Raw genomic sequence first — 54,805 nt, 5'->3', positions numbered from 1 at the left:
ACCTTGGTGGCCATTTATCTGACCTTTAACGTGCCGCTCGTGGTATGGATTGTAATGGATCAGTTCCGAGCAGTTCCTCGGGAGCTTGACGAAGCTGCAGTAGTAGACGGAGCTACGCCCTTTATAGCCTTCTTTCGAGTGGTCTTGCCGCTGGCTACCCCAGGGGTGGTGGTCTCTGCCATCCTCTGTTTCATCTTTAGCTGGAACGAGTTGCTATATGCCCTTGTGCTTACGCGGGCAGCTGCTCGTACTGCTCCTGTTGCTGCCACTGCATTCATGAGTGGGTACGATCTGCCGTGGGGTGAAATTATGGCCACAGGAACTATGATAGTGCTACCAGTGATTGTCTTCGCTGTATTAGTGTCTAGGCATCTTGTACGAGGTCTCACTTTAGGGGCCATAAAATAGACCACCGACCAGCTCACGGCACTTCGAACCTATGGCGATCTGCTGCGGCGAAGCACTTTTTGCACCGGAAAAACAACCCAACAGCCCCAAATCAAGGTACAAGAGATGAGCGCCGCATCTAATACATTTGAAGGATCTTACGGTGAGAGTCGATAGCGCAGTGATTGGCAAATCCAAGCCAGGTCTGCGGCCTCCCGGCTCGAAGGGCTTTACGCCAGAATTCTTAGTCAAGCTTGTAGAGCCTTCTGACAGATGGTGTAGCCGCTCAGATTGTGCAAAGCTTTACTTGTTCGTAAGTACTATTTGCCAAAAAATGCAAGAACCGTGTAGTAAGTGGACACTGCCAGTTCACTCCCAGGATCCACATGTTCAGGTTCGCTTTGAGGATCTACATAATTTTCGCGGAAGGAGAGTAGACGCTTTCTGGTTACCTGAATGTGGGGCACGCTGTGAACTAGTATAGCGTGCTTGCATCTGCAAGCTTCCATAGGAGGTTTCTATGAACGGCTCTGAGCAGGTGATCGCCACCCCTAACCCTTTAGGGATAAACCTCAGCTTCGCGGTCAAACGCTGGGTAGAACCTGAGGCTTGGGCTGAGCGGGTTGTAGCGTGCGGGTTAGAGCTGGTTCAGTTTAGCTTTGATCTGCTGGATCCTCTCTGGCCTGCTCTCTTGCGCATATCTCTCGCACAACAGCACAGCAAAGCGGCCAAGGCTTTCGGCCTTGAGATCCACAGTGCGTTCGTGGGGTTGGCTTGCTACACCTATAATAACCTCTTGCATCCTTTGCCCGAAGGGCGAGAAGCCGCCATGAATTGGTGGCGCGCTGCGATCGAAACGGCTGCTGAACTCGAAACCCCTAGAATTGGTGGGCCAGTTGGAGGGATGTCTGTACGTGACAATGTCAATCCTGCCAGTCGCAAAGAGCGTCTAGACAGGCTTGTAGAGGATCTACGTACGCTTCTGGAATACGCCAGTAAGCTTGGTATACGTGAGTGGCTTATTGAACCAACCCCATTGCCTAGGGAAACCCCTGTTTCTCCAGAGGAATCGGTACGTCTCCTAGAACACCTAACCGGATTTATTCCAGTAAAACTTTGTATCGATGTGGGTCACGCCTTGTATCGACCCTTGTATCAAGAGCACGCCCGCCTTGAGCCCTGGCTAGCGCTTGGGAACAGGATAGGTATGCTCCATCTACAACAAACGGATGGACAAAGCGACTCGCACTGGGGTTTCAGCACCCCTGGAATTGTTGACCTTTTCAAAATTCGCGATCTGCTAAAAGATGGTCCTGAAGGAATTCCGGTGGTCCTGGAACTGTTCTATCCATTTGAGGCTGCTGATGATTACGTATGGGAAGATGTTCAAGTCAGCGTGGGAACGATACGTCGAAGCTGGGGTTATATCAAAAGTGATTCAGACGGAGAGTGATTCCTCCATAAGCTACTTGATTGCCTTGCCAGGATAGGAAAAAGCGAACTCGCTCAGTTCAGAGATGTCCCCTTAGACCAGCCTCCAAAGGAATAGCTGAAAGGCCCACCGGATCATGGGCTTGCCCTGGGAAAAATGGCCGAATGGGTAGTGAGAGGGACAAAGCCCAGGGTATTCAGTACAGGGCCACGCCGTGCCCCGGCCCTGGCCCTACGAACCAATCCACGGTCTCTACCAGGCCGATCCGGTCCAGGGTGCCGGCCACCCAGCCCAGGTGGGCCAGGTCGCACACCTCTAGGTTGAGCGTGATTTCCAGCCCAAAACCCTAAAGCCGGGAGGGGGTGCGGGATGTCGGATTTGGCTTTCCAGCACCTGGCTTGCGAGCTGATTTGCTTCAGAGCTACGGGACTTTTCGGATAGGCTCTCAGTACATCCTCTTTAGGTCAAGCCGATTGAGAAGCGGTTCGCCATCCAGGTAGCGGCGCAGGTTTCGGCAGAATAGATCGGTAAGTCGGGCGTTCTCGAAGGCGCTGGTGCTGGCCGAGTGCGGATAGATGGTGACCTTTGGGTGCGCCCAGAGCGGGCTTTGTGGGGGCAGCGGCTCGACTGCAACTACGTCTAACGCGGCGTGGGCCAGATGGCCGGAATCGAGGGCCTCGAGCAGATCTGCCTCGACGACCACCGCTCCTCGCGCGATGTTAATCAACATCGCCCCCGGCTTCATCGCAGCGAAGGCAGCTCGATTCATCAGCCCCTCGGTTTCCGGGGTGTGTGGGGTGATTAGGCAGGCGAAATCGGCCTCTGAGAGCATGGGGTGAAGCTCGTTCCAGGCAAAGAGTTGATCCACCCCAAGCGAAGCGGGGGTCTGGCCGTTGGGGTGGCGCTTGTTGGCGATCACCCGCATCTCCAGGGCTTTGGCCAGCCGGGCTACCTCCCGCCCAATGTTGCCCAGTCCGACAATGGCCAAGGTCTTTTGGGTGAGCTCTTCAGTAGCGAAGCGCTGCCACAGGCGTTCTTGCTGCTGTTTGCGAGCGAGAGACGCTTGCTTAACCTTCTCGAGCATCACCATAAGCACGAACTCGGCTAAAGGCCGGGCGTGGATACCGCTGGCTGTGGTGAAGACCGTATTCATACGCTCGTAACCATTTCGCCGGACGAACTGTCCGATCCCTGCGCTGCTGGCCTGGATCCAGCGTACCCGCTTAGCCCGCTCGGGCAACTCCTTAACCCCCGTGTAATCGAAGTCAAAGAGCACTTCGGCCTCGCCCAGCAAGTCTTCCCAACGGGCCTGTTGCTCAGGCGTCCGCTTCAGGGGAAACCCCACATGATCTGCCGTATAGCGCGGTTTGGGTAGGAGTTCGGGGGCGTATATCACCTCGAGCGAAGCATCCACCGCCCGGATGCGCTCCACGTACTCAGGCTCTAAGTAAGAACAAATCAACACCTTGGTCATCGGGATCCTCTAAGGTTCGCGCATCTGCCGGGCAAAGCGGTCCGCGGTTTCCATTACCAGCTGGGCTAGTTCAGGAAGGCGCCTGTCGCTCATACGGTTCAGGGGGCCACATACACTCAGCGCTGCCACCACCGCCCCCGAACTGCCGCGTAGCCCCACCGCCAAGCAGCGCACCCCCTCGGCGTACTCCTGGTCGTCGAGGGCGTAGCCCTGGTGGCGGATGCGTTCCAATTCACGCTCCAGGGATTCTTTGGTGGTCAGGGTATGGGGGGTGCTGGGCGCGAGACCAGCATAGGCAATGGTCTCCTCGAGCATAGCTGGGCGGAAGTCGGCCAGAAAGACCTTCCCTACCGCAGTGCAGTGCAGGGGAACCGGAGTGCCTACGGGGTTGGAGACCCGCACCATCGCAGGGGCTTCGACTTGGTTCAGGTAGATCGCCGAGGTGCCGTACAGAGCGGCTAAGCCGGCAGTCTCGCCAGTGGATTCGACCAAGGCCTCGAGGTGGGGCTTAGCGAAACGGCTGAACTCATACTTGAGCAGCATGGCCCGGTTAATCTCAGCGATGCCCCGGCCTACTCCGTAGCGCTTGGATTGCTGATACTGCACCACATAATCTAGGCTCATTAGGGTCTGCACCAACCGATGAACGGTGCTGGGTGGCAATCCAACTTCGGCGGCTAGCTCGCTGATAGCGAAAGGACCACGGCTACGGGCAAAGACCTCGATGAGCTGCAGTGCGCGCTGTACAGCGCGCACTGTACTCGAGGTCTCCGGGGTTTCAGGAGGAGCGCTTTGTGCCATCAGGCCCACATCCTCATACTCTCGACGCTATTCATAGTGCCATATAGGAAGCGCACGAACTCGGCTTGCCGCTTCCCAGCTCGTTCCCGGGCTTCGCGCACCGCCTCGTCGCCAAACCAGTAGGAGGCGATAAAGGGCCCCCGGAAGGGATGTGCCGCAAAGCGCAGGCGCCCCTCGAGCCAGGTCTCCTGCGGAAAGGCGGTCTCTTGCAGAAAGCCCCGCACCTTCTCCAGAGGCCAGCCTTCTGCCATCTGATACCAGGCCGCGCTGGTTGCGGCGGCGGTGCGCAGGCGGCGCAAGGTGAGGTAAATCGCGTCGTCGGGAGTCTCGATCCAATCTATGAGGTGAATCCCCTGATCGCCGATCCCCTCTTGGATCGCCCCCACCACGGTGTTGGCGGTGCATAGCAGCACGTCAGGGGTACTCTCGCCGCGTCGGGCTGCCTCGAGGGTGTATAGGAGTTGGGTGGAATGCCCAGGAAACACCTCGTGACAGACCAGGTGTTTGAGCCCAGAGGGAGTGAATCGCAAGTCAGCGTTGAGGTCCATCTGGCCCTGCTCGAAATTGCACCGGGCGCTGTAGGGCACGTCCTGTACTAGATTTAGCCGCATGCTGTAATCCCCGGTGGGAAATACCCGCTCGTCGGTGCGGCGCTGGGCTTCGGCCATAAAGCGCTGGAAAAGCGGTTCGAGTTGATCTGACTCTACGAAACGCTCCTCTTCCCAGCGTGCAGCCCGCTCGGCGAGGGTGCCTTGACGGTAGCCCAACCCGGATAAGAGGCTGTCCAACTCGGACTGCAAGGCCTCGAGCCGTTCAGGTTCAATCGGTTCTGCTGGCACCCCTACTAACCGCTTTAGCTTCTCGGCAAAACTCAGATCTTGCCCGCTGAATAGCTGCACCGCTGCCCTAAGTGAATCGATCATATCGAGCAAAAAGCGTTGGCGGGGTCCTGCGGGGTAGCTTCGGGCTTCTTGCTCCAAGCCCTCGAGCCATTCGTGCGCCTCTTCCCAGCTGGAATACTCCGCAGGCTGCACGAGGTCTGAGCCCAGATAGATCGGCACCAGACCCTCGGAATCCAGCGTACCTCGGCCCTTCGAGAGACGGCGCTCAAGTTGGTCTATTCCTATCGCCAGTGCAGTGAGTCGCCGCCCTATGTCGAAGTCGTGTTCTGGGGACTGAGGTTGGGGATCGCTCATACGTGTCCTCCGAAAGCCGGTTTATTCCGCAGAGTGGAATACAATCTCTTTGGAAGTCATTGACAATCTTACTCTATATCGGTAAAGTTGCAATCACATCCACCTCGAAAAGCTCGGTAATAGTAGAGTAGGATGGGCAAAAAAGGAGGGAGCTATGGGAATAGCGAATCGCCTCAAGTCGTTCGCGGCACCACTGCTGGGTTTATCTATTCTGCTAGGTGGAATGGCGGCTGCCCAAGACCGGGGAGGCACACTGACCGTAGCCCTGGGCTACGATCTCGATACTCTCGACCCCTACGCCAGCGGCTTTCTCACCGATGTGCAGTCGACTTTCTTGGAGCCTTTGGTCTACCCAGACGAAAATGCCAAATTCCAGCCCGCATTGGCAGTGGAAGTCCCCACCCTAGCCAACAAGGGCATCCGGATTACTGATAACGGCAAAAAAATGGTGGTGACCTACAAGCTGCGCCCGGGCGTCAAATGGGCGGACGGCGAGCCGGTCACCTCGGCGGACGTAAAGTTTACCTGGGAAGCCATCAAGGATCCCAAATACCTAGGCCCCGAGAAGGATGGCACCGAAGAGATCGAGCGGATTGAGACCCCGGATCCACTCACGGTGGTGATCTACTATAAACAGATATTCTCCGGCTTCAAGTCGGCCTTGTTCAGCTACGGCATCTTGCCCAAGCATGTACTCGAGGGTAAGGACCTCAACAAAGACCCCTTCTGGGAAAAACCCTTCGGTGCGGGGCCTTTCCGCGTGACCGAGTTCAAGCGCGGTCAGTATGTGGTCGTCGAGCGCAATCCTAACTACTGGCGCAAGGACGCGGCAGGAAACCCGCTTCCCTACCTGGATCGGATAATTTTTAAAATCATCCCTAACACCAACACCATCATCACCCAGCTCAAATCGGGCGAGGTCAACTTTGCCTATAACATCCCCTTTACGCTAGCCCCCAGCATTGACAACGTGCCAGGGCTCAAGGTCATCAACGCCAAAACCTTAGCCTTCCGTCACCTGACCTTTAACTTCAAAAACGAGTTCTTGAAGGACCTAAACGTACGTAAGGCCTTTGCCTACGGAATTGACCGCGATGCCATCAATAAAGCCCTGGGTGGGTATTTGAGGCCGCTCAACACCTTTGTGGTCTCGAGCTTCGACTTCGCCAGTAACGCGGTGCCGACCTACAAATACGACCCAGCCAAGGCCAAGGCCGCCCTCAAGGAAGCCGGGTTCACTCCGGGATCGGATGGAATCATGGTCAAGGACGGCAAGCGGCTGAGCTTTAAGTTCATGACCCAGGCCGGGCGCACCGAGTACGAGCTGGCCCAGCAGGTCATCATCGCGCAGATGAAAGCATTGGGAGTGGAACTTATCCCCGATAACAAGACTGGGGCAGCCCTCTCCGACGCGCGGCGCAAGGGCGGCTACGACGTCTGGTACTCCGGCTGGATCACCCCCGCTGATCCTATTGATTCCTACATCTCGTTTTACAGCACTAAGGGCTTCAATAACGGCAGCGGCTACTCTAACCCCACCGTGGACGCTTTCCTCGAGAAAGCCTCACAAAGCCTTGACCCCTCGTTGGTCAAACTATATATGGCTCGGGTACAGTACCAGGTGTTGGCTGACCTGGCAACTCTACCGCTTTTTGAGGCCCCTCAAATCATAGCGGTAACCGAGAAGCTGCAAAACTTCAAACCCAACCCTACCAACCAGACCAACTTCCGCAACACCAGCGATTGGTGGCTCAAAAAGTAGAAGCTGGGCTAAAGCCCGTGGCTTTTCTCTCCAGGCCCGATGAGCTTTCCTATTTACTTCGCCCACCGCCTCCTGAGCAGCATTCCTCTGCTGCTCGGGGTTTCCATCCTCCTTTATGCCGTGCTGCATCTGGCCCCTGGTGGGCCGCTGGACGTGTACGCCGATAACCCTTCGGTTTCCCCGGAAGCGCTGAAAAATCTCGAGCGTGAATTGGGCCTTGACCAGCCGGTACCGATCCAGTATTTGCATTGGTTGAAGGCTCTCGTGCAAGGAGAGTGGGGCTACAGCATCCGTTCAGGGCGGCCCGTGACCTTGGATATCTCCGAGCGTATCGGCCCGACCTTGATCCTTGGGGGCACCGCGTTTGTCCTGGCGTTGCTAGTGGCCCTGCCGCTGGGTATACTGAGTGCTTTGAGGCGCTACAGCACAGTAGATTATACCTTCACCTTTCTGTCTTTTTTGGGCATCTCGATGCCCATTTTCTGGCTGGCCCTAATGCTCCAGGCGCTATTCGCGGTGCGGCTACATTTATTGCCTTCGGCAGGGCTCGAGACCATTGGCGACGGGAGTTTGCCAGACCGACTGCGTCACTTGATCCTTCCGGCCTGCATCCTGGCCGTCGCCAACATTGCCAGTTGGGGCCGCTTCGTGCGCAGCTCGATGCTGGATGTGTTGGGGCTGGACTATATCCGCACCGCCCGGGCCAAGGGTCTTTCTGAGCGGGTGGTAACCTACCGCCATGCCCTGAGGAACGCCCTGGTTCCAGTAGTCACGGTGGTCGCCCTGGACTTCGCTGGGATCCTCTCGGGGGCGGTGGTTACAGAGACCATCTTCGCCTGGCCGGGGATGGGGCGGCTCTTCATCGAGGCTATGAACGGGCGCGACTACCCGGTGCTGATGGCTCTGCTGATGATCGGCAGCCTGGCTTTGATCCTGACCAATATCCTCACCGATCTGGTGTATTCGCTGATTGACCCCCGGATTCGCTATGAATGAGGTTACCCCTACCCTTTGGGTCTCCCGTAACCATGAGTCCTTTCTCGCTCTCGCTTTACGCCGATTCCGTCGCCACAAGCTGGCTCAGGCCGGGCTGGTGGTTCTGATTTTGCTTGCCCTCGCAGCGGTATTTGCCCCTGTCCTCACACCCTATACCTTCGATGGCCAGGATCCGGCCCTGCTCGGCCAGCCCACCGCGCCGAGCCTCAAGCACCCCATGGGCACCGACCAGCTCGGCCGCGACAACGCAACGCGTATCCTATATGGGGCTAGGGTCTCGCTCCTGGTGGGGCTTTCCAGCGCCTTAGTGGCGACCTTGCTGGGTACTTTGATCGGTGCGCTGGCCGGGTTCTACGGCGGCTGGGTCGACACCGTGCTGATGCGCTTCACCGACATGATACTCTCGATCCCGGTGTTGCCGCTGGTAATCGCACTCTCGGGGTTCTTGAGGCCCAGCCTGGGGCTATTAGTGCTGATCATCGGGGGCCTAGGCTGGATGAGCACCGCTCGGTTGGTGCGCAGCCAGTTCCTGAGCCTGCGCGCGAGGGAGTACGTGGAGGCTTCGCGGGCTTTGGGCAGCAGCAATGCTCGGATCATGTTCCGCCACATCCTGCCCAACGCCCTGGGCCCCATCGTGGTGAGTGCCACACTGGCGGTAGGTGGGGCCATCCTGCTCGAGTCGGCCCTCTCCTTCTTCGGGCTTGGCGTTCAACCGCCTACCCCTACCTGGGGCAACCTGCTCAACGGAGCGAGCGACTGGCTCGAGACAGCTCCCTGGCTGGCGGCCTTTCCAGGGCTGTTCATCCTGGTCACGGTACTCTCGGTCAACTTTTTAGGGGATGGGCTGCGCGACGCGCTCGACCCCAGACTATAGCTTCGTAGGCACGAGGGAGGCTAAGGTGAAAATCACGATCATCGGTTCCGGGGCAATCGGCGGCCTGGCGGGAGCGTATATGACCCGCGCAGGTTATGACGTGGTACTGGTAGACCAATGGAAGGAACATGTAGAGGCTATGAATGCCCGTGGAGTCTTCATCGATGGTATCCGCGGGGAGATGACCGTCCCGGTTCGAGCTCTCACCCCCGACCAACTGCCCGAGCACACACGGAAAAATGGCCCGCTCGAGGCCGTGCTGATCGCCACAAAGTCGCAGCACACCGAAGGTGCCTTGCAGCAAATCCTGCCACTGATTTCCCCCGAAACCTTTATCGTCAGTTTCCAAAACGGCTTCAATGAACCGCTCATCGCGACAATTTTGAATAGAGCCGGGCTAGGCGGGATGGAGCGGGTGGTGGGCTCGATTCCCAACTACGGTGGGGCCTTGGTGGATCCCGGCTACCTCGAGTTTGTCCACGAGGGGCCGATCCAGCTGGGGGAGATGAGTACGCCGGAGTTCACCCCGAGGCTCCTGGAGTTGGCGAAGATGCTCGAGTCCCTGACCAACGTTCAACTCTCGCCCAACATCTGGGGGCAGATCTGGGCCAAGGAGGTCTACTCGCAACAAGTCGTATTCAGCGCTCTAGCTGATGCCCCGATTCACGAGACCCTGGGGGTGGAGCGCTACGCCCGCATTGCCGGAGCGGTGGTACGCGAGGCGTTAGAAATTGCCGAGGCCAACGGGATCAAGGTGGAAGCTTTCGACTTCTTCGACCCCGCTAACTACAAACCGCAAACCCCTGACGACACGCAGAAGCTCATTGCCAACATTCAGCACGCCATCTGGCTGCTCAAAAAAGACCAGAAGCCCACTCAGCACGAGTTCAAGAAGAAGGGTTCGGGGATCTGGTGGGACATCGTGTACCGCAAGCGACCTTCCGAGGTGGGGGCCATGAACGGCAAGCTGATCGAGTACGGCAAAAAAGCCGGGGCGGACACGCAGCTGGTGGAGAAACTGGCGAACATGATCTTCGAGATCGAGCGCGGCGAGCGGCAACTAGGGTTTCATAACTACGACGAACTCGAGGCGTACGTACGCGGTATCGGAAAGGAACTGCCATGAGCATACGAAGACTCGGTGTGGGCGTGCTGGGCGCTCATGCCTGGGCCGAAAAAGCTCACCTGCCAGGATACGCAGCCTACGAGCGTGCCCACCTGGTCGCCATCTGCGACCTCGTGCCCGAGCGGGCGCAAGCGATGGCCGAGCGCTTCGGCATCGAGCGAGTGTACACCGACGCCCAGCAACTCATCGCCGACCCCGAAGTGGAGATGGTGGATATATGCACCCCTACCGATACCCATCTGCCGCTCAGCTATGCCGTGATCGAGGCTGGAAAGCACGTGCTATGCGAGAAGCCCCTGGCTAGAAACGCCAGGGATGCCTTTGCCGTAGCCCAAGCTGCCCAGGAACGAGGTGTACGCACCAAGCTTGGATTCACCTTCCGCTATTCCCCTGCCATCCGGCAAGTGCAGCGGTGGATCGCCGACGGTACACTGGGGCAGATTTTTCACGTGCACGGCCTCGAGCAGAACTCGCAGTTTCTTGACCCCTACTTCCCTCTGCGGCAAGTCCCTGAAGGAGCCGACTGGAACCAGCTGATTCCCAGCAGTATCGTGGGCTATGGCTCGCACCTGCTCGACTTGGTGCGATGGTGCGCTGGTGAGTACAAGAGTGTGGCCGCAACGATGCGTAACTTCGTACCCGAGCGGGTGGTACGGGGCTATGGCGATAGCCTCCAGCGTATCGAAGTTGAAGATGGCACCGTAGCCATCGCGGAGTTTGTCTCGGGAGCTCAGGGAATGCTGCAAACTTCATACGTGGCGATAGGAAACTATCCCGGCGTGGAATTGCGGGTTTACGGTTCCAAGGGAGCGGCGGTAGCCCGGCTTGTTACCGAGTTCGGGGTTGCGGAAACGCTGCATTTCGCCACCCCTGACGACGTGGAGTTCAAGCGGGTCGAGCTGCCCGCCTCAGCCTATCCGCCGGGAACCGACCTGCACACCCCCTGGCCCGAACTCTACTACCGCAACCTGGTGCGGCACTTCGTGGACGAGATTCTGGACGACACACCCGAAGAATGCACCTTCTACGATGGGGCCAAAAGCCAGGAGGCCGTGGATGCTATTGTCCAGGCCCACTTCGAGCGACGCTGGGTAGATTTTCCGCAATCTAGGCCCTATAGCGCAGAAACTGAGGAGAGTCGCGCTTGAGCCTGTTCGCTCTGGTTGAGAAATTCCTCAAGCTCTACGCCGAGTTTCATCCGGTAGACGCGACCTTCATGGGGTTGGACGGTCACGACCACCGGTTGCCGCCTGCCGATGCCGGGGTGATCGAGCGAGAGCTTTTCGCCTTGCAAGCACTCCTGCGAGAGGCGGAAAGCTGTCCTCCGGGAGCTTCCAGCACGGAGCGTTTGGAGGGCCGGATGCTTCGCGCCCAGCTGCGCTTGGCAATCCGCGAGCTTGAGGTGCGCCCGCGTTTCCATAACCCCGCTTGGTACACCGGGGAAGCTGCTTTTGGGCTGATTTCCCTCTTATTACCTAGCGATCCGCCGCGCAACCCTGACGATTTGCGCCAACGGCTCGAGACTCTCCCTGGATTCCTGAAATTGGGCGAGCAATGGTTAGCCAACCGAGCCGTTCCCACCGACTGGGTACGCCGGGCAAAGCTCGAGTGCACTGCACTCGTTCGGCTTTTAGACGAAGGATTGCGGCTTCATCCGTGCTGGTCGGAGAAGCTCGAGGTACCGTCGAAAACCGCTAGTCAAGCTGCCCGCTCGTTCTTCGCCAGTCTTGAGAGGCATCCCGACACCAACCCGGCTTGTGGCGAAGAATTCCTCGAGTTCCTCATGCGCGAGGTCCATGGGTTGCCGTTTGGCCCTCTCGAAGCTGAAGAACTGGCCCTTGCGGGATTCGAGCAATATAGGCGCGAACTCGCGAGGATGGGCGATCAGCTTGACCCTTCCCGAAATTGGCGAGAACAGCTCTCCGCCTTGGAGAACGACCATCCGGCGCTCGAGGATGTGATCCCTACCTATGAGCACTGGAACCTGAGGGCGCTCGAGCTGGCGGACGCGGCAGGGCTAGTGACTCCCGCGAAGGAATATAGTCTGAGCTTTAAAAACTTACCAGAGTGGGCTAAAAGCATCGTCGGAGAACTGTATTTTCTCTTTTACCGATCACCTCCTGTGGAGCGGGCAGGATCGGGCAGCATCTACTGGGTCTTCCCACCGGGCGATGACATCGAAGCGTACCTGCGTCAACAAAACCTCGCCACCATTAAAATCACCCACGTGGTGCACCACGGCTCGGTCGGGCACCACACCCAAAATGCTCGAGCCAGGACTTCTCAAGTACGATTGGGACAGCTCGCGGGAACCGACTGCGCCTCGGGAGTCGCCATGCTCTCGGGGGGGACGATGATCGAAGGCTGGGCCTGCTACGTTCAGGATCTGATGAACGAGGTCGAGAGCTTTTACACCCCCGCTGAGCGCTTGGCGCTCAAACACGCTGAGCTGCGCAACGCAGCGATGTGTGTGGCGGATATTCGGCTGCACCGGGGGAGGTGGGGGCTCGAGGAGATGCGCACCTTCTACCGCGAGGCAGTAGGTATAGCCGGGGGCCGGGTATGGTCAGAGACCACTCGTAACTCCATCTATCCAGCTACCCGGCTGATGTACTGGCTCGGCACTCGGGCCATCCGTCAACTGAGACAGGAACTCAACTGGGAGACACGAACCTTCCATGACCGGTTGCTTTCTTATGGCTCCCTGCCAGTGGATTGGGTGGCCGAGGAACTGCGTGAGAGTTAAACTTGCGCCCCGATCGCGTGACTACACGCCAGTGCTCGGGCAGCTTTCCTAAGGCAAGCGAAGCGTGGATGTACCAAGGCTAGATACGCTTGTTGATGAAAGCGTTGAAAACCAAAACTGTTCGCTCCTGGCTCACAGCACTGGCAACCCTTACAGTCCCGCTGAAACATACTTCACATACAGGTACTCCTCGAGCCCCCAGTGCCCGCCCTCGCGGCCAAAGCCGCTGTGCTTGACCCCGCCGAAGGGGGCCTGGGCGGTGGAAGGAACTGCATCGTTGAGCCCGATAATGCCGTACTCCAGTCGCTCGGCTACCCGGATGGCCCGGCTGAGATCCCTGGTCCAGAGGTAGGCTGCCAGGCCGTAAGGAGTGTTGTTGGCGGCCCGGATGGCTTCCTCCTCGGTCTTGAAGGTGATCACCGGGGCTACGGGGCCAAAGGTTTCCTCGCTCATGATGCGCATGTCTTCCCGAACCCCCTCCAGCACGGTAGGAGCGTAGAACAACCCGCCCATGGTCTCCCCTCCCGTCAGCACGGTAGCGCCCTTGGCCCTGGCGTCCTCGACGTGGGCCTTGACCTTCTCCAGGCCCTGCCGGTCCACCAGCGGCCCGATCTGGGTACTGGGGTCGAGGGGGTCGCCCACCTTGAGCCCGGCGGCGGCCTGGGCCAGCTTCTGGCTGAAGGCCTCGGCGATGCTCTGCTGCACGTAGACGCGGTTGGTGCACACGCAGGTCTGGCCCGCGTTGCGGAACTTGCAGGCCACCACGTCCTTGACGGCCTGCTCGAGGTCGGCGTCCTCGAAGACCAGGTAAGGCGCGTGCCCGCCGAGTTCCATGGAGATGCGTTTTAGGGTGTCGGCGCTCTGACGCACGAGGATCTTGCCCACCTCGGTCGAGCCGGTGAAGGTGATCTTGCGGACGCGCTCGTCGGCCATCATCACCCGCGTGAGGGCCACCGGGTCGGAGGTGGGGAGCACCTGCAAGACTCCGGGCGGCCCACCCGCCTCCAGCCACAGCTCGGCCAGCTTGAGGGCGGTGAGGGGGGACTGCTCGGCGGGCTTGAGGATGAAGGTGCAGCCTGCGGCAAAAGCCGGGCCGATCTTGCGGGTAGCCATAGCAGCGGGAAAGTTCCAGGGGGTCACCCCGTACACCGGCCCCACCGGCTGCTTGATGGCGAAAAGCCGCTTGTGGGCGAACTGGCTGGGCACCGTCTCGCCGTAGATGCGCTTGGCCTCCTCAGCGTACCACTCGATGAAACTGGCCGCGTAGCGCACCTCGCCCAGCGCCTCGCTGACCGGTTTACCCATCTCCATGGCGATGGTCTGGGCCAGGGTCTGCTCGTCACGCAGGATCAGGGCGTGCCACTTTCTCATCAGCGCCGCGCGTTCGTAGGCAGTGGTGTGGCGCCAGGCCTCGAAGGTCGTAACCGCAGCTTCGATGGCCCGCCGGGCCTCGGCCTCGCCGCAGTCGGCCACCTGAGCGATGACCTCGCCCGAGTAGGGGCTATGCACCGCAAAGGTCCGGCCTGGGGTGATCCATTGCGCGTCGATCAACGCCTGGGTGTTGAAGGTTTGCCTGAGCATTTTTTCTCCTATCGCGGGGTGCGAGGGATGCGATGGGGGTGGTGATCGTTGATGACATCACAGGGGGTGTACCAGCGATCGATCTCCCATAGCTCCTCAGCAGTTAGCCGGAGCTCTAGAGCGGCGATCTGCTCATCGAGTTGGGCAATGCTCTCAACGGCAAACAAGGTCGAGGTTACCCCTGGGCGGTTGACTACCCAGCTCAAGGCCACCTGAGCCGGCTTCACCCCACGTCCCTCAGCGACCCGAGCCACGGCTTTGGCAATGTTGTATGAAGTCTCGTCACCGTACATGTCGGCGGTAAAGCCGTCCGTACGGTTGCGCAAGCTCTCAAGGTCGCCGCTCAGAAGGCCCCGGGCCAGCGGGCTGAAAGGGGTCACTGCAATACCCTGATCGATGCAGAAAGGAATCATCTCACGCTCTTCCTCACGGTAGGCCGCGTTGAGCTGGCATTGCATCGAAACAAACTCGCTCCAGCCATGCAGCCTCGAGGTGTAAACCATCTTGGCGAATTGCCAGGCGTACATGGTGCTGGCTCCGATGTAGCGCACCCGCCCCGAGCGCACGATATCGTTAAGAGTTTCCAGGGTTTCCTCGATGGGAGTCTCAGGGTCGAAAGCATGAATGATGTAAAGATCGAGATAATCGGTACCGATACGCTTCAAGGAAGCATCAATGGCATGGAAAAGGTGCTTGCGCGAGAGGCCCCGTTGATTGGGACCGGGGCCCATTGGGTAGTAAGCCTTGGAAGCCAGCACCACCTCCTCCCGGCGGACCTGGGAAAGCAGGGTGCGCCCCACCACCTCCTCCCCCACGCCTAGCGAATAGAAATCCGCCATATCGAAGAAGTTGATTCCCCGTTCGAGGGCCGCTTTGAGGATAGGGGCTGAGGCCCCCTCATCCAGTACCCAGGGCCGCCATTGGGGAGTGCCGAAAGTCATGGTGCCCAGGCATAGCCTGGAAACTTTGAGGCCGGTGTTGCCAAAACGCACGTATTCCATAGTTCTCCCACTGCGGCTTGGTTGGTTAATAGCCCTTTGGGGTATAAAAGGGGTTATGCACGTCGCGGACCGCTTCGCGCACCTCGCTCAAGCGCGGTAGCAATGCCAGGGCGTTGGTCACCGCGTCCTTGGCAGCTCGGTAGTTATTGGCGAACACCTCGTCGGCCTGGTCTGCCTTAGGATCCACCCAGACCGCTGCGATCACGCACCATCCATCCTCGGCGTCGGCGGGCAGGACTCCCTCGAGCAGGCATTCCTGGATGCCCTTAGCCACTCCAGCTTGGGCTGGACCCCAGGTCATCATTTCGTGACGCTCCCCCGAAAGTGCAGCCTTATTGACAAACACTGTAGCGGGCTTAACTGGAATCCCCGGCTGCAACACCACCATGTAGGGCAGGTGCCCCGCGCTGGGGCTGCTCAGGGCATTGGCCCAGGCGGTGCCTACCGGTCCGCTTCTTGGTCCCAGCACTACGTTGATGTGGGCCGCATTGGGGCCGCTGCCAACAAAGGATTCTCCGATGTACATATCCATGCTTCTCCTCGCTTCTCAGGCAAAAGTAGCCTGCTTGCTGACCGTCGCCGCCAACAGCTCCTCATTGAGTTCGAGCCCCAGCCCTGGTGCTTCCCCCAGGGTTATCCAGCCTGCTTCGTCCACATCGATAACATGTTGGAGCGGGTAATCGCGCCGCTCTAGACTCCACTCCGGTGGGTCATAGGGAAACTCGATGAAAGGTGCTCCCACGGTTCCTGCGGTGAGGTGCAGGTTGGCCATCAATCCGATGCCATTGCCCCAGGTGTGAGGGGTGAAGATTTTTCCAGCGGCATGCACCGCATAGGCCAGACTGCGTAGCCCGCTGATACCCAGCGTGCACACTGCGTCCGGTTGGAACACGTCGAGGCAGTCGCGCTCTAGCAGTTCACGAAACTCGTAAGGCTCGCGGGTCATTTCGCCCCCCGCGATACGGATCGAAACCCGCCTCCTAAGCTCACTGTAGCCTGTGTAGTCGCCGCGGTGGAGGGGTTCTTCCATCCAATAAACTCGCTCGTCCTGAAGTTTTTCCGCTACATACAGGGCCTTCTCCAGGTTCCATGGCGACTGGGTATCCCAGGGCATCCGCCAGCCTTGGTTGCAGTCCACCATGATTTCCAGATCGCTTCCCACCGCGTCGCGGATGGCGGCCACTACGGCCAGATCCTCTGCCAGGCTTTCCCGCCCGAATCGCACCTTGAAAGCGGGAAAGCCCCGCTCGAGCACCTGTTTGGCCAGCTTCACCATCTCGCCCACCGGACGGTGCACCCCACTACTGGCGTAGGCGCGGATGCGATTGGAGCTCCCACCCACCATCTTCCACACCGGCTCGCCGCGGATCTTGCCAGCCAGATCCCAAAGGGCTACGTCCATTGGCCAGGGCCTCCCGGCATGAAAGTCGATATTGGAGAGCACTGCGTGGTGACGCTCCAGGTCTAACGGGTCTTGGCCGATAAAGTAGCGCTGATAATCGGCAAAGCCATACATGGCGTCCCCAGAACCGATCCCCACGTGTCCTGAATCGTCAAAAACTCGAATCAGGGTGACCGGAAACTTGGTGCGTGGCTGAGGGTCCCAGGAGGCCGGGAAGGGCGGGTTTAGTGGGAGCTGATGGTGGGTGATCTCGATGCGGATGATGGCCATGATTAGCCCCGGTGGGATTGCCAAACTTTGACAGTTCTCTCCGCCAGTTGCAGTATCGCAACCTGATCGGCTACCTGCACGTTGTTCTTGAGCATGGGCTGGTTCTCAGGAGCCTGCATGGCGGTGGCGAGGTCATCGGCGTTCATAGCCTCAACTTGTATCCCTTGGAGTGCTGTCGCGAAGCCGCTGGCCTCGAGCAGCCCTTGGAAGGCCCGAGGGAGGTCTTCCGGCCTCACCCCGAAGCACCCAGCAACCTCTGTGTAGACTGCTGCATTGCCCTGAAGGTTCCAGGGCAGAGCGGCCTCGAGCGCCACGGTGACGGCGATGCCATGGGGGATGTGATAGAGCGTTCCGAGCGCATGACCGATGTTGTGAGCGATGCCCGTGCCACAGTTATCAATAGCCATGCCTGCTAAAAGTGCAGCTTCCTGCATACCCTGGCGGGCTACCAAGTTTCCGGGTTCACGCACCGCAGTGGGGAGATACCTGATCACCAGCCGGATCGCATGAAGCGCGATGCCTTTCGAGATAGGATTTCTTCGCTGTCCAGTGGCGGCCTCGAGGGCGTGCACCAAAGCGTCTAGCCCCGTCGAGGCGGTGACCCAAGCAGGCATGGTAGCGCTGACCGCCGGGTCTAGAATCACCACGTCGGGCAGAAGTTCATCGCCCCAGGTCCACATCTTGCGTCCCTCGGCATCACTGACGATGCAGGTACGGGTTACCTCGGAACCGGTACCGGCGGTAGTAGGGATCGCGATGATCGGTCTGTGCCCGCCCCAGGGGTTGGCGCAGAGCAGGTAGTGCTCGATAGGGTAATGGGCAGCAATCACTCCCCCAACCTGCTTGGCCGTATCAAGCGTGGAACCTCCCCCCACCCCGATTACTACGGGCTCCGTAAGACCACGGGCCATTGTGGCTGCTTCGTTGACTACTTTTACGGTAGGCTCGCCGGGCGGTACCAGATAGGTGGCTGAGGGGATGCCGCCCAGAGCCCGCTGGAGGTGCTCGAGGTACCCCCCCCTGGCCACGGCTCCATCTACCACGAAGGCAACACTTTTACCGCTCAGCCCTCTGACTAAAGTACCCAACCCCTTGACCATCTCACCGCCTACCAAGATGCGCGGTACTCTTCCCAGTTCGTACGCAGTCATCACTCAAAATCTCCTAGCAACCGGCAAACCAAACATAGTCTGCACTTAGCTTGAATAGATCCCAGAAGATGCGAACTTTTTGTTTGATCTAGCCCCTCACTTCTGGCATCCAGCGTCGCTTGCTACTTACCATCGCTGCTCTGGTGGGGTTGTTCACCACTCTCAAGTCCCATCGTCATGGAGTGCGCCTTCTGGCCCTCGCTTCTCAGTGCAGCTCCACCCAGGTGGTTTTGAGCTCGGTCACCTTGTCGAAAGCGTGTAGACTCTTGTCGCGCCCATGGCCGGACTGTTTGTAGCCACCAAAGGGGGCATTGATGGAGGTGTGGTCGAATGCGTTGATCCAGACAGTGCCGGCCCGCAATTGACGGGCGACCAGGTGGGCCTGGGTGATGTCGCGGCACCAAACAGCCGCAGCCAGACCGTACTCGGAATCATTGGCGATAGCAACGGCCTCCTCTAACTCGTCGTATTCAATGGCTACCAGTACTGGCCCGAAGATCTCCTCTCTTGCTACTCGCATGTCGTTATGCACGTTCTCGAGCACAGTGGGCTCGAGAAACCAGCCCCCGGTTTCTTGAAGGATCTGCCTACCCCCGAAAGCAACTCTGGCCCCTTCCTGCTGCCCGAGTTCGATATAGTACTTCACCCGGTCACAGTGTTCAGCGCTGATTAGAGCGCCGAGTTCGGTAGTGGGCTCGAGAGGATCACCAGGGTAAAGACGCCTGGCCCATGGCCGCATCAGCTCAAAGAGCTGGTCCTTGATGCTGCGATGGACGATAAGCCGCGAACCTGCGTTACAGGTCTGGCCCATGTTGTACCAGATGGCATAGGCCACATACATAGCGGCCTTCTCGAGGTCTGCATCCTTGGTGACGATGTGCGGGCTCTTGCCCCCCAGCTCGAGTCCTACCCGCTTGAGGTTGGAGCGAGCGCTATATTCCAGGAATTTCCTGCCAACCTCAGTAGAGCCGGTAAAAAGTACCGCGTCGATGTCAGGGTGCAGACCAATAGCCTGTCCCGCCTCGGGGCCCAGACCAGGTACGACGTTAAAGACCCCATCGGGGATGCCAGCCTGCTGCGCCAGCTCGGCTAGCTTGAGCGCGGAGAGCGTGGACTGCTCGGCAGGTTTGAGGATGAGCGAGTTACCTGCTGCCAGCGCCGGGCCAATCTTCCAGCTGCTAATAATGAGCGGGTAGTTCCATGGCACCACCGCCGCCACCACTCCTATGGGCTCGCGGGTGACCAGCACCAAGCTGCTGGGACCATTGGGAGCCACCTCGTCGTAAAGCTTGTCGATACACTCGGCGTACCATTGGATGGCACTGGCACATGAGGGAACATCCACACTGACGCTTTCTTTAATAGGCTTGCCGGTATCTAGGGTTTCCAGCAGGGCGAGTTCCTCCAGGTGTTCGCGGATGAGCTGGGACCAGCGCAGCAAGATAGCCTTGCGCTCGGTCGGTTTGAGATCACGCCAGATCCCCGAATCGAAAGCTCTTCGGGCAACCTGAACCGCTTTGTCAACATCTGCCGCATCACAGGCGGCTATTTGAGTGATGAGCTGGCCGGTAGCCGGGTTATAGGTAGGAAAGGTTCTGCCCGATAAGGCATCCACGAATTTCCCGCCGATAAAGGCCTGGTTGCGCGGCTGGAGACTTTGTGCCAGGCTGCGCCAGTTGGTCTGCATTACTACACTCATGTTGGCTTCCTCCTGAGTACTCGCTGCTATAACAGTGGTTCACCGGTAAAACATCGTTCCAAGTTGGCGACAAGATTTTTTCAGATCTTTAAGTCAGATCTTCTAGGGCGGTGTGGCCGCAAGGTTGATAGCTCGCTTCTCTACGAAGCGGCGTACATAGTCGTTGGCCGGGCTCATGAGAATCTCCTGTGGACTCCCCACCTGCACGAGCTGGCCATGGTAGAGAATGGCGATGCGGTTGCCAAGGCGCAAAGCTTCGTCAAGGTCGTGGGTGATAAAAATTATGGTTTTGTGCAGGTCTTTTTGTAGCTGCAATAGCTGCTCTTGCATATCGCTGCGGATAAGGGGATCCAGTGCGCTGAAGGCCTCATCCATGAGCACAATGTCAGTGTTGGCGGCAAGAGCACGGGCCAGCCCCACCCGTTGGCGCATCCCCCCCGAGAGTTCGTCGGGGTACTTTTGTTCATAGCCTGCGAGGCCTACTCGCTCAAGCCATTCCCACCCCACAGCCAGGGCAGTCTCCCGCTTCTCGCCACGGGTGATGAGGGCGAAGGCGGCATTTTCCAGAGCAGTCTTGTGCGGCAGTAGACCGAAGCCCTGGAAGACCATGCTGACCTTGTGCCGTCGCAACTCCTGCAAACCCCGGGCGTTGAGTTTGGTTATGTCCTGCCCGTCAATGAGAATCTCACCTGCACTGGGGCGAATCAGCCCATTGAAGTGCCGTACCAGGGTGGACTTCCCTGATCCCGAAAGCCCCATAATCACGAAGATCTGCCCCGCAGGAATGGAGAGGGTCACATTCTGAAGACCTACCGTGCACCCGGTGCGCCGGAGTACCTCCTCCTTGCTTAAGCCCTGCTGGGCTAGTCGTAGCGCTTCCTTCTCCCGCGCTCCGAAGATCTTGTAAACGCCTTTGACCTCGACTTTGTTCATGCTTCTTCCCCAGGCTTGGCGCGCCGGACCAGGCTGGGTAGGCCCCCACCCCGGTACAGCAGGCGGCGGCGCTGCCGGGCGTCCATCCCGTAGGCTTGGGTGATACGGTCGATAACGATCGCCAACAATACGATCGCTACTCCTCCTTGCAACCCGGTGCCGATCTCGAGATTGGCGATTCCTTGGTTGACCGTCTCGCCCAGGCCCCGCGCTCCAATCAAGGTGGCCAAGACCACCATAGCCAGCGCCATCATCACAGTCTGGTTGATGCCAGCCATAATGCTGGGTCGAGCTAGCGGCAGTTGTACGTTGAGCAATAGCTGCAGCGGAGTAGTCCCAAAAGAGGTGGCGGCCTCTACCACCTCGCGATCGACCTGCCGTATCCCCAGGTCAGTGAGTCGGATCAGGGGCGGCAGGGCATAGACCACAATGGCGAAAATAGCCGAGACCTGACCCACGCCCCAAAGGAAGATCATGGGGATTAGATAGACGAAGCTGGGCATAGTCTGCATCACGTCGAGTATCGGCAATGTAACCGCCCGCAACCCATTGCTGCGCGCAACCAGGATTCCTATCGGGATCCCTATCACCACGCACATGGCTGTCGATACCAGCATCAAGGCTGTGGTCGACATCAGTTTGTCCCATAACCCGAAGCAACCCACTAAATACAAGCACAGCACGAATGCGAGGCTGGGCAGCCAACGGCGGGTAGCGTGGAAAGCGATCAGGCCCACCACCAGCAATACCAGCCAGGGCGGCGCGCTGCGCAGAAGGTTCTCTAGCGGCACCAAGAACCCTTGCAACAGAACGTGCTTGATGGCATCGAAGATGAAGCCATAGCTCCGGACGAACTCGCGAAAGGCTGCCTCCACCGGGGCAAAACTGATGTTGATGAACATGTTCACCTTTTGCGGGTAGCCAGGGCTATCGGCTACCCGCGGTTAGCGTTGCTATTTCAGGCTAGCCTGCACCTTGGCTGCCACATCTGCCGGAACCCACTTGGTCCACATAGCCTGCTGCTCTACCAGAAACTCTCTGGCTACTTGAGCAACCGGCTTTTTAGCGTCGCTGATCTCGGAGATCACCTTGTTGAAGAAAGCTAACGGGAACTGCACCTTCGTGAGCAGCGCATTGATCGCGTCGTTCGCGGGCAGAGTGTTGGAGACTCCAAACCTGAGGTTGGTAGATGGGGTGGCAGAGCCGCAGGGCTTGGGATTTTTCTCATCGATAAGGGTCTTATAGCAGGCCTCATTGTATTTTGGCTCTTCAAGGCGAACAAAGTCATAGCGTGCCATGAAGCCAGTAGGGGCCCAGTAATAGAAAAGGATGGGTTGACCCTTCTCATAAGCACCCGCTATGGCAGCGTCGAGACCTGCACCGTTGCCTGGCTTAAAGTTGACAAAATCCTTATCCAGACCGTAGGCGACGAGTTTCTGGTTGTTGGTCTTTTCACAGGCCCAACCCACCGGACAGTTGTAGAAACGGCCCATGTTAGGGCGCTCATCGTCCTTGAAGAGGGATTTGTACTTGATCAGATCTGTCACGCTCTTTAAGTCAGGGGCCATTGGCTTGATGTTACGCTTAGGGTCGCCTTTGACCACATAAGCAGGCACGTACCAGCCTTCCACCGTACCGCCATCGAGAATATCCCCCACCAGGCGTACCTTGCCCTCGGCGATTCCCTTGTTGACGATCGCGCTGACTCCCTCCCACTGCTCGCCCCAAATCTGAATGTCGCCCGCGACCAACGCCGTCTCAGTCACCGCCGTACTGCCCGGCACTACCTCGGTCTTGCAACCATAGCCCTTTTCGAGGATGTAGCGCACTACCTCGGTGGTAAACTGGCCGCTTTCCCAGGTAATCCCGGCAAGCTTCACGGGCTTTCCTGAGGCACAGTAGGCCGAAGTGCTCTGGGCTTGGGCCAGCGTCGCAATTGCCACCACTGTGGCCAATACCCCTAGGGCTTTCTGTATAGCTCTCTTCATAGCTTTCCTCCACTGGTGACTGTTCCAAGGACTCTTTGGGCGGGCTCGCTCCAGCCCAGCCGGGCAGAGATCTCCTTAGCACCCCATAACAGATACCGCAGGGCCTGCTCACGCCGTTCGGGTTCAGGCTCCTCGGTGGCCATGCACACACTCAACGCAGCCACAGCATTCCCCGAGCCGTCTCGGATTGGCGCGCTCACACAACAAAGATTGCGAGTCCCCTCCTGCCGGGTGGCGGCATAGCCCCGTTCGCGTACCCGTAAGAGTTCCTTGCGAAGTTCATGGCGGGAGGTGATGGTGTAGGGCGTTAGAGCAGGCAGTTGCTCTTCACCGTAGAGCTGGAAGAACCGAGATTCCGGCAATTCCGAGAGCAGAACCTTCCCCACTGCAGTGGCGTGAGCGGGAACCCGTCGCCCTACAAAGGTGGCCGGGCGAATCAGTTTGGTGCAGTCAGCTTTGGCGATGAAGATTACTTCTTTGCCCTCAAGTTGGGCCATCTGTACAGTCTCATCAATCTCCTGCACAATATTAACGGCCACCCGCTGAAAGATCTGTACTATGTCAAGCTGGCGAGAATACGCTGCACTGAACTCGAGCACTCTAGGCCCTAATCGGTACACTCCACTCTCCATCTCTACCAGCCGCTCAGCACACAAAGAGTTAAGCGCACGATAGACCGAAGCTTTGGGTACTTCAGCCCGTCGGCTAATCTCAGAGAGGGTGAGGGGCTGGCTCGAGTCGGCCAGAACATCCAGAATGCGAACCGCTACGTGGATTGCAGGTGTCAAGGGCTGGTTTGGCATGAAGGCTACCTTTTCGTATATGAAACGCCGGTTTACTTTTGGTACAAACGGAGTTTATATAGTTTTTCAAGTGAGAAACATGAGTGAGGTCGGAGCTATGTATACCAAACCTTGGTCAAATATTGGGAAGGGCGCATAATCACGTCCCTGTCTTGCTTACTCTCTTTGTTTTGCCCCCGTCTACTATACTCCCCTCTTAGAGAAAGGGGGGTGGGGGGCTATAATCCCCCGGAACTTCAGTCCGGGTCACGCCCAACGGGCGTACATTTGAGTTGGACATAACATGGTGGGTGGCGGATGTGCGGCAAAATCCCCTTGGGGACAACGTTCCCCATGCACCTTGAAGTGTGGAGTAGGGTTCCATCGGATAGTTCGAGGGGTGAAACTCCCAACGAACACCTGGGACATCCGCCCCAACAAGGCAGAACTAGAAGCATTGCCATACGCCTGCCGATACGGCGACAAGGTCTACCCAGCCATCGCCGCGGAACTACGCCGCTTGGCCTGGACGGGGTCTGCGGGGATGGGCAGGGCAAGGTCGATAAGAACCGCGAAGCCGTGAGGAGCCGTCACGTAGGGTAAGTTCGCACAATCTACATACAGCGAACTTTTCCGGCTAGACTGAGGGGGTCATGGAGAGCGCAACCCCCCTCAAGCTGGTCGAAGTGCGCGGTAAGAAAACGAAAGCGAACTCTGAACTTGAAGCGGTGATCCGGGAGACCGCCAAGCTCTGGCGCAAGGCCCACCTGGACTATGACCAGAGCAAGTATGTGGTCGAGCGGGTGCGCCGGATGCTGGACCTCGCCCCGCCTGCGCAGCGCCGCCGGGTGGTGGAGCGGCTCTCCCCCGAAGCGGTGAGCCGTCTGCTGGAAGCGGCGTATCGCCTGAACGCCAGGAGGCCGGTCTACGGCCTGATGCTGAAGACGCTCTTCTACACCGGGTGCCGGGTCAGCGAGTTCGTCTTTCTCCGGGCCCAGGACCTCCACCTCGACGGGGAGGCCCCCCACCTCTACGTCCACAAGGCCAAAAAGGACTCAGTGCGCTACGTCCCGATCCTGCCCGCCCTGGCCCAGGAGCTTCGGGTCCACCTGGCGGGGCGTACCCGGGGCTACCTCTTCGAGTCCAACCGCCACCAGCGCTACTCCCCCCGGGCCATCCAGAAGCTCATCCAGGCCGCCGCGAAGGAGGCGGGCCTCGAGCGGCGGGTCTACCCGCACCTGCTCAGGCACTCGGTGGCGCAGATCCTCCTCGACCGGGGGATGCCCCTCGAGCAGCTCCAGAAGTTCCTGGGGCACCAGGACCCCAAGACCACCCAGATCTACGCCGAGAGTTCCTTGGCGAGCGTGGGGGAGAGCTACCGGCGGGTGTTCACGAAGAGGTGAACGACAGGAGAGTCATAGAGGGATGACACCCTTCCAGGTACACGTGACCGAAAGCTTCTACTAAGGGGCTATACCTTGTGTGCTATCAAGCAATCAGTCGATCAAGAAGGGCGCCAATCTGCCATGCTTCTGGTCCTGTCAGCCACACACCCAGCTCGTGATTCGACACGAGACCACCCATAGTAAAGTTGGCCGAGCCAACTATGGCGTTATCACGGTCAACCACCAGCACCTTCATATGCAAGCAGCCAGTGGGGGAGTCAGGGAATTCGAACACCCTTTGATCTTCAGACAGCCTCTTCAAGGCTGTCTGCACTTTTGAATGCTGAGCTGAGATTGCGCGGGTTATGATGGTTATCCCGACACCTGTTCTTCCTATGTGGACAAGATTCTCCAGAATCCGCACAAATGACGGGTCGAAACTGTAAGCGGCAATCTGAATCTCTGACCTGGCGGCCCCGATCAGTTCCTCAATGACCGGCTCGAAGGAACGTACTCCCGCGCCTACAAGACGGTCACCAGTGGCGAGGATGGCTTTGAGTGGCATCTCAGGCCTCAGGGTAGGTTATCAAGAAGAACGTTGCGATCCAGCCATAGATTCCGCTGTTCGCAACTTGTTTCAGAGATGAGCGAGCAGGCATAACAGGCAGCGCCGGAGTGCTTACCCAGAATGAAGTGGTGCTCACGACATAGCGGATCCGCTGAGCAGGTTTCCCCCATTGATATTGCCGAGGCCAGAATATGCTCAAATCTGGGTACAAGGGCGATCAATCCACCGAGAGTTCCGTCTGAACCATATCCTGATGTGTATAGAAGGATGCCGCCGCATGCCTGACCGGTCGCCTCATTTACCTCAAGGTAGATACGCTCACGGATGGATGCAAGGCTGTATCCAGATTCCACCGATAATGCTCGCACAAGCAGGTGGGAAAGCGTGTGCCACCAGACGAAGACCGGATGCAATGCGTTGCGTCCATGGTTTCCCGGATGAATGCCGGCCAGGTCAGGTAACCGCCCCGCTTCCTCAAAGCCCTCCTGCCATTTTCCTGCAGAGGCCCCCCGGAGAGGAGGGTGCCATCCGTCCCCGTCAGCAGTCAGGAAGATGCCCTCTCCCATTGCCTTATACCCTGGAAGCCAGGTCTGCCCTTCGAAGCTGGAATCGATGGGGACGAACTTCCCGGGTATGCCTTCAAGAGCCGGACCAACAGCCCTCCTGTATCCGATCTGAACAGTTACCGAGTGAAGCTTCTCGACGGGAGCCACCCTGAACCGTATGCTGCCCCGGGCGCCCGGAACCACCCTTACCCGTGCCGGATTGATTTCCAGCAGTGATACGGGCTTCGGTCCTGTCGGACCTGTCGTCACTTTCGGAGGCACTCCCTGCACAGCCCCGACCCGAAAGGCGCGAAACTCGTCCAGAAGTATTCGTTGCATGTCGGGAGCGGGATGATGGGTGAGGAGATCGCGGACGGCAGACCTGATGGCCCCGAAGTCCTGCTGCTGTATGTATTCAATTTCGTCATCCCGCAGCCCACCCGGCCCTTTCGGGCAGGCACTTCCGAGCCACTGCTGGAATTCCTGTTCTGCAGGGTCTTCTAAACGCTGCTGTGATCGATTCAGCCGTCCCAGCATCGCGAGGGCGCTCTCCAGGCTTTCCCTCACTCTCGGCCGGCCCAGGAGCTGGTGCAGCCGGGTCTCCAGTGGCGGTACGGTGATGAAGGTGAGCAGTTCTGGAATACGAAGGCTTGTGGCCTGTCGCTGAATGATCCAGGCCCGCTGGCTGCAGCCACTCCTCTGAGGACCACTATCGAGCTGCTCGCGCTCTGGATAGCGGCCTGAACACGGCCAAGGACGGTTGTACGCCTCCCCGAGGCTGATCTGCTGGTGACAGCGCGGGCACCTGATCAGCGTGGCGCTCAGGCTGCTTCCCTGGTTGCGCCACAGGAAGTACTCCGGTGCAGCCTCCTCCGTGCATGGTTTCTTCGAATGGACCAGGAGATTCCAGTTCACCTCATCAAGGTGTCCTTCAGGGCAGGCCATCACGAAACGGATGGCCTCGATGCGACGTGATTGTTCACCGGATTTCTCACAATCAGGGCAGGCTCGGGGATAAAGAATGGAGTGCTTCACGCAGAGCTTCCACACCGGGAAAGCCCTGGTTCGATAGAGGGGCCTGTGCGCTGGACGGCCCAGCATCGCATTTGAAGGCACCCGAAAAACACGGCGGTCACCCAGAATGGTCTTTAGATGTGGCGTGTCCAGGGCAAATCTATCCGGGTCCACACCTTGAGGGAAGAGTCCGTGCTGAGCAAGGGGCACCAGCCGCGGGCCCCCTGTGGTTTCCACAATGGCTCCGGGCCCGAGCTGCAGAATGAGCTGTGAAAGGCGTACCTCCTGATATCTGGGCATCAGCTGTCTCCTCCCGTATCAATGCTGATGGTTTCCTCAACTTCCCGGAGGGATTGCGGGGCATTTTCATAGACCACTGGCAGTCCGGCTCCCTGGTGTGCAGGATCCCCAAGGACCACTGGATGTCTGGGTGGATCATAGGGCGAGTACTCCCAGTACTTCAATCCATCCTGGCTGCGGGCGATCATCCTCCAGCGATCGAGTTCTGAAGCTGCAAATAACTGCGCATCTCCCGGCAGCGGCCTCCGCAGTTCTGGCTGGGTCTGTCCACGCGCTTCGATAATTCGCGGGGGATCGGAGATGTCAGCACGAACCAGTGGATCGGAAGATTTTATGTACCCCGGGTTGTTTTTCCAGCGAGCGCTGGTCTGGCGCCTGTTGATCAGCAGCGCCACCATAACCGGCCCCACCGCAAGATCCAGAGCCCCCGGAGAGAAGGGCATGACGGTCACCGGTTCAACGTGCCGATAGATCTGTCGGTGATAACCACAGAAAAATTCGTAGTGGCTCAGGTCGCGAGGCCGACTGGCTCGCAAAAACGTCAGCACCAGGGCTGCACGGGCGCGACCAACACGTCCGGCAGCCTGGATATAGGAGGATGTTGTCTTCGGCTGTCCATGCACCACCATCAGGGAGAGCCGTGAAACATCCACACCCGTTCCGAACATGGAGGTGGCCAGCAGGGCATCCGGTGACTCAGAACCACTTCTGCTCAGACGCTCCAGAATCGCTGGCAGGTCAGTGGAATCTTCACGGCTTGAAAGCTCAAGGATGCCATCCTCATCGAACGGTCGGGGACTTTCTCCCCGTCTGTCCGCCAGGGTCTGCAGATGCAGCTTGATATCCTGGCGGGTGAGGGCACGCACGCCTGCGAGCTCCCGTACCGCATTGAAATAGCCTGCCAGCGTTTTGAAGTAGTCGAAGTCCGGGTCGCCAGAGCGCACATGAGCTGCCTGGAGCAGAATCGACCATAACCTGTAGAGCGGCTTGAGCGGACCGGTGCCGGGTGCGGCAAGGCCAACGAACAGCTGACCTGGCCGCGATTCATCGAGTGGGTGGGGTTCGGCAGTGCGCAGGAAGAAACGGTCATCCACCTCGAGTCCGCGAGGCGGAAAGACCGCCAGCCTGCGGTTGAATATAGCCTGGATCTGGCTGCCCGCCTCTCGCACCGTCGCCGATGAGGATATGTATTTCGCAGGATAGCCCTGATTGCAGGCAAGGGTATCAATAGCGATCTCATACAGCCCGACCATACTGCCCAGGGGTCCCTCCAGCAGATGGAGTTCATCCTGAAGAATGAGCTCTGGTGGGTCGAGGGGCTGACAGGCTGTGCCGAGGTCAGCCATGGCCGAGCACTCTTCGCGGTCCAGTGTGTAACCATCCCAGGGGTGGTAATAACCCACGTTTCCGAACAGACGCGCTGCACGGGGCTCAAAGGCCAGGCGGGCGAACTTATCCACGGTTGCAATGAGTAAAGACGGAGGGTGAGCGTACAGCTGCTCATCGACGGTCTGAGCAGGAATGGGAACACGTGAAGCAGCCAGGGTTGAGCCCCGGGCCTGCCACGGGGGGATGACCCGGCGGAGTCTGCCAGCGCCGGAATGGGGGAGCCTGACCTCGACTGTTCCGATACGTGTGTGCTGATATCCCCCATTCAGTCCTTTGCGTGCAATTCCTGTGGACTTAAGAAAGTATGAGTCATCAGCCGGGGCGCTCTCGCACCAGAGTGTCCTGCCCAGGGGGCAGTCAGGGTCAGGGCACCAGATCTCAAAATCCACCGGGATCTCCGCGCCTCCTGACTTGATGTTGCGCCGTGTCCTGGCAAAGTACCCGGGTCGTGCGGCGCTGAGAGGGCAGAGAGTAAGTGTCCGCCCCGGGCCGTTCTTCCACCAGGCATCAAACGCTGCCTGGGTAAGGGATCGTGTCAGGGTGAAATCCAGAGTAAGGACAGTGTGGTTCGAGGGTAAGGCGGTAGAGGTGCATGTCAGGCTGCTGGCCTCGCGCATCCTGTGGATATGCGGCAGATGCTGGTCCACCTCGTCCTTTGACTGCCTGAGGACAAGGTGGACTCGATGTTTACCGGCGGGAAGACCCCGTCTGGGAAGGGCAAGCAGCGCGTCGCATGCAGGGCAGTTGAGCACCTGGGCTGGCTCCCCCTGACCATACTCCCCGCGCAAAATGCTGATCGCTCCGCGCTGGTCACGGAAATCGTTAAGTCGATTGGGGGTCAGTCCTCCGCCGACCCACAGTCCGATGGAAAAGCGTGCTGTTCCCCAGATGAAGTTCGAGGTGTCCGTGCAACCCTCCGGTCTCCACCCTGCCTGCCCCCTCTCGAGTCCCTGGACGCGCAGGAACTCGCAGGCCGTAACCATCGCCAGGGCGCGGCGGTACTGCTGGAGGGTAAGCAGCTTGAGGGTATATCGCGAGATTACGGCTGTACCCGCACCCGAATGGCCTCCACTATTCTGGCGCAGGGCACGCCGCCTTCTATAAGCCATGGTGAACGCAGCCATGGCAAGATATGCCTCGGTCTTCCCGCCTCCGGTGGGAACCCACAGCAGATCACAGACGGTTCTGTCGTCGGATCCAGGGTTCACCACCGACTCCAGGATCGAGAGCATGAACCCGAGCTGGAAGGGTCGCCAGCGCAAAGTGCCAGCCCCACCCGGCTGTTTCCAGGAAGCCTGCTGCCACATCACCCGGTTGGCAAAGCAGAAGGCCAGGCGGGCATCCGGATCGCTGCGCAGCACCTCGAGGCCGCGCCTCATCCTGTGCAGCACCTGCTTCGCCTCTTCGAGAAGCTCCTGGGCGGCTGTTGCATCCCGTCCCTCGAATGCCACAGCCCGGGCAGAACACTCATCAATCCACTTCTCATAACCGTGCACCAGGGGCTCGAGCATGGGTACCAGATGCTGGACTTCGCACGAGCGTGAGAGCACAGCGGCGTCGAGTTCCGGAGCCCGCCCGTACCTTTCCTCCCATTCCCAGCTCGGAGCCTGCAGAGCATACATCGGTATGAACTCGGAACGAACATCCGGAGCCAGGAATCGCTCACGGTCATGCTCATCGAGAAGTTCGCCATCAGGCCAGGTAAAACTGGTTTTCCTGCCTGGACTGCCGAAGGGTCGCTCGGGGTCTATCTCACGCCAGATAGCGGAGCACAGGTGGCCGCGTGCATAGGCCGGACGGTTTCGATAGAGAAATTCGAGCCTGCCCTCCTCTGCTTCCCCCTGCGAACGCATGGGCATGAGGCGGATACGTTCCCCCAGCAGTATCCGTACTGAGGGTTGATAGATGCACTCTGCTGCCGAAAGCACTTCTTTGTCGGCCGGCGGTATGCGATTGACGAGCTGCAGCCATATCCTTACCCCCTCACCCTCCCGGATGAGGCGAAGGTGAAGCGAAAGCTCGCTTGTCGTCTGCCTTTCCGAGCTTGCGCGGCCGGATTCATCCAGCCACAGCGTTAACCCGTTGCTCACCTCAACCGAATCGGCGATCCAGACACGGGGCCGGCGGCTCCAGTTACGACGGCCGCCCTGGTTGATTTCGAAGTAACGTGCCCAGGTCACGCAGAAACTCAGTTTGAGGGGCAGGGCCCCCGCCACCTCAAAAGAGAGGCCAAGCACCGAGGGACGGCTCTTCGGATCAAGAGCCGGTGAAAAGACCGGGGCGACAGAGTCTAGGTCACCGTCCCGATCCTCCTCACCGGCTTCGGAATCTTCCTCAGGGGTCTCCGCCTCGGTGTCCAGGTCGCGAATCTGAGCAGTGAGGTCTGCAGGTTGCAAAACGCCAGTGATGTACTCGCCCAGCGGACTTTCGTCCAGGGTTTCCCTCACCCCTTTCCTGGGGCCGAGAAGATCACACACAACTTCCGATACAAGTTCACTTCGCAGTGGCATACTGGCTCCCATAAAGACAGATGGATTGCAGCGGGCATCGATGACACGCAGGCATGGCGGGGGTGCAGATAAGAGCCGCAAGGTCGAGCAGGGCGAGGTTGAATAGCCTCGGTCGGTCTCTGTCCAGCAGCTCTGCCATTATTGTGCGAAATTTTCTGCTTTTGCGTGAAGACTCCTGAACATCCAGCCGGAAAAGCCTGCCAAGCACGCGTACGGTGTTGGTATCCAGGATTGGCTCGGGCCGATCAAAGGCGAAACAGGACGTTGCGGCAGCAATGTACAGGCCGATCCCGGGCAGTGTCCTGAGCATTTCCACGCTGGCGGGAATGTCACCGCCAAAACGACTTACCACTTCCCGTGCCATCTCAAGTAGTAGGGGTACCCGCCAGTGCAGACCCAGTGACCGGAGCAGGTCAGCCAGGTCTTCAAGCTGGGCTGCGGCCAGGGCGTGGACGGTAGGGTAGCGCTCCAGAACCCTGTGGTAGATCGGCACCACCTGGTCAGCTCGTGTGCGGTGGAGCAGCACCTCAGCGAGCAGTATGTGGTAGGGTTCCCGGGTCTCCCTCCAGGGATAGACCCTCAGGTTGTCGCGACCCCATTCAATAAGGGTCTCCCGAAGCTGATGGATGGTGCTGCTAGAGTTCATACAGGAGTTCCCGCATGACCCTGGCTGCCACGCTGGAGAACACAGGGCTCACGGCGTCCGCCACCATCTGATAGCGATGCTTCATACCCATGGGTTCAGGGAAGCGGAATTCTTTGTCAAAACCCATGATCGACATGGCCTCTCTAACCGAGATGACCCTCTGAGGTATCCCGTGGCCATTCCCGGCGTAGGGATGGAGGATATAGGTCTTCATCACGCTGCCAAATGAGGGAGCGGGGCGATCGGGGTCCAGCCTGTACCAGCCAAAGCGATTCTCCGAGTATTTGTCGAGGTAGTTGTTGATGGTTCTGAAGTTCGGCCAGTGGTGGTCAGCCATTTCTCCATAGCCCAGCGGCAGCAGGTATTCCAGGGCCTGGGCTACCGTCTGGGCGGGAGCCCGGTGGTTATCGAGTCGCTCAAAGAACTCCTTTGCGAGGTTTACCCGCCGCCCCCGGCGAAAGCCCACCACGAAGAACCGTTGGCGGGAAGTAGCGGCCCCGAAGTCGGAGTAACGGATCGGCCCGGATTCAATCCAGTACAGTCTCGCCAGTGAGTTTTTCCAGCGCAGGAAGGTGGCGTCGGTGCTGACGGGGAGGACATTCTCCATCAAAAAAGCCTCTGGCTGCAGCTTCCTTACGTAGCGGAAGTAGCTTTCGAGCAATGCATAGTCTCTGTGAGCTTGCCGGTAACGATCCGGTCGCCGGTTAACGTTACTCCAGGGCCGACAGGGTGGCCCTCCCGTGACCACCAGTGGCTCAACTGATAAGGGACGGGAAACCTGCCCCTGAAGGGAAAGATCTTTCACTTCCGCTTTGCCGATGGCGTTGAGTTCCAGGATCTCTCCTACCCGGCGGTAGCTGTCATAACCGGTGACCTCAAAGCCGTTTCTGGCGAATCCCAGCGCCAGGCCACCCATGCCACAAAAAAGATCGATGACCTTCATAGCATCTGTACCCAGAATAACCTTATCTTCCACCTAAAACTCAGCTACTGAATAGCGATTGGTTCTGGCATCACGACCAGAAGTTTAGGACGAATAAGGGCGGTTGGACGGTACCCGGTAATGGCGGTATCAGGGGATACCAAAGCAGGGCATGAAGGGGTAGGGTGCCCTCTACCCACCCCCCTTCCGCACACTCTCCCCCTCCGCGTTGAGCCGGATGACCTCCGGTAGAGGCTTACCCTCCGCAACGGCCCTGGGCAGCCCCTTCAGCCGGTCCAGCACCTTGAAGGGGATGAAGCGGTGCTCCCCCTCCACGATCACCCGGGGGTAGGTGTAGAGCTCCCGCCCGATCCCCCAGGCGGTGGCGGCTCTTTTCAAAGCCCCGCTGATCCCCCCCTTGAAGGGCTCCATGTCGCTGGCCCCGCTCCCGTCCTGCTTCTCCACCCACTCCCCGGTCTCGGGGTTACGGATGGCGATGCTGGCGATGACCCCGTGCTCGGACCCTACCTGGGCCGGGGTGTAGCGCACGCTCCAGCCGAAGGCCCCAAAGGCCCGGTCCAGGCGGGTCATGACCGCCCTCGCGTCGATGTAGGGGGCCAGGGTGGTCTGGCCGTTCTTGCTGGCGATGACCTTCCACTCGATCTCATCGCTGGTCAGGGGTGCCGTCAGGATTTCCAATGGGTTCATGTTGCTTCCTCCTTTCGCTCAAAGAAGCGGGGCGGCTTTTGCCGCCCCCGGGTTGGGGCGTCAGGCCCCCTTCTCAGCCAGGGCCCGCAGCCGGTCTTCGTCCGGGCAGGCAAACAGGCTCTCGGCCTGCTCCCCTACCGCCACCACCACGTAGCGGCGGCTATCGGGCAGCACCACCGCCAGTTCGCTCAGGCCGTGATCCGGGGCTTCGGGCAGGTAGGAAAGCTCAAGCCGACCCACCTTCTTCAAAAACCGCTTCGCCTTCATCGCACACCTCCCCTCGCTCTGCCACATATCCGCTACCGCCGCACACCCTGCACCGCGCTATCCGCTCGCGGGGCAGGTAGTTGCCGAAAGAAGTGTAGTGCTTCACAAAAGCGAGACCACCTAAGATGGTGGCAAGCCGAGGTGAAGTATGGGAAAGCTCAAGCCAAAGGAACGCAGCGTGGAAGAAAAGGTAACCATCGTGTTGAGCTTGCTGCGGGGTGAGGCTAGCGCGGCTGAGTTGTGCCGCAGGTATGGCACCACCGAGAACAGCCTCAACAAGTGGAAGGAACGCTTTCTGGAAGGAGGTAAAGCCGGTCTGGCAGGGCGCAAAGATGAGGGGTTGACTGCCCTGGAGACGGAGAACCGCCAGCTCAAGGAGGCCCTGGCCGAAACGGTGCTGAAGCTGGAGATCCAAAAAAAACTCAAGGGTCTTTGAGTGAGGGCAGCCTGAGCTTCGAGCGGATGGAGCAAGTGCGAGGAGAGTTGGGATTGGGGGTGAATCGTTTCTTGAAACTGGCTGGGATAGCCAAGGCCACCTACTACCGCCGAAAACAGGGTAGCCAGGCCCGTTCTTGCCCAGCGCAGCAACAGATCGTCCAGGAGGTGAGTAACTACGCCGAACAACATCCCCGCTATGGCTACCGCCGAGTGTGGGCCTTGTTGGCCCGGGAGGGCATCTCGGCCAGCCCCAGCACGGTCTATCGCCTGATGAAGCGCTTTGGGCAGCTGCAACAAAGCCCTAGACGCAGGGGTTACCGCTACAGCCCACCCCCACGACCCGAGCGTATGGGTTTGACCGTGGGTTTGGACTTTACCAGGTGGGGTAAAGCCAGGCTTTGCAACGTGATCGAGTATCAGAGCCGCTACTGCCTGGCGGCAGTAGCCACCCTGACCGAAGATGCCCAGGCGGCGAGCAATGCCCTGAGCCAAGCCATTCTTCAGGCTGAGCAGCTCAAGCTCCCCACTCAAGGCATCGAGGTCAAGAGCGACCAGGGCACAGCTTTCAAGGCCAACGCCTTCACCGAGTTTCTGGAGGCTAGCTGCTGTGGTCAAACCTTATCTGCGGTAGGTAAGCCCCAGGGCATGGGTCGAGTAGAACGCTTTCACCGCACCCTCAAGGAGGAATACTTACAGTACGAGGAGGTGGAGAGTCTGGATGAGCTAAATAGAGTGCTGGAAAGCTTCCGCGAGGATTACAACACCCGGCGTCCGCACCAGGCGTTGGATTACAAGACCCCACTGGAGGTTATCCGGTCAGCTCAGGAAACTGGTATCGTTTAGGTGAAGCACTACAAAGCGCTGAAGTAGCTTCCTGCGATGTACTCGACGTAGCCGTTGCCCTGACAGTCTGGACAGAGTTCTTCACGCATTTCAATCACCTCGAAAAAAAGCGGGGCGGCTCCTGCCGCCCCCCCTTTCAGCCCCCGGACCCGAGGTCCTCGAGCCTCAGCACCTCCTCCTTACCCCCCAAACGGGCAACGATGCACGAGAAAGCCTCCCGCGCTTTTTCCGGGGTATCCAGGAACGTGGTGTAGTAGCGCTCCCCGTAGTAGAAGTACAGCGCGTCCCCTTTCTGCTCGATCCTGCTCAGCTGGTCGGTGTTGTACAGCCGGTCCTTGTGTTGGATCCACATAGCTCCTCCTTCAGGCGGCTTTGGCCTGGACTTCTTTTCGGGCCTTGTGCTCGGCCCGCTCCAGCAGCACCGCCGCCAGCAGGTGCTTGCAGGTGTTCCCCTTGCCCGCGTCCGGGCAGGTGCAGGTGCCGGCCTCGAGGTCCACCAGGTAATGCTCGCTCCCCCGCACCACGTACACCTGGGGCAGCCCCTCCACCCGGTGAATCCGACCCTCCAGCAGGAGGGCCTCGGCCCGCTCCAACCGGTTGATAAAGCCTGTGATCCTCTCTATTTTGTTCACGCCCTCCTCCTTTCACCAAAAGAGCTGGGGCGGCACCCGCCGCCCCCTGGCCTCTATCTGCCCCGTTCGTCCTGGTTCTCGTACTCCTCAAGGAACTGCCGGGTTAGCTCGACCTCCCTCATCTCGGCCCGCTCGATGGAAAGGACTTCCTCGACCTCCAGCAGGCGGGCCTCGAGCCGGGCCTTCTCTTCCGCCAGGCTTAGCTTCCCCTCCTTTGCCAGTTCAAACCGCGCCCTGGCGGTTTCGGCTCGGGCCCTGGCCCAGATCAGTCGTTCTTCAGCAGCCTCGAGGGCCCGGTACGCCTCCTGCAGGGTGCTGCGGGCCTGGGCTTCGCGCTCCTCAGCGTTTTTACCACCGATGGCTCCCGAGAGCAGCGCCCGGGCCCGGGCGAGTTCCAGCGCCTCCTTAGCACGGTTGCGTTCGATCTGGGCCCCGGCCAGTTCCTCCAGATGCCGTTCAAGCTCTTCCATCACGCTCACGTTCATGCCGCTTCCTCCTCAAAAGTTTCATCGTGGTCCACACCCCCGGTGCCCAAGCACACCGGGCATTCCGCTACCCGCTCGCTCGGCAGGTAGTTGCCGAACGAGGCGCTGTAGTAGCCGGGGCCGCCCACATGGATCAGGTAGCCATCCCCACCGCACTCCGGGCAGACTTCTTCTTGCATATCCCACCTCGGAAGGGGAAAGGGGGCGGCTTCTGCCGCCCCCTGGACCCATGACCTATCGGAATACTGGGCTATTTCAGATACTGAAGCCCGAAACCCACTGCGCCGACTCCAGCCGCCGCCACTCCTCGGGGCTGAGTGCGTAGCGGCAGGACAGCCGGTAGTAGCTCCCCTCGGGGATGAGGGCCCAGCGGGGCAGCCAGACCACCCCTGCCGGGGTTCCTAACGCGACCACCCTGCCCGTCTCCCGTACCACCTTGCAGTGGGCCACCGCACCGCCGATGAGGACGCTGATCTCTCGCATATGCACCTCGGAAGAAGGAAGGGGGCGCTAACGCCCCCTGGTGGTGTAGATGCCCGAGCCTTCCTGGATGGGCTTGCCGGGTGGGTAGCCTTTGAGCGGGCCGTGGAAGCTGAACGGTGGTGCGAACGGGATAATCCCGTGCTGGTGCATCTGCCCTAGCCACTCGGCGGGGTCTTTATCGGGCTGCTTGGGCCATTCGACGTAGAAAACCGCCCCTGCTCGGGTCTTGACCTGCCACACCTCGCGTCCCAAAGCCCACATAGGGTCAACGGGATAGCCCAAGCCCTCTACCAACTGACACGCTTTGATCCAGTCCAGCAGGTTGCCGTCTGAACTGAGCGTCACCGAGTCGGCTTTGAAGAACTCGCTGTGGTACTTCAGGAGCACCAGCACCGCCTGCACCGCCAGGTCGTAGGGCCGGTACTGGGTCTTGCAGCAGTTGAAGAGGCCCTGTTCTGTTTCCAGGTAGTCCTTGGGGTTGGTGTCCAGCCAGAAAGTTTCGTAATCATCGGGTGCAACCCCATTGAACTCCACCGTTTCAGGCCCCAGGATGGGCTTCCCCGTCCCGTCCGGCCCAACCAGGGGCGGTAGCTTCGCTAGCAGTTGCTTCAGGTCGTTGGCTACCAACGGCAGGGCCTCGCCTACCGCCCGCATATCCTTTACGTGCCAGTAGTGTGTGTACCCCATACCTCCTCCTAGAGCGTGTACAGCCTGACCCGCTCGCCAAAACCCTCCAGGGGCGCAAGCGCCCCCAGCACCGCCTCCGGCTCCAACCCCCCCAACCCAATGCCGGGGAAGGCCAGGTGAACTTTGAAGGTGGGGTGCTCGGCCAGCCACGCCGCCAGCCGCCGCGCGCTGTAGCCGATGAGCTCGAGGTCGGCCCCCTGCCGGAAGTCCAGCTTGGTCTGGAAGGCCCCGTACAGGCGGTCCTCCAGCCGCACGGCCACGAAGCCGTAGCGCCAGTACCGCCCCGCCCGCACCCCCTCCCGCTCGATCCGGTGGGCCAGGGCTTGCCGCAAGCAGGGGTACTCTTCGGCCAGTGCCAGCGCAGCCCCGGCCCCCATGACCAGCCCGACAGGGGTGATGGCCCCGTTGGTGGAGGCCACCACCACCCCCGCCGGGTCGGAGAGCCCTCTGAGGAAGTTGCCTTTGATGACCTTCATGCCCTTGCTCCTGATGGATTTTTCTTGCCCCCTCGAAACATCTGGATACGGCATAAGGGGGCAAGAAACCTACCATCCCCGCATGACCTCTATGGCCTGGTCCAGACGATCCAGCAACCGATCCAGCTGTGCCCGGCGCTCCCTGAACTCCCCCATCAGTACCCGGAAACGCTCCGGGGCGATCATCCCCTCCGGTGGGCTCCAGCCCTTGCCGAGGTAGTGCTCCTGCTTCTTCCCCTCCCGGTGCTCCACCAGGTAGGGGTAGGGGCCGTGCAGCGCTCCCCGAGTGCAGCGGCATTTGTCCTTGCCGCAGGTCTTCTTCTTCCAGACAACCCGCATGGGGATCAGGCCCTCCAGCCGGGCCTGGGCCTGCTCGAGGTCGCGCTCGGCCTCCTGGATGCGCCCCAGCAGCCCCTCCAGCGCCCGCACCGCCCGCGCCCGCTCTTGCCCCAGGTCTATGCTCATACCCACCTCCAGGGGGGCAAGATCAGGCTGCTTTGGCCTGACCCTGCCGCAGCCGCCGGTAGAGCTCCCGAAGGGCCTCGGAGACCCGCCCGCTGGCGGTCACCCCGAACTCGCCCTCCCCCTCGATCCAGCCGTAGTACAGGTGTTCCTGCAAAAGCTCGAGCAGCGCCCTGGCCTCTTTCTCGGAAAGCTGCACCTGCATTACTCCTCCTTCAGCGCTGCCCGCAGCCGGGCCCCACGTGTGCCCATCCGCTTGTGCCTCTGGTCGCCGTGGGTCTGGGTGGGCCGACCCATCCCCCACTCGTGGCCCCTTGCGAACCTGAGCTTTTGCTTCTTCGCCATTGCGATCACCTCAACCAAAAAAAGGGGGAGGCTTCCGCCTCCCCCTGGTCCCTGCTTTCTTCTGTTCTCGCCACCCCATCGGGGGGCGGACCTCCGCCCCCCTACCCTGGGGGTGACGAGATTCCCCTCGGTGTACGGGCTACGCCCGTCCCGATAGGGGATCGTCCCGCGAGCCCACTCCGCCTTGCAACCCCGGTTGCTCCCGTGGGAAGGAGTCCAGGGCAGGCGGCATCGCGAGGGCGTCGCCCGGCAGGGATGCCAGCCCTACCGGCCAGTGCGTCGAGGTTTACCGACGCTGGGCTTCTCTCTCCCGGTCTACCTCCTGCCCTTCCCTAGGGGGCGGCTCCTGCCGCCCCCTGGTGCTCCTCTGCTACCACTCCGAGGGCAGATCGGGACCCCCGAAGTCCTCCCACTCCTTGGCCTCGAGCCAGTCCGGGTCGTCGGAGGGCGTCTCGAGTCCCTGTGGGGGGAAGAGGGGCACGGCGGGGTCGTCCAGCCGGGGGACGTCGAAGCGGCAGCCCCACACCTCCACGTACTCCCCGTCCCCCGCCCACACGAAGAGGTGGGGCCACTCCGAGGCTTCCTCCTCCAGGCCGAGGCTCTCCAGCACCGCCCGGCGGTCCTGCGAGTCGCTCACGAGCAGGTAGCGCCCGTCCTCGAGGTCGCCCACCCGCACCCCCTCCTCCCACGGCCGGAGGAGCTCCAGGTCTTCGGGGGCGCAGTACCAGACCCTCCCCCCGTGGCGGAAGGCCCAGCTGCCCTCCTCGAGTTCCGAGGGGTAGGGGAGGGGCCGGGCTTCTCCCAGGCTGCCCGATAGGGGGTCGCTTCCCTGTTCTCTTTTCCAGCGGGCTACGTGGCTCACGTTTACCTCCTGCACGAAGGACAGGGGGCGGTTGCCCGCCCCCTGGTTCTAGGCCGCTTCCGCCTGGGCTGGCCGGGCCCCCTCGAGGGCCACCAGCATCTCCCTGGCGGTCTGGCTGATCCGCTCGAGCGAACGTTCCAGGTCTTCCACTGTGCCCTGCCAGTGCAGGATGTAGTCGCGGCTGCCCTTCACCTCGAGCCCCAGCCCCCGCCCCACCGCGTAGGCGGTGGCCTCGGCCTCGAGCTCCTCCACCTCCGCCGGGCGCTTCACCCCGTCGAAGTGCAGCCGGGTGTGCGCCCACTCGTGCAGCAGGGTCTCGGCTTTTGCGGTGGGGGAGAGCATCGCGGAGATGACGATCCGCTTGCCGTTGGTGTAGCCCATCGCGCCGCCGGTCAGCCGCTCCTCCACCGGCACCGGGCACCTCGAGCAGAGCCGGCCGTAAACTTCCGCCCTTTCGGGCGTGTCCTGCGGGGACTCGAGGGGCTTCCCCTCGGTCTGAGCGATGTCGAAGACGTAGGCGGTGTGGAAGCCCACCAGCCGCCGTTCTTCCCGCACCTCGCCGGTCCCCTCGTCCAGAACCTCCACCTTCTTGAGGGTGGGAGCCAGGATCGCGATGGCCCGCTCCCCCTTCTTCACCCGCCGCCCCAGTTCGTTCCAGCGCTTGATCCCCGCCACCAGCGTGGCGCCGGGGCGCTGCATCTGGATCAGCACCACGTTGCGGGCGCTGTACTGGTGGAAGCGGCCCATCCCCTCCAGGAAGGAGAGGAAGTCCCCGGTGTGCCCCTCCCGAAGCCCCCTCTCGAGTTCTTCGAGCCAGCCCTTGACCTTCTCCATGAGCGCGTCGGCTTTCATGCTGGCCTCCTCGCCCAAAGAAGGGGGGCGGCTTCTGCCGCCCCCTGGTTGTTCTGCTATATACCGCTACCACTCGCCGGGCAGTTCCGGCCCCTCGAAGTCCTCCCACTCCTTGAGTTCCAGCGACCCCTCCCGAATCCACGCTTCCAGCTGATCGGGGGCTTCAAAGGCCGCCAGGATTTTCTGGAACTCCTCGGGGGAGAGGTACTGCCAGGTCGGGCCTTCCAGCCGCTCCGGGTGACGGAAGACTACCGTGCTGGCTACCCCGTCGGTGCGGCTCCACTCGATCCAGTATGTGGTCATCCGCTCCAGCCCCTGCGGAGCCAGCAGCCGTTCCCGCACTTCCCGGGCCACGATCTCGAGGGCGTTGGTCACACTGGTGCCCCCGTGGTCGGCCTGGTCGCGCAACACCACCAGGACGTTCAGCCCCTGCCGGTACACGTCCACATCGCACCAGGCATGGCCCTGCCAGAAGTTGGGGTAGGGGAACCTGGGATAAGAGAGAACCTTCATCGCCACCTCCAAAAAAAGAACCCCTCAGAGAAAAGGACATTCCCTGAGAGGCAGAGAAGGACGCTTACCTTAGCCGTAAACCGGCGCGGTGTAGACCACCTCCCCGCTCGAGTCGCGGTAAGCGACGGCCCGAACGGGGGAAAATCCGGCGCGATGCAACTCCACCTTCAACCGGCGGAGGGCGGCGATTTCCTGTAAGAGACCAAACAGCCGCTTCGCATCAGCCGATGAAAGAGCCCGGGCCAGCTTGCTCAGGTGCCCACGCACCTCGCCCACCGACCAGCCCTCTTCCTGGAGCATCTCCGCCAGAACCGCGTAGGCCCCCTGCGCTTCGATGAGCGTTGCAAAGCTTTCCTGCTCTGCATCGGGAGCGACTTTCGTCTCCCACAAGCCCGGCTTGCGGAAGCCGACGGTCTTGCCGTCACGGGTTCTGAGGATAGCGATCCCCAGGACGCCCTCCTTGAACTTCTCTTCCCTGGTGGGGAGGGAATCCACCAGCGAAGCCAGTTCCTCCAGGCTATGGGGGTCCACCCGGTACCCTACCCGCTCCAGCAGGCTCACCGTCTCGCGTGAGACGAGGCCCTCGGAGAAGTGCGGGTTGCCCGCGAGTTCCTCTTCCCGCTCGAGGCGGCTCATCCCCCGGACTTCCTCAGCGGAAGCCAGGAAGCGCTCGAGCCAGCCCTTCGCGTCGGCTACCCGGCGATCCTCCCAGTCGCGGCGCACGACCATGCTCCTCACCGCCCTGGTGTGGAGTTTCTTGGTTCCACAGGCGAATCTGACTGTGGTGGTGTGACCCTCCACGGCCTGGACATAGCCGCTGCCGTACTGGGGGTGCCTGACCTGGACACCCTTGCGCAAGGTGTCCTTCAAGTCCCAGAGGTATACGTCGTAGACCCGATCCGGGCCTTTCCACGTACCCACGGGCTTGACCCCCCTGACCTCCTCCTTTACCGAGTCGTCCTTGCGAACGACCAGGGTGGAGGCAGTCTCCTGGACGAGTGAGCGGCGGGTCTTATTCAGGGCCTCCTTCAGGGCCGCCCAGGTGATCAGGGCTACCCTGTCGTCACGCGAGAAACGCTCGAAGCGCTCCCCCTTACGTGCGGCCTGGAAGAACTCCTCCTTGCTCACCCCGTCCCCCTTGAGGACCACCCTCAAACCCTCGAGGGCTTCCTGTACGCTCCGAGGCTCACGCCCCAGAGCCGCCTGAATCCGACTGCTCCATATAGCCGTGCTGATCATGGTTTTACCTCCTGGTAATAGGATACCACAGAGAGGCAATACAGTACGGTTCTTGTCCCCTCGCTACTCACGGGCAAGAACCCTCCCACGTAGCACTACTCCGTCTTCAGCCACCGCCCCCGGTCGTGGCTCTGGAGGGTCTGGTAGAGAATGCGCATCTCGTCCAGGTTCCCTTCCTTCCAGGGCCGCCACTCCCACACCCGCTCGCTCCCCTTGAGGCCGAGCTCGAGCCGCACCCGCCCCTCCTCATCCTGCCGCAGCCGGTAGGCATAGACCTGATTCCTGAAGACCCCGATGGTGATCGCTAGCGTTTTCATGCCCACCGGAGGGGGGCGGCTCCTGCCGCCCCCTGGTTCAACCCTTGACCAGCCGAGCTATCTTCTCCAACGCGTCCTCTCTTTTGAGGTTGACCACGGGCACGCCCCACCTCGAGGCCAGCCGGATCGCCTGCCCCGTGCCACCAGTTTCCGGCCCGCATTCTTGCTCCGACTCGGCCCCGTCCGGTGTCCAGCAGAGGACGAAGGCCACCGGGTCGTTCAGGTCGAGCCCCAAGATCTGGTGGGAGTTCCGGGCCATCAACCGCTGTACCGCCGGTGACAGACGCCCCCAGGCCGGATGCAATGCTGCCGCCAGCCGCACCGCCTCCGGGCTCGGGGCTTTCAGCGCCCCTTCCCGGTAGCCGTTGTATCCCGGCCACGGCAGAAACACCTCAACTGCTCCACCGCCCGCACGGGCCCCCCGCTCAAACGCCCGGTCAGCCCCTTCTGCCCCACCCGTTCGCAGCGCCCAGCCCCGCTCCGCCAGCCGCCGGGCAATCTTCCCCATCAGCTTTAGCACATCCTCGGGCGCACGCCTGCTTCCTACCCCAGCATAGGTTTTCATACCCCGTGCGCTGGGGCGTCCTGCCGGGCAACACCGGGGAGATCTGGGCCCGGGGCCGGGTGGAAGATTCGGGCTTGGGCCCGGTCCTGGGGGACCGGGGGTTCCGCTAGGTGGAGGGAGTGGATGGGGAGAAACTGGATAGAGGTGCGCTTTGGCGTCCTGGTCAGGTCTTTCCGGCTTCGCCAAGTAGAGAGCAAGAGCTTCGGGGGCCTCGTAGCCCGGATAAACCTCCTCATCCTAGCCCACAATCTGGTTCGCAGTCATGTCCTCCTCAGAATGGCTGGGGTGGGGCTATGCGGTAGCAAACGAAGGTATACCTTACGCGGTCAGTTGAGCTTTGATCTGCTGTAGTTCCTGAAAAGCAGCCCGACTGGCAACCAGATAGAGCTTGGCCTTGAGGGCGAAGTAGTTGATTTGGGTCTGGTGGGAGAGGAGTTCCAGCTTGACAAAGGCCCACATAGCCGCAAAGAAATGGTTGGCCTGGGTGGTCAGGGTCTTGGTAGGCGACTTGGCCAGGGCAGCGTTTTGTCGGATGGATTGATGAAAGCGCTCGATCTCCCATCGTTTTTGATAGAGCTCGATCATCCGTTCAAAGTCCAGGGTGGTATCGCTGCTACACAAATACAACACCCCCTGGCTCCCATCTTCGTGGGTGAAGACTTGCCGAACCCGCAGCAGGGGGAAGGGAACCCCTTCCAGATATACCTGCCGGGGGGTGGGGTCTTGGTAGTCCAGACCCTCCACTCCTGTCCATTGACCCCTTTGCTGTTGTTCTTGGCTCATAGGGGGTGCGCACAGCGCATACCGGCGGTGCCGATAACCTGGCGCTACCTTGCGATTGCTTTTGAGCGGCATCACAAAGTGCTTCTTCATGTCCAGCACGATAAATCGCATGTTCGCCGCCGAGGCAAGCCAGACGTCGTTGAGCACGTGCTGGAAGGGAATCTGGTTATGCACTGCGGTTTGCAGCAGGTAGCGGGCGTGTTCATTCTTGCTCACCTGGCTGCGGCGTTTGCGCTGGCCACTTTTCTGATCTACATAGACTTCCGTCTTCTCCACCAGCACGTAGCCTACCGGCAAGGTCAGCCCCTGGCTGTGATACAACAGGCTCACAAAGTTGATCCCCTTGACCATCCGCTCTTTGCTATTGCCAGGCCACTATATCGTTCTCGTCCGTGTAGGGTTTCTCCAAAATGCTATCATCCAGAATCAGCACCCCTTCCTCACGCTGTATCTTTCGCACCGTGGCTTTGACCTTGCGCCACAACTGCACCGAGCCTTGTCAATCTCCCCCCAGCATGCGGGTGATCTGGTCGTGGCTTATGGCTCCATCCACCATCCGCGACAATCCTGTGGCCGTCGCCGCTCCAAAGCTGCTCAACAAGTAATCGGTGTACAAATCCAGGGGCTGGGGATTCACCTTTTCAATCTATGCCATTTCAGAAACTGTTGTAAAAGTCCCCTCCTCCAGCTTAAGCGGCCCTGGCCAGCCGCTTCACCAGCAAGCGTATCATGCCTAAATACATCCAGGCTTCCGTTACCTCAGGGGGGTACTCGTAATCTTTCCCCAGCCGTCGGTTTCGCCCCATCCAGGCAAAGGTCCGCTCCACCACCCACCGCTTGGGCAGGGGCTTGAACCCACCCTCCCGCGGGATCTCCGGCACCTCCTCCCCCTCCCGCACCCAGACCCCCCGCACCCCCGCGTAAGGACGGGCCACCACCTCCAGCTCCAGTCCCAGCCCCCTAGCCACCTCCCGCAAACCCCGGTAGCCCCAGTCCACAAAGAGCTTGCGCACCCGGGGCCACAAGGAGAGGTCCATCCCCAAAAGCAACGCCTGCCCACCCCACTTGTCGTGCTCATTGGCCGGGTGGACAAAGGCCATGAACTACTCGCAACCAACTTTGGTTGGAGTTTCGCGCGACCATCCTCACAGGCTCAAACGTGTGTAGGACACTCGCCTGCGGCTCCCTTTACGCGCATCCCCGTTCCGGGGACGACCTACAAAAACAGTATACAGGACTTTGTCCTGGCGGGGCTATCCTTCCCCGACCAACCGAACTGCGGTCTGGTCGGGGACTGCCGCCCCACACCCCTTCCGTTCAAGAGACGGCCCCCCGTGTTCTGCCGCTTTCTCCCTTTGACCTTCTTCGCCCCGTCGTGTCCCCGGGGCCCCCTTTTTCCGTGGTCTTGACGGACTGACTATCCATGACAAGAGCGCTGGGGCAAGCCTGCCTTCCTTCTCGCTCCCGATCCCACCGGACCAGGGCCTGGGCCACCCGCTCCCAGACCCCCTCCTTCTGCCACTTGCGGAAGTAGTGGTAGACCGTAGACCAGTGGGGTAAGTCATGGGGCATGGCCCGCCACTTGATGCCGTTTTCCAGGACGTAAAGTATGGCGCTGACGATCTCCCTCCTCGGCACCTTTGCGGGTCGGCCACCGGGCTTGGGGGCGGGGATCAACGGCTCCAGGATGGCCCACTCCGCGTCCGACAGGTCGCTGGGGTAAGATCTCCGTGTAGAAGCCACCCTTCAAGTATAGCGGACTTTTACGACAGTCTCTCAGCTTTGCCGCGTAAGGTGAGTTACTGAATCACCGGCTCGGCTTCCGACGAAAAGTGTGGCTCGAATCTTCTGAAATACGCATGCTGCCATTACCATGATACCCTCAGCTCAGTAAGCCCACGAAACCCGAACGCGGGCCGCCATATAAGCCTGCTGGTCTGCAAAGACAAGCTGCCTTTCCACTGTAGAAGAATCTCTAGAGCTTTTCCCCCTATCAGGCGGGCTAGCGGGGCACCTAGGCAATAGTGGGTTCCTCCGCCAAAGGCTGCTGTACGGTCCAGCTTCCTTTTTAAGTCAAGCCGGTCCGGATCGCTCACCCAGCTGGGATCACGGTTAGCCGAGCCCAGGACTAGGTACACGACTTGGCCCCGCTCGATCCCTTTACCCTGAAAAACGAAGCTCTCAGTTGCCCAGCGGCCAACGATCTGCACTGGGCTTTCGAAGCGCAAGAGTTCCTGGACTGCGTAGCCCAGCAACTGCGGGTCCTCCCTGAGAAGCTTGAGCTGGTCCTGGTGGCTCAAGAGTACCAACACGCTGTTCGTAATGAAGTCAGCGGTGGTCTGGGTACCAGCGTCGAGCAAGGCCAGCAGGTTCGCGACGAATTCTGTTTGGCTGACCTGTCCTAATTCCCGCGCAGCTAACATGCCAGCCAGCACGGTTCCCTGGGGGCTCCCCCCAGCCTCCCCCGCGAGTCCTTCTACCAGCTGGCCATACTCGGCCACCGCCCGGTTGGCTCTTAGAAGCTCTTCCTTGGGAGAGGAAGAGCTCACACTGGAGATCACCCCGATCCAGGCGCGCAACTCCTCGAACGAACTCTCCGGAACGCCCTGCAATTCCGCCAACACCCTGAGTACCAGCGGAAGAGCATACTCGTTGAGTACATCCATGGAATGCTGGTCCTCGATGTCCTGTAGCAGCTTGCGGGCGACCCACTCGACTCGCGGGACTACACCAGCGACTGCACGCGGAGACAAAAGCGGCCCCATCACCGCCCGCAGACGAGCGTGACCAACAGTATTCTGAAATCCCACCTGTTGAGCCATCATCCGCAAAAAGCCACGGTATGGCTCGGAAATGGGTCTTCCAGAGGGGACTCCCCTCCCAGTAGCCGGTCGTCGTCGCGACAACCGCGGATCCCTGAGGAGGCTCGCGATGTCGGCGTGGCGGAATACATACCACGCTCCGGCGCGCGTGTGGGGAATCCCCCAGTGCACAGGGTCCGACATACGCAGGCGCGCGTACGCTGGATAGGGGTCGGCAAGGACCTCCGGCGACAGGGGGTCAAAGGGTGGGACTGGGGCCGTTGGGGGCATAGCTCTGGACTTCACCACCTTCTAAAGTTACGGAGCCTCCTTGTCCACTTTTGGTGCCCTTTCCGCTCGCAACTGGGAAACGCCGGGCGTCGAGGCCCGGGGTTTCTTGTTAGGGCGTGCCAGTTCGATCCCGACGACTCGTCCGTCCGGAAGAACCCTTACACCAACCAGCAGGTCATAGTTCTGGGCTCGCTTCAGTTCAGCCTCCCAGGCCGGGTTGCGCAGGTCGAAGATGGCGCCCTCTCTCCAGGCAGGTCGGCGCTCATCAGAGCAGTCGTGCAGCAGTTTAAGTGTGGCAAACTGGAAGCGACCCTGGAGGTCGGTCCGAAGGGCGATGACCCTGGCGTAGCAACATGTCGTGTCCATCCAAGGGCCAAAGTCCGGCAACTCGCCGCCATCAGCAGCACCGGCATTCCCCGGACCTCCAATACGCTGGGCATCCATTTGGACGAAGAGCTTCGTCACCACCGCCTGTAGTTCCTCTATCCTTTCCTCGAGTGTTCGGGTGTCCTTATTAGCCATCCTCCTCCTCCACAACGCTTATCGTTTCGATCCGGGCCCACCTCCCCCGATCTGCTCCCGGGGAGGTCCTGCCAGGGACGGTTCGACTTGGACGTGGACGCCAAGGGTTGCCACATGTTGCACAACCCCCCTCACTGCGGCTTCGCAACAACGATGGAGCCCCTTGGCGCTGCGCAGATCGCCGTTGCGGAACTTCTCCACGAGGCTCTTAACCGCGGGCAGCAGCGACGGCAGTCGGAGGATCTCGTCGGGTGTGCGCGACCAAGAGGTGAAGTATGCCCGGTTCATGAGGGCGGAGATCATGGCCACATCCCACGCGAGGTTCCAGGCGATCCATCGCATTGCAGGGGCGTCGTCGCGTTTTCGGGCATTCTCCAGCTTGGCGAAGTTCTCCAACAATTCCCCCACGATCCCCTCGCGAATGGCTTGCACGAACGATCCGGACGGCAGCTGATCAACGAGCAGCTTTAGCTTGGGCCAGTGCCCCTCCGGGTCGTACAGGGATAAGACCGAGACAAACTGGTCTACGCACAAGGGCCAGGTCAGGTCTACCCGCTGCAGGCGCCGGTAGACCGACCCCACGGTGTGGAATTCGACGCTGATTTTGAGCCCTTGCACGTAGCGCTCGTCCCTGCCGGGGGTGGGTGAGCTTCGCATGAGGACCGACATCTCCAGGTCGGAGTAGGGCTCGTCGGAGCCCCGTGCGGTGGACCCATAGATTCCGATGGCCACAACCGCGTCCGAGTAATGGCCCAGGATCCAATCTGCGATGTGCCGGGCCCTCTCGAGGCGTTCCCGGCGGGTAGTTGCTCGGAGGATCGGGAGAGGTTTGTCCCGTGCGTGCATACCGTCGCCAACTCCGATAAGGACAGTAGGTGGTCAAGTGGTGCTCGCGGTTGAGCTTTTGCCACCTATAATCCGCTCGATCTGTGCCACGGCCTCGGGTGCGAGCACTACCCCGGCCGCACCAAGGTTTTCCTGAAGCTGCCCTATCCCGGTGGCTCCCACGATGGCGCATGAAAGCTCCTTGCGTCGCAAAACCCAAGCTAGCGCGAGCTGAGCCCGGGTCATTCCGTGCTCGGCAGCGACCGCCGCCAATTCCCGCACACGAGCGAGGTTGTGAGGCGTCAGCAGAGCTTCCTTCAGCACCTTATGCCGGGCCAACCGGCTACCGGGGGGGATCCCGTCGTCGTACTTCCCGGTGAGCACCCCCATCGCCAACGGGCTCGTGGCCATCAAGCCCAATCCGAGCGGCTCCGCCTCCGGCGCCAGGGTGTTTTCCCACCGCTTCCTGTAAAGGATCGAGTAGTCAACCTGCTCGCAGATAGGTGGATGCAGCCCATTCGCCCTGGCAAACTCGCATGCACCCGCCAGCCGTGCGACAGGCCACTCGCTGGTTCCCCAGTAGAGGATAAGCCCCTGATCAACGAACGCGCTCATGGTCGTGACAATCTCCTCGAGGGGTACATCCGGGTCGTGGCGGTGAGCAAAGTAGATATCCAGATAATCCGTTCGTAGCCTTTGAAGGCTGGCCTGCAGAGAGGCGCGCAGGTGCTTGCGGGAGAGGCCCTGGCTATTGGGACACCCGGACACAGGCCATCCCGCCTTCGAGGCGAGGACGAGGGTGCTGCGTGGGTACTCGGCGAGCACGCTGCCCATGAGTTCTTCAGCGCATCCGTTCGCATAGGTGTCCGCGTTATCGAAGAAGTTGACGCCGGACTCGTAGGCCAGACACACGATCTTCTTGACCTCGCCCACATCCTTCACGCAATCTCCGAAGCTGGCCCAGGCACCCAGGGCGATCTCGGAGACCTGAAGGCCCCACTTACCGACCTTGCGATACCTCATGCCCATTAAGCACCCCCACCGCTATCGCCGCAGGTTGGCTCTCAGTTCCCAGTCCCCTCATAAGCGCGGAGGGCCCACGACCACGCCAGCAGGCACAAGCCGAAGAACGCGCCGGCAGCGACCAAAGCCTCGGCAAGGGCGATGGTGCCTGCTGTGCGTGTGTGCTCGTCGAGCAGGAGAGCGGCAGGAACATAGCCGGTCAGCGCCAGCGGGACGACGAACGTCAGGAGAAAGGCCCCGGTTCGACCGAAGATGGGAAGCGGGTACTTGGCGAACTCGGTTAAGCTCCACAAGGTCGTGATGGCGTCCAAACTGCCGATGACCCGCATGGCTACGGCAGCCCCCAGGATCATGAGCCCGAGATAGATGAACGCGCCCAGGAGAACAAATAAGAGGACCGTGGCAACCTTACCGGCAGTCCATTCCACCCCGGCCGCGGACGCTCCATGGAGGACCAGGATCAGCCCGGTCAGGCATCCTGAAATCCGCTCGAAGTGGATCCGCTCAGTGAGGAGCTGGAAGAGTACCCCGAGCGGACGGAGCTTGTAGAGCAGCAGGCTGCCGTCCTGGGCGTAGCTGCCGACCCACCATAGGCTCTCCCCCAGAGTGTCGGCAAGGCCGAGCGCCATTCGGTTCAACCCGTAAAGCACGAGCATCTCGGGGAAGGTCCAGCCGCGGACTTGCGGCACGTGTGTGAAGATGACGGAGAAAAGCACCAGGGTCAGGGCCTGCTCCAGGAGCACGGTGAGCACGCCAGCGGTATAGTCCACCCGGTACTGCTTCCAGGTCGCGAATTGCAGCCTCAGGGCGGCCAGCGCGAGGGCGAGGTAGTGGGTCATTTATCCTCCTTGCACGTTGAACCGCTGGCGTACTCGTCCGAGGAGGAAGCGGGAGCTTGCAGCAAGCACCAGGAGCCAGAACAGCTGCACCGCCAGTCCGCGGAAGATCTCGCTCTCCGGCATGGACGGCTGCAGCATGCGCGCAGGAAGGTAGATAAAGGCCTGGAAAGGCAGCAGACTGGCTAGAAGGGCGTAGCGATCCGGCAGCAGGTCAATGGGGAAAAATGCCCCGCTCAGGAGCGCCACGACCAGGGCCTTGGCTTCGTTGATCCCCTGCTGCGCGCTAGTGTAGAAAGCCGAGAGGCTCATCAAGAACTCGAAAAAGTAGGCACAGGCAAAACCCACCACCAGGCTCAGGAAGAACCACCCCAACCGCCACTCGCCAGCGCTCCAGGCCCCGGAGACGAACGCTGCGGTGGCGTAGGCCGGCAGCGCCATGACCAACTGTCCGGCCTTCTGCCCTAACCACCGGGCTAGGAGGGCATACTCCAGTTCGACCGGCTGTACCAAGTCGTACACAACGGTTCCCACACGGACGCGCTGGGCAAAGAACCCCCAGGCAGGCCCGCCGGTGAATCGCGCTGCGAGTCGCGCGGTCAATAAGTACAAGTAGAAAGCAGCGAAGTCCCGATCCGCAAATGACCCTGCGGGTACGGAAAGGAAAACCGCGCGCCACAAAAAGTAAAATGCCACCAGGAGCGCCAGCTCTCCGACGACCCAGACCGCGGCCGCTCTACGGTATGCGAGGGCCAGCTGAAATCCGACACGGAGGTTGGCGGTATAAGGGATCATCTCTACCTTGCTCCCCGGTAGACCCGCCGGAGTACCTCCTCGATCGAGGGTTCGTGGGTGGTCATCTCCCTGACCGGGGTTTGTGGAAGAAGGCGCGCAAGCACAGCCGCAGGGGCTCCTCCCCCCTCATGGGCGACGCACACCCAGCCGTCGTGGGTGTAGACCTCCCGTACTCCGCCCAGCCCCTCAAGCCAAGCGCGCACCTGATCCGCCCCGGCTTCGAGCCTTAGCCGGAGCTCGGGGAGTACGCCGTGCTGGGCTCGGAGTTGTCGGAGGGTTCCGTCGTAGAGGACTCGGCCCTCGTCGAGCAGGACGATACGATCGCTCAAGGCTTCAACATCGTCCAAGTCGTGCGACGTCAGGATGACGGTCGTCTGTAGATCAGAGGCCACCTGACGGATAGCGGACCGCAGCAACGCCTTGCTGTCGAAGTCCAGGCCGATGGTAGGCTCATCGAGCAGGAGCACCCTGGGGTGGTGGAGGAAGGCGAGGGCCAAGTCGCACCGGACGCGCTGTCCAAGGCTCAGCTGGCGTACCGGCTGCGAGAGCAACCCCTCGATGCCGAATTGCCGGGCCATGGCACCGATGCGCTGATCCAATCCACTCTGGCTGAGGCGATACACCTTGGCGTGGTAGCGGAGCGACTCCAGCACCGGCAGGTCCCAGAAAAGCCGGGTGCGGTGGCCCATCACCACCCCGAGTTCCAGCTGGTGGGCGGTGCGCTGGCGGAACGGGTCTCGGCCCGCCACAACAACCCGACCCGCCGAGGGGCGGACGATCCCCGCGATGATCTTGATGGTTGTGGACTTGCCTGCCCCGTTGGGTCCGATGTAGCCGACCACCTGCCCCTGCGGGACGGTGAGGCTGATGTTGTCCAGGGCGGTAATTTCCCGGTAACGCGGCTTCACCAGGCTCCGCACGAAGCCCCCGAGGCCACGCCCGGGCTCGAGCACCCGGTAGCGTTTGGAAACCCCCTCCAGGACAATCATAAGCCGGCTGATCCTACAAAAGCGGAGGCCATAAGGCCTCCTCTGAACGGCACCAGCACTCCTTCAGGCTCGCTCCCGCGGCCGGATGCCGCCCGAATGGGCTTGGGGGAGGTTCGTGAAGGAGAGGATGTCGATTTCCCCAGGCTGCACGATCCTTACCGGTGTTTCGACCTCAATCTTGGGCAGATCGTCACCGAAGCCGTGCCTCGTGATGTGCTCGTAGTAGCGGTCCAAGGCCCCGGGCAGGTCGATCCGCGGGGTGTCCTGCTCAAGCCCGGTATCGTCGGACTCGTCCTCGTCTTCGTCAAAGATGCCGTCGGTTAACCCCCCGCGGTTATGCGACAGGATCATGTAGTTGCCGGAGATGTTCAGCCGCGCCATCTTGAAGATGGCGTCGCCCGGACGGACCTCGCCATCCCAGAAAAGGATCGCGCCCCGGTCCGCCAGGTACTTGGCCTTGCGGAATTGGCGCGAAAGCAGCAGATTCGTAGGGTTTTGCAGCGGGAGCGAAACCCCTTCTCCGAGGGTGATCTGCCAGCACAGCCAGGGCTCATCGGTCAGGTTGGTCTCCGCCTTGACCAGCGTGTATTCCCCGGGCTCCGGGATCGGCACCCGCATGACGATAGTGACCCGGTTGACATCAATCGCCCCTGAGACCATGATGGTGCGGCTCTCCATGTCGATGGTAGCCGCCATGTGCAAGTCCTTCGACCTCAGCATCTTTCCCTCCGTCGTGTCTGCAAGGAAACCTAGACCCTAACTCCTCTCAACCCGCACAGCGGCAGAGTTTTCCCAAGTCTGATCTCGCAAGCACTACCGCTGCCAGGAGTACCCAAGATCGATCTACGGCTCTCACCCCCTTTTCGTCTAAGCATAAGTAGTTGTAAATGAGGCGGGAAAGCTCTTGAACCAGGCGGCGGGGATCGCCGAGCCCATCCGTCACACGGCGCCTGCAGTAGCCCCATTCCTCACAGATTGCGGACTTCAAGAGCTGGATCAGGCTGTCGGCCTCGCGCTGCCCCTCTGCCTCCAGATCCTCCAACAGCTCAGCAGCCCGCTCGCTATGGCTTGCGCGTTCGATCCAGCACAGCTGTGCGGTCAGATCCTGGGCGACGTGGCAGAGCCCGAAGACCGCGTGGAGCTCGGACGTTCCGTAGCGCATGAGTACCATGGCGCGCTCCAACTCTTCCTCGGGGAGGTAGTAAGCGCCTGACCGGTGCTGGGTCATCGCACACCTGCCTTCAGCGGGAAACTGACGGCGAAATTCCCCCGAACCGTGAAGGAAGCTGGACGGCTGCCACTGAATTTTTCGATGAGTGCCGGGATGATCACTTGTGCGGCCAGCCTAGCCCCATCCACGTTCTTGGCGGCGGGACCAAGCGTCAAAGAGGCCAGTGGCCCGGCTGCGAAGAGGCCTGGGTGGCCGCTGACCTCAAGCGTGCCGTCCTCCAGGACCGGGTAACGATCGGCGAGGAGCTCGACCTCATCCGGCAGAAGCTGCGTGTCAGGGGATAGGCCGGTCGCCAAAATCACCAAGTCCACATGCTCATCGGCGCCCGATGACAGGTTGAGTTCGAGGCGGCCGCTGGCTGATGCTCGGACAGCCAACACCGTGGCATGACGGTGAACCCGTAAGACGCCCGCTTCTTCTAGGCTGCCCAGCCGCGGCAGGAACTCCAGCATGATGCTGCCACGGGATTCCTCCAGCAACGTACCGACCTTCCGGGCCAGGCTAGGCAGCCGCCGGAACCGCGCAATACCCTCCGTTCGGAAATAAGCCGTGTCGAAATCGGCACACCGGTAACGCTCCTCGCGGCGTAGGATCCACACGGGCCGTGCTCCGGCCTCGAGCGCCCGGAGGATGGTGTGGGCCGCGCTGAGCCCACTACCGACGACGGCGATCGTCTGGCCCGGGTTGAGCGCTGGCTTCGCGTATACCGAACACACCTGCGCGGGATAGCGGCGGGCAGCCTCCGAGAAAACCTGCGGCCACACAGCCTCGCGGTTGCCCGCTGCCAGGATGACTGTCTTGGCCCGGATGACCGGCCCCTCGGCGGTAGCGATCAGATATCCGTCCCGCCCCGGGTCAGGTCTAACCGAGATTACCCGCGCGCGGTAGGCGATCTTGCGGAGCTGATGTACCCCGATCATGTGGGTCGAGTGGCCGATGAACACGTCGAGCGGGACTACGGCGCGCTGGCCCGAGAGGCCCAGCCAGACCTGCTCGCGCTCGAGCGACGTCAACTGGTCGAGGTGAAGACGAGCGAAGTCTAGCATCTGCATGTCGCCGTCCGGGGCGATGTGGTGCTCGTAGGGGCTGCGCATGACCCTTTGCCCGGTGGCGTTCATGGCCTGGAAGAACTGCCCAGCGAGGAAGGAGTGTTTCTCCAGCAGGATCATCCGGCGCCGCAGGCTGGGTACGTGCCAGAGGTGGCAGGCTATGCCGCTGCCAATAATCCCGCCTCCAATAATCACGATATCTGCTGAAGTTGGGGGTAGGTCGGGGCGAACCGCCCGGAGTGAATGATTCACGCCCGGAAAAACACGACCGACTGGACTATCAAGAAGCTCAGGGTCATGCCTGAGCTCTTCGATGCTGTTGCATCGGCGGTTAACTTCCAGCATAGCCTCGAATTTAGATGACTCGGGACTCTTAACAATATAGGTAGAACTACAAACGCCCGGCCTCGGGTGAGCAGGAACCGAGCACGCTTCTCGCTGCAAGGCATGAGCGGCTTTTTTCTTTTGTCCAGCACGAAAACCATGTTTTCTCCTTCCCTTTCGGGACCCCTTACGGGGCTGGTGACGGATATGGGCGGACGCTCCCGTACCGCTCCCCTCGGCCATGTTGCGAACCGGTGCACGTCCCGATCCGTTTCGCGCACA

The 54,805-nt window shown here is 60.6% G+C and carries 62 protein-coding genes and 1 pseudogene (1 of these 63 cut by a window edge); 11 read left to right on the top strand and 52 right to left on the bottom strand.

Features of this window, described 5'->3' with window-relative positions:
• Together DNA98_RS07715 and DNA98_RS07710 are read left to right on the top strand one after the other, a co-directional pair.
• A protein-coding gene (locus tag DNA98_RS07715; protein ID WP_199489370.1) for a carbohydrate ABC transporter permease crosses the window boundary here: on the top strand, positions 1–408 show its end. 453 nt of this gene lie to the left of the window's left edge; only the last 408 of its 861 coding nucleotides appear in the window; its start codon lies beyond the left edge, outside the window; the stop codon is at positions 406–408.
• 499 nt (positions 409–907) lie between these two features.
• Positions 908–1,840 carry a sugar phosphate isomerase/epimerase gene (locus DNA98_RS07710; RefSeq protein ID WP_110528622.1) on the top strand — a complete coding sequence of 311 codons (933 nt, stop codon included), beginning with the start codon at positions 908–910 and terminating at the stop codon, positions 1,838–1,840.
• A 117-nt stretch (positions 1,841–1,957) separates the two neighbouring features.
• Here DNA98_RS07710 and DNA98_RS18055 read toward each other — a convergent pair.
• The 4 genes and pseudogenes from DNA98_RS18055 to DNA98_RS07695 form a co-directional block, all read right to left on the bottom strand.
• Positions 1,958–2,156, bottom strand: a pseudogene (locus DNA98_RS18055) (IS1634 family transposase); the annotation flags it as partial.
• 108 nt (positions 2,157–2,264) lie between these two features.
• A complete protein-coding gene (locus tag DNA98_RS07705; protein WP_110528619.1) occupies positions 2,265–3,293 on the bottom strand; it encodes a D-2-hydroxyacid dehydrogenase in 1,029 nt (342 codons plus the stop codon).
• Between the two features lie 9 nt (positions 3,294–3,302).
• Positions 3,303–4,094, bottom strand: a complete 792-nt coding sequence (locus DNA98_RS07700; protein ID WP_233493158.1) for an IclR family transcriptional regulator — start codon at positions 4,092–4,094, stop codon at positions 3,303–3,305.
• Positions 4,094–5,290: a hypothetical protein gene (locus tag DNA98_RS07695; RefSeq protein ID WP_110528614.1), complete on the bottom strand. Its 1,197-nt coding sequence runs from the start codon at positions 5,288–5,290 to the stop codon at positions 4,094–4,096. The genes DNA98_RS07700 and DNA98_RS07695 overlap by 1 nt, the downstream gene beginning before the upstream one ends.
• A 154-nt stretch (positions 5,291–5,444) precedes the next feature.
• Between DNA98_RS07695 and DNA98_RS07690 the strand changes: the two genes are divergently transcribed.
• From DNA98_RS07690 to DNA98_RS07665, 6 genes are read left to right on the top strand one after another with little or no spacing between them, the layout of a single operon-like run.
• The gene (locus tag DNA98_RS07690) at positions 5,445–7,052 is read left to right on the top strand and encodes an ABC transporter substrate-binding protein (RefSeq protein ID WP_199489369.1); all 1,608 of its coding nucleotides are present in this window, start codon (positions 5,445–5,447) and stop codon (positions 7,050–7,052) included.
• A gap of 39 nt (positions 7,053–7,091) precedes the next feature.
• On the top strand, positions 7,092–8,048 hold the full coding sequence (locus DNA98_RS07685) for an ABC transporter permease (RefSeq protein ID WP_110528609.1): 957 nt from the start codon (positions 7,092–7,094) through the stop codon (positions 8,046–8,048).
• Positions 8,041–8,922, top strand: coding sequence for an oligopeptide ABC transporter permease (gene opp4C / locus DNA98_RS07680; protein ID WP_110528606.1), 882 nt, complete (start codon positions 8,041–8,043; stop codon positions 8,920–8,922). The genes DNA98_RS07685 and opp4C overlap by 8 nt, the downstream gene beginning before the upstream one ends.
• Positions 8,923–8,947: 25 nt before the next feature.
• Positions 8,948–10,048, top strand: coding sequence for a ketopantoate reductase family protein (locus tag DNA98_RS07675; protein WP_110528603.1), 1,101 nt, complete (start codon positions 8,948–8,950; stop codon positions 10,046–10,048).
• Complete coding sequence (locus DNA98_RS07670) at positions 10,045–11,196, top strand: Gfo/Idh/MocA family protein (protein WP_110528600.1); 1,152 nt, start codon at positions 10,045–10,047, stop codon at positions 11,194–11,196. Before DNA98_RS07675 ends, DNA98_RS07670 begins: the two co-directional genes overlap by 4 nt.
• Positions 11,193–12,794, top strand: a complete 1,602-nt coding sequence (locus tag DNA98_RS07665) for a DUF885 family protein (protein ID WP_199489368.1) — start codon at positions 11,193–11,195, stop codon at positions 12,792–12,794. The genes DNA98_RS07670 and DNA98_RS07665 overlap by 4 nt, the downstream gene beginning before the upstream one ends.
• A gap of 150 nt (positions 12,795–12,944) precedes the next feature.
• Here DNA98_RS07665 and DNA98_RS07660 read toward each other — a convergent pair whose 3' ends face one another.
• From DNA98_RS07660 to DNA98_RS07615, 10 genes are all read right to left on the bottom strand, one after another.
• Positions 12,945–14,375 carry an NAD-dependent succinate-semialdehyde dehydrogenase gene (locus DNA98_RS07660; protein ID WP_110528597.1) on the bottom strand — a complete coding sequence of 477 codons (1,431 nt, stop codon included), beginning with the start codon at positions 14,373–14,375 and terminating at the stop codon, positions 12,945–12,947.
• Positions 14,376–14,383: 8 nt separating this feature from the next.
• Positions 14,384–15,376, bottom strand: coding sequence for an aldo/keto reductase (locus tag DNA98_RS07655; RefSeq protein WP_110528594.1), 993 nt, complete (start codon positions 15,374–15,376; stop codon positions 14,384–14,386).
• 25 nt (positions 15,377–15,401) lie between these two features.
• Complete coding sequence (gene fae, locus DNA98_RS07650; RefSeq protein WP_199489367.1) at positions 15,402–15,902, bottom strand: formaldehyde-activating enzyme; 501 nt, start codon at positions 15,900–15,902, stop codon at positions 15,402–15,404.
• A gap of 21 nt (positions 15,903–15,923) precedes the next feature.
• Positions 15,924–17,048, bottom strand: coding sequence for a mandelate racemase/muconate lactonizing enzyme family protein (locus DNA98_RS07645; RefSeq protein WP_110528587.1), 1,125 nt, complete (start codon positions 17,046–17,048; stop codon positions 15,924–15,926).
• 2 nt (positions 17,049–17,050) lie between these two features.
• On the bottom strand, positions 17,051–18,199 hold the full coding sequence (locus DNA98_RS07640) for an iron-containing alcohol dehydrogenase (protein ID WP_110528585.1): 1,149 nt from the start codon (positions 18,197–18,199) through the stop codon (positions 17,051–17,053).
• 205 nt (positions 18,200–18,404) lie between these two features.
• Entirely contained in the window at positions 18,405–19,898 is a 1,494-nt protein-coding gene (locus DNA98_RS07635; protein ID WP_110528582.1) for an aldehyde dehydrogenase, read from the bottom strand.
• A gap of 102 nt (positions 19,899–20,000) precedes the next feature.
• Positions 20,001–20,831: a glycine betaine/L-proline ABC transporter ATP-binding protein gene (locus DNA98_RS07630; RefSeq protein ID WP_110528579.1), complete on the bottom strand. Its 831-nt coding sequence runs from the start codon at positions 20,829–20,831 to the stop codon at positions 20,001–20,003.
• The gene (locus tag DNA98_RS07625) at positions 20,828–21,733 is read right to left on the bottom strand and encodes a proline/glycine betaine ABC transporter permease (RefSeq protein WP_110528576.1); all 906 of its coding nucleotides are present in this window, start codon (positions 21,731–21,733) and stop codon (positions 20,828–20,830) included. Before DNA98_RS07625 ends, DNA98_RS07630 begins: the two co-directional genes overlap by 4 nt.
• A 51-nt stretch (positions 21,734–21,784) precedes the next feature.
• Entirely contained in the window at positions 21,785–22,819 is a 1,035-nt protein-coding gene (locus DNA98_RS07620) for an ABC transporter substrate-binding protein (RefSeq protein ID WP_110528573.1), read from the bottom strand.
• Positions 22,816–23,622 (bottom strand): IclR family transcriptional regulator, encoded by an 807-nt coding sequence (locus DNA98_RS07615; RefSeq protein WP_110528570.1) that lies wholly within the window; start codon positions 23,620–23,622, stop codon positions 22,816–22,818. Before DNA98_RS07615 ends, DNA98_RS07620 begins: the two co-directional genes overlap by 4 nt.
• A gap of 632 nt (positions 23,623–24,254) precedes the next feature.
• On the opposite strand from DNA98_RS07615, the gene DNA98_RS07610 reads away from it, so the two are divergent.
• On the top strand, positions 24,255–25,004 hold the full coding sequence (locus tag DNA98_RS07610; protein ID WP_110528567.1) for a tyrosine-type recombinase/integrase: 750 nt from the start codon (positions 24,255–24,257) through the stop codon (positions 25,002–25,004).
• An 85-nt stretch (positions 25,005–25,089) separates the two neighbouring features.
• On the opposite strand, the gene DNA98_RS07605 is transcribed toward DNA98_RS07610, so the two are convergent.
• The 7 genes from DNA98_RS07605 to DNA98_RS07575 all read right to left on the bottom strand — a co-directional run bounded on the left by DNA98_RS07605 (position 25,090) and on the right by DNA98_RS07575 (position 33,855).
• On the bottom strand, positions 25,090–25,551 hold the full coding sequence (locus tag DNA98_RS07605; RefSeq protein ID WP_110528564.1) for a phospholipase D family protein: 462 nt from the start codon (positions 25,549–25,551) through the stop codon (positions 25,090–25,092).
• 8 nt (positions 25,552–25,559) lie between these two features.
• Positions 25,560–27,413: a DUF1998 domain-containing protein gene (drmB, locus tag DNA98_RS07600; RefSeq protein ID WP_110528561.1), complete on the bottom strand. Its 1,854-nt coding sequence runs from the start codon at positions 27,411–27,413 to the stop codon at positions 25,560–25,562.
• On the bottom strand, positions 27,413–31,312 hold the full coding sequence (drmA, locus tag DNA98_RS07595; protein WP_158531620.1) for a DISARM system helicase DrmA: 3,900 nt from the start codon (positions 31,310–31,312) through the stop codon (positions 27,413–27,415). The genes drmB and drmA overlap by 1 nt, the downstream gene beginning before the upstream one ends.
• Positions 31,296–31,958 carry a DNA-binding protein gene (locus DNA98_RS07590; protein WP_110528555.1) on the bottom strand — a complete coding sequence of 221 codons (663 nt, stop codon included), beginning with the start codon at positions 31,956–31,958 and terminating at the stop codon, positions 31,296–31,298. Before DNA98_RS07590 ends, drmA begins: the two co-directional genes overlap by 17 nt.
• Complete coding sequence (locus DNA98_RS07585) at positions 31,948–32,901, bottom strand: DNA cytosine methyltransferase (protein ID WP_110528552.1); 954 nt, start codon at positions 32,899–32,901, stop codon at positions 31,948–31,950. Before DNA98_RS07585 ends, DNA98_RS07590 begins: the two co-directional genes overlap by 11 nt.
• Positions 32,902–33,072: 171 nt before the next feature.
• Positions 33,073–33,588, bottom strand: coding sequence for a Rad52/Rad22 family DNA repair protein (locus tag DNA98_RS07580; RefSeq protein ID WP_110528549.1), 516 nt, complete (start codon positions 33,586–33,588; stop codon positions 33,073–33,075).
• 60 nt (positions 33,589–33,648) lie between these two features.
• Positions 33,649–33,855, bottom strand: coding sequence for a hypothetical protein (locus DNA98_RS07575; RefSeq protein WP_110528546.1), 207 nt, complete (start codon positions 33,853–33,855; stop codon positions 33,649–33,651).
• 148 nt (positions 33,856–34,003) lie between these two features.
• On the opposite strand from DNA98_RS07575, the gene DNA98_RS07565 reads away from it, so the two are divergent.
• Entirely contained in the window at positions 34,004–34,291 is a 288-nt protein-coding gene (locus DNA98_RS07565) for a transposase (protein ID WP_110528544.1), read from the top strand.
• Positions 34,288–35,136, top strand: coding sequence for an IS3 family transposase (locus tag DNA98_RS07560; protein WP_110528541.1), 849 nt, complete (start codon positions 34,288–34,290; stop codon positions 35,134–35,136). Before DNA98_RS07565 ends, DNA98_RS07560 begins: the two co-directional genes overlap by 4 nt.
• A gap of 136 nt (positions 35,137–35,272) precedes the next feature.
• On the opposite strand, the gene DNA98_RS07550 is transcribed toward DNA98_RS07560, so the two are convergent.
• The 31 genes from DNA98_RS07550 to DNA98_RS18495 all read right to left on the bottom strand — a co-directional run bounded on the left by DNA98_RS07550 (position 35,273) and on the right by DNA98_RS18495 (position 54,684).
• The gene (locus tag DNA98_RS07550) at positions 35,273–35,488 is read right to left on the bottom strand and encodes a hypothetical protein (protein WP_110528538.1); all 216 of its coding nucleotides are present in this window, start codon (positions 35,486–35,488) and stop codon (positions 35,273–35,275) included.
• Between the two features lie 10 nt (positions 35,489–35,498).
• The gene (locus tag DNA98_RS07545; protein ID WP_110528536.1) at positions 35,499–35,768 is read right to left on the bottom strand and encodes an SWIM zinc finger family protein; all 270 of its coding nucleotides are present in this window, start codon (positions 35,766–35,768) and stop codon (positions 35,499–35,501) included.
• Between the two features lie 53 nt (positions 35,769–35,821).
• The gene (locus DNA98_RS17905) at positions 35,822–36,253 is read right to left on the bottom strand and encodes a hypothetical protein (protein WP_199489366.1); all 432 of its coding nucleotides are present in this window, start codon (positions 36,251–36,253) and stop codon (positions 35,822–35,824) included.
• The gene (locus tag DNA98_RS07535) at positions 36,250–36,432 is read right to left on the bottom strand and encodes a molecular chaperone DnaJ (RefSeq protein WP_110528533.1); all 183 of its coding nucleotides are present in this window, start codon (positions 36,430–36,432) and stop codon (positions 36,250–36,252) included. Before DNA98_RS07535 ends, DNA98_RS17905 begins: the two co-directional genes overlap by 4 nt.
• Before the next feature lie 76 nt (positions 36,433–36,508).
• Positions 36,509–36,736 carry a hypothetical protein gene (locus tag DNA98_RS07530; RefSeq protein ID WP_110528530.1) on the bottom strand — a complete coding sequence of 76 codons (228 nt, stop codon included), beginning with the start codon at positions 36,734–36,736 and terminating at the stop codon, positions 36,509–36,511.
• Positions 36,737–36,763: 27 nt separating this feature from the next.
• Positions 36,764–37,423 (bottom strand): hypothetical protein, encoded by a 660-nt coding sequence (locus DNA98_RS07525; protein ID WP_146237987.1) that lies wholly within the window; start codon positions 37,421–37,423, stop codon positions 36,764–36,766.
• 8 nt (positions 37,424–37,431) lie between these two features.
• Positions 37,432–37,899 carry a hypothetical protein gene (locus DNA98_RS07520; RefSeq protein WP_110528525.1) on the bottom strand — a complete coding sequence of 156 codons (468 nt, stop codon included), beginning with the start codon at positions 37,897–37,899 and terminating at the stop codon, positions 37,432–37,434.
• Between the two features lie 69 nt (positions 37,900–37,968).
• A complete protein-coding gene (locus DNA98_RS07515) occupies positions 37,969–38,364 on the bottom strand; it encodes a DUF6788 family protein (RefSeq protein WP_110528521.1) in 396 nt (131 codons plus the stop codon).
• 22 nt (positions 38,365–38,386) lie between these two features.
• Positions 38,387–38,566 (bottom strand): peptidylprolyl isomerase, encoded by a 180-nt coding sequence (locus DNA98_RS07510; protein WP_110528518.1) that lies wholly within the window; start codon positions 38,564–38,566, stop codon positions 38,387–38,389.
• On the bottom strand, positions 38,566–38,706 hold the full coding sequence (locus DNA98_RS17770; protein ID WP_158531619.1) for a hypothetical protein: 141 nt from the start codon (positions 38,704–38,706) through the stop codon (positions 38,566–38,568). Before DNA98_RS17770 ends, DNA98_RS07510 begins: the two co-directional genes overlap by 1 nt.
• A gap of 370 nt (positions 38,707–39,076) precedes the next feature.
• A complete protein-coding gene (locus tag DNA98_RS17665; protein WP_146237986.1) occupies positions 39,077–39,568 on the bottom strand; it encodes a hypothetical protein in 492 nt (163 codons plus the stop codon).
• 48 nt (positions 39,569–39,616) lie between these two features.
• Positions 39,617–40,420: an ArdC-like ssDNA-binding domain-containing protein gene (locus DNA98_RS07500; protein ID WP_110528974.1), complete on the bottom strand. Its 804-nt coding sequence runs from the start codon at positions 40,418–40,420 to the stop codon at positions 39,617–39,619.
• A 66-nt stretch (positions 40,421–40,486) separates the two neighbouring features.
• Complete coding sequence (locus DNA98_RS07495; RefSeq protein ID WP_110528512.1) at positions 40,487–40,933, bottom strand: hypothetical protein; 447 nt, start codon at positions 40,931–40,933, stop codon at positions 40,487–40,489.
• Between the two features lie 69 nt (positions 40,934–41,002).
• Positions 41,003–42,172: a hypothetical protein gene (locus DNA98_RS07490; RefSeq protein WP_110528509.1), complete on the bottom strand. Its 1,170-nt coding sequence runs from the start codon at positions 42,170–42,172 to the stop codon at positions 41,003–41,005.
• 95 nt (positions 42,173–42,267) lie between these two features.
• The gene (locus DNA98_RS07485; protein ID WP_110528506.1) at positions 42,268–42,489 is read right to left on the bottom strand and encodes a hypothetical protein; all 222 of its coding nucleotides are present in this window, start codon (positions 42,487–42,489) and stop codon (positions 42,268–42,270) included.
• Positions 42,490–42,526: 37 nt separating this feature from the next.
• Positions 42,527–43,054 (bottom strand): hypothetical protein, encoded by a 528-nt coding sequence (locus DNA98_RS07480; protein WP_013012852.1) that lies wholly within the window; start codon positions 43,052–43,054, stop codon positions 42,527–42,529.
• A gap of 318 nt (positions 43,055–43,372) precedes the next feature.
• On the bottom strand, positions 43,373–44,188 hold the full coding sequence (locus tag DNA98_RS07470) for a transposase (protein ID WP_015586370.1): 816 nt from the start codon (positions 44,186–44,188) through the stop codon (positions 43,373–43,375).
• 148 nt (positions 44,189–44,336) lie between these two features.
• A complete protein-coding gene (locus DNA98_RS17765) occupies positions 44,337–44,474 on the bottom strand; it encodes a hypothetical protein (RefSeq protein WP_156941926.1) in 138 nt (45 codons plus the stop codon).
• Between the two features lie 52 nt (positions 44,475–44,526).
• On the bottom strand, positions 44,527–44,937 hold the full coding sequence (locus DNA98_RS07465) for an IS5/IS1182 family transposase (RefSeq protein WP_018465403.1): 411 nt from the start codon (positions 44,935–44,937) through the stop codon (positions 44,527–44,529).
• Between the two features lie 217 nt (positions 44,938–45,154).
• The gene (locus DNA98_RS07460) at positions 45,155–45,580 is read right to left on the bottom strand and encodes an IS5 family transposase (RefSeq protein WP_015586368.1); all 426 of its coding nucleotides are present in this window, start codon (positions 45,578–45,580) and stop codon (positions 45,155–45,157) included.
• Between the two features lie 125 nt (positions 45,581–45,705).
• Positions 45,706–46,662 (bottom strand): cytochrome P450, encoded by a 957-nt coding sequence (locus DNA98_RS07455; RefSeq protein WP_015586367.1) that lies wholly within the window; start codon positions 46,660–46,662, stop codon positions 45,706–45,708.
• A gap of 294 nt (positions 46,663–46,956) precedes the next feature.
• A complete protein-coding gene (locus DNA98_RS07450; protein WP_013012849.1) occupies positions 46,957–47,451 on the bottom strand; it encodes a hypothetical protein in 495 nt (164 codons plus the stop codon).
• Between the two features lie 18 nt (positions 47,452–47,469).
• Entirely contained in the window at positions 47,470–48,297 is an 828-nt protein-coding gene (locus DNA98_RS07445) for a kanamycin nucleotidyltransferase C-terminal domain-containing protein (protein ID WP_013012848.1), read from the bottom strand.
• 33 nt (positions 48,298–48,330) lie between these two features.
• The gene (locus DNA98_RS07440) at positions 48,331–49,305 is read right to left on the bottom strand and encodes an aldo/keto reductase (RefSeq protein ID WP_013012847.1); all 975 of its coding nucleotides are present in this window, start codon (positions 49,303–49,305) and stop codon (positions 48,331–48,333) included.
• 35 nt (positions 49,306–49,340) lie between these two features.
• Positions 49,341–50,138: an ABC transporter permease gene (locus tag DNA98_RS07435; RefSeq protein ID WP_013012846.1), complete on the bottom strand. Its 798-nt coding sequence runs from the start codon at positions 50,136–50,138 to the stop codon at positions 49,341–49,343.
• On the bottom strand, positions 50,139–50,930 hold the full coding sequence (locus DNA98_RS07430; RefSeq protein ID WP_013012845.1) for an ABC-2 family transporter protein: 792 nt from the start codon (positions 50,928–50,930) through the stop codon (positions 50,139–50,141).
• 2 nt (positions 50,931–50,932) lie between these two features.
• Positions 50,933–51,919 (bottom strand): ATP-binding cassette domain-containing protein, encoded by a 987-nt coding sequence (locus DNA98_RS07425; RefSeq protein ID WP_013012844.1) that lies wholly within the window; start codon positions 51,917–51,919, stop codon positions 50,933–50,935.
• Between the two features lie 63 nt (positions 51,920–51,982).
• Positions 51,983–52,639, bottom strand: coding sequence for a DUF6423 family protein (locus DNA98_RS07420; RefSeq protein ID WP_013012843.1), 657 nt, complete (start codon positions 52,637–52,639; stop codon positions 51,983–51,985).
• 46 nt (positions 52,640–52,685) lie between these two features.
• Positions 52,686–53,147, bottom strand: a complete 462-nt coding sequence (locus tag DNA98_RS07415; RefSeq protein ID WP_013157068.1) for a hypothetical protein — start codon at positions 53,145–53,147, stop codon at positions 52,686–52,688.
• The gene (locus DNA98_RS07410) at positions 53,144–54,544 is read right to left on the bottom strand and encodes an FAD-dependent oxidoreductase (RefSeq protein ID WP_013012841.1); all 1,401 of its coding nucleotides are present in this window, start codon (positions 54,542–54,544) and stop codon (positions 53,144–53,146) included. Before DNA98_RS07410 ends, DNA98_RS07415 begins: the two co-directional genes overlap by 4 nt.
• Positions 54,448–54,684, bottom strand: a complete 237-nt coding sequence (locus DNA98_RS18495) for an RRXRR domain-containing protein (protein WP_081439936.1) — start codon at positions 54,682–54,684, stop codon at positions 54,448–54,450. The genes DNA98_RS07410 and DNA98_RS18495 overlap by 97 nt, the downstream gene beginning before the upstream one ends.
• Between the last annotated feature and the right edge of the window lie 121 nt (positions 54,685–54,805).

The sequence above is a fragment of the Meiothermus sp. Pnk-1 genome (assembly GCF_003226535.1).
Taxonomy (GTDB): Bacteria; Deinococcota; Deinococci; order Deinococcales; family Thermaceae; genus Allomeiothermus.
Note: the sequence above shows the minus strand (reverse complement) of the source record. Positions and strands in the feature narration are given on the sequence as shown.

Bases quoted from the DNA above. Each gene is read 5' to 3' on its own strand.
- DNA98_RS07710 (WP_110528622.1), top strand. From the start codon at position 908: ATGAACGGCTCTGAGCAGGTGATCGCCACCCCTAACCCTTTAGGGATA.
- DNA98_RS07705 (WP_110528619.1), bottom strand. From the start codon at position 3,293: ATGACCAAGGTGTTGATTTGTTCTTACTTAGAGCCTGAGTACGTGGAG.
- DNA98_RS07700 (WP_233493158.1), bottom strand. From the start codon at position 4,094: ATGGCACAAAGCGCTCCTCCTGAAACCCCGGAGACCTCGAGTACAGTG.
- DNA98_RS07695 (WP_110528614.1), bottom strand. From the start codon at position 5,290: ATGAGCGATCCCCAACCTCAGTCCCCAGAACACGACTTCGACATAGGG.
- DNA98_RS07690 (WP_199489369.1), top strand. From the start codon at position 5,445: ATGGGAATAGCGAATCGCCTCAAGTCGTTCGCGGCACCACTGCTGGGT.
- DNA98_RS07685 (WP_110528609.1), top strand. From the start codon at position 7,092: ATGAGCTTTCCTATTTACTTCGCCCACCGCCTCCTGAGCAGCATTCCT.
- opp4C (WP_110528606.1), top strand. From the start codon at position 8,041: ATGAATGAGGTTACCCCTACCCTTTGGGTCTCCCGTAACCATGAGTCC.
- DNA98_RS07670 (WP_110528600.1), top strand. From the start codon at position 10,045: ATGAGCATACGAAGACTCGGTGTGGGCGTGCTGGGCGCTCATGCCTGG.
- DNA98_RS07660 (WP_110528597.1), bottom strand. From the start codon at position 14,375: ATGCTCAGGCAAACCTTCAACACCCAGGCGTTGATCGACGCGCAATGG.
- DNA98_RS07655 (WP_110528594.1), bottom strand. From the start codon at position 15,376: ATGGAATACGTGCGTTTTGGCAACACCGGCCTCAAAGTTTCCAGGCTA.
- fae (WP_199489367.1), bottom strand. From the start codon at position 15,902: ATGTACATCGGAGAATCCTTTGTTGGCAGCGGCCCCAATGCGGCCCAC.
- DNA98_RS07645 (WP_110528587.1), bottom strand. From the start codon at position 17,048: ATGGCCATCATCCGCATCGAGATCACCCACCATCAGCTCCCACTAAAC.
- DNA98_RS07640 (WP_110528585.1), bottom strand. From the start codon at position 18,199: ATGACTGCGTACGAACTGGGAAGAGTACCGCGCATCTTGGTAGGCGGT.
- DNA98_RS07635 (WP_110528582.1), bottom strand. From the start codon at position 19,898: ATGAGTGTAGTAATGCAGACCAACTGGCGCAGCCTGGCACAAAGTCTC.
- DNA98_RS07630 (WP_110528579.1), bottom strand. From the start codon at position 20,831: ATGAACAAAGTCGAGGTCAAAGGCGTTTACAAGATCTTCGGAGCGCGG.
- DNA98_RS07625 (WP_110528576.1), bottom strand. From the start codon at position 21,733: ATGTTCATCAACATCAGTTTTGCCCCGGTGGAGGCAGCCTTTCGCGAG.
- DNA98_RS07620 (WP_110528573.1), bottom strand. From the start codon at position 22,819: ATGAAGAGAGCTATACAGAAAGCCCTAGGGGTATTGGCCACAGTGGTG.
- DNA98_RS07615 (WP_110528570.1), bottom strand. From the start codon at position 23,622: ATGCCAAACCAGCCCTTGACACCTGCAATCCACGTAGCGGTTCGCATT.
- DNA98_RS07610 (WP_110528567.1), top strand. From the start codon at position 24,255: ATGGAGAGCGCAACCCCCCTCAAGCTGGTCGAAGTGCGCGGTAAGAAA.
- DNA98_RS07605 (WP_110528564.1), bottom strand. From the start codon at position 25,551: ATGCCACTCAAAGCCATCCTCGCCACTGGTGACCGTCTTGTAGGCGCG.
- drmB (WP_110528561.1), bottom strand. From the start codon at position 27,413: ATGCCCAGATATCAGGAGGTACGCCTTTCACAGCTCATTCTGCAGCTC.
- drmA (WP_158531620.1), bottom strand. From the start codon at position 31,312: ATGCCACTGCGAAGTGAACTTGTATCGGAAGTTGTGTGTGATCTTCTC.
- DNA98_RS07590 (WP_110528555.1), bottom strand. From the start codon at position 31,958: ATGAACTCTAGCAGCACCATCCATCAGCTTCGGGAGACCCTTATTGAA.
- DNA98_RS07585 (WP_110528552.1), bottom strand. From the start codon at position 32,901: ATGAAGGTCATCGATCTTTTTTGTGGCATGGGTGGCCTGGCGCTGGGA.
- DNA98_RS07580 (WP_110528549.1), bottom strand. From the start codon at position 33,588: ATGAACCCATTGGAAATCCTGACGGCACCCCTGACCAGCGATGAGATC.
- DNA98_RS07575 (WP_110528546.1), bottom strand. From the start codon at position 33,855: ATGAAGGCGAAGCGGTTTTTGAAGAAGGTGGGTCGGCTTGAGCTTTCC.
- DNA98_RS07565 (WP_110528544.1), top strand. From the start codon at position 34,004: ATGGGAAAGCTCAAGCCAAAGGAACGCAGCGTGGAAGAAAAGGTAACC.
- DNA98_RS07550 (WP_110528538.1), bottom strand. From the start codon at position 35,488: ATGTGGATCCAACACAAGGACCGGCTGTACAACACCGACCAGCTGAGC.
- DNA98_RS17905 (WP_199489366.1), bottom strand. From the start codon at position 36,253: ATGAACGTGAGCGTGATGGAAGAGCTTGAACGGCATCTGGAGGAACTG.
- DNA98_RS07535 (WP_110528533.1), bottom strand. From the start codon at position 36,432: ATGCAAGAAGAAGTCTGCCCGGAGTGCGGTGGGGATGGCTACCTGATC.
- DNA98_RS07530 (WP_110528530.1), bottom strand. From the start codon at position 36,736: ATGCGAGAGATCAGCGTCCTCATCGGCGGTGCGGTGGCCCACTGCAAG.
- DNA98_RS07525 (WP_146237987.1), bottom strand. From the start codon at position 37,423: ATGGGGTACACACACTACTGGCACGTAAAGGATATGCGGGCGGTAGGC.
- DNA98_RS07520 (WP_110528525.1), bottom strand. From the start codon at position 37,899: ATGAAGGTCATCAAAGGCAACTTCCTCAGAGGGCTCTCCGACCCGGCG.
- DNA98_RS07515 (WP_110528521.1), bottom strand. From the start codon at position 38,364: ATGAGCATAGACCTGGGGCAAGAGCGGGCGCGGGCGGTGCGGGCGCTG.
- DNA98_RS07510 (WP_110528518.1), bottom strand. From the start codon at position 38,566: ATGCAGGTGCAGCTTTCCGAGAAAGAGGCCAGGGCGCTGCTCGAGCTT.
- DNA98_RS17770 (WP_158531619.1), bottom strand. From the start codon at position 38,706: ATGGCGAAGAAGCAAAAGCTCAGGTTCGCAAGGGGCCACGAGTGGGGG.
- DNA98_RS07500 (WP_110528974.1), bottom strand. From the start codon at position 40,420: ATGAAAGCCGACGCGCTCATGGAGAAGGTCAAGGGCTGGCTCGAAGAA.
- DNA98_RS07495 (WP_110528512.1), bottom strand. From the start codon at position 40,933: ATGAAGGTTCTCTCTTATCCCAGGTTCCCCTACCCCAACTTCTGGCAG.
- DNA98_RS07490 (WP_110528509.1), bottom strand. From the start codon at position 42,172: ATGATCAGCACGGCTATATGGAGCAGTCGGATTCAGGCGGCTCTGGGG.
- DNA98_RS07485 (WP_110528506.1), bottom strand. From the start codon at position 42,489: ATGAAAACGCTAGCGATCACCATCGGGGTCTTCAGGAATCAGGTCTAT.
- DNA98_RS07480 (WP_013012852.1), bottom strand. From the start codon at position 43,054: ATGAAAACCTATGCTGGGGTAGGAAGCAGGCGTGCGCCCGAGGATGTG.
- DNA98_RS07470 (WP_015586370.1), bottom strand. From the start codon at position 44,188: ATGGTCAAGGGGATCAACTTTGTGAGCCTGTTGTATCACAGCCAGGGG.
- DNA98_RS07465 (WP_018465403.1), bottom strand. From the start codon at position 44,937: ATGGCCTTTGTCCACCCGGCCAATGAGCACGACAAGTGGGGTGGGCAG.
- DNA98_RS07455 (WP_015586367.1), bottom strand. From the start codon at position 46,662: ATGATGGCTCAACAGGTGGGATTTCAGAATACTGTTGGTCACGCTCGT.
- DNA98_RS07450 (WP_013012849.1), bottom strand. From the start codon at position 47,451: ATGGCTAATAAGGACACCCGAACACTCGAGGAAAGGATAGAGGAACTA.
- DNA98_RS07445 (WP_013012848.1), bottom strand. From the start codon at position 48,297: ATGCACGCACGGGACAAACCTCTCCCGATCCTCCGAGCAACTACCCGC.
- DNA98_RS07440 (WP_013012847.1), bottom strand. From the start codon at position 49,305: ATGGGCATGAGGTATCGCAAGGTCGGTAAGTGGGGCCTTCAGGTCTCC.
- DNA98_RS07435 (WP_013012846.1), bottom strand. From the start codon at position 50,138: ATGACCCACTACCTCGCCCTCGCGCTGGCCGCCCTGAGGCTGCAATTC.
- DNA98_RS07430 (WP_013012845.1), bottom strand. From the start codon at position 50,930: ATGATCCCTTATACCGCCAACCTCCGTGTCGGATTTCAGCTGGCCCTC.
- DNA98_RS07425 (WP_013012844.1), bottom strand. From the start codon at position 51,919: ATGATTGTCCTGGAGGGGGTTTCCAAACGCTACCGGGTGCTCGAGCCC.
- DNA98_RS07420 (WP_013012843.1), bottom strand. From the start codon at position 52,639: ATGCTGAGGTCGAAGGACTTGCACATGGCGGCTACCATCGACATGGAG.
- DNA98_RS07415 (WP_013157068.1), bottom strand. From the start codon at position 53,147: ATGACCCAGCACCGGTCAGGCGCTTACTACCTCCCCGAGGAAGAGTTG.
- DNA98_RS07410 (WP_013012841.1), bottom strand. From the start codon at position 54,544: ATGCTGGAAGTTAACCGCCGATGCAACAGCATCGAAGAGCTCAGGCAT.
- DNA98_RS18495 (WP_081439936.1), bottom strand. From the start codon at position 54,684: ATGGTTTTCGTGCTGGACAAAAGAAAAAAGCCGCTCATGCCTTGCAGC.